At 67.9% G+C, this 56,228-nt stretch carries 51 protein-coding genes and 1 pseudogene (2 of these 52 running past the window's edge); 15 read left to right on the forward strand and 37 right to left on the reverse strand.

Translation table 11 applies throughout. The features are described from left to right. Both IEY70_RS05845 and IEY70_RS05850 read left to right on the forward strand, forming a co-directional pair. Positions 1–200 carry the 3' portion of a FecR domain-containing protein gene (locus IEY70_RS05845; RefSeq protein ID WP_189064066.1) on the forward strand. 1,444 nt of this gene lie to the left of the window's left edge, so only the last 200 of its 1,644 coding nucleotides appear in the window; the start codon falls outside the window, past its left edge; the stop codon is at positions 198–200. Beyond that, complete coding sequence (locus IEY70_RS05850; RefSeq protein ID WP_189064067.1) at positions 184–1,671, forward strand: sensor domain-containing diguanylate cyclase; 1,488 nt, start codon at positions 184–186, stop codon at positions 1,669–1,671. Before IEY70_RS05845 ends, IEY70_RS05850 begins: the two co-directional genes overlap by 17 nt. 154 nt (positions 1,672–1,825) lie before the next feature. On the opposite strand, the gene IEY70_RS05855 is transcribed toward IEY70_RS05850, so the two are convergent. The 16 genes from IEY70_RS05855 to IEY70_RS05930 form a co-directional block, all read right to left on the reverse strand. Next, a complete protein-coding gene (locus tag IEY70_RS05855; protein ID WP_189064068.1) occupies positions 1,826–3,274 on the reverse strand; it encodes an NADH-quinone oxidoreductase subunit N in 1,449 nt (482 codons plus the stop codon). Position 3,275: 1 nt separating this feature from the next. After that, positions 3,276–4,721 (reverse strand): NADH-quinone oxidoreductase subunit M, encoded by a 1,446-nt coding sequence (locus IEY70_RS05860; RefSeq protein ID WP_189064069.1) that lies wholly within the window; start codon positions 4,719–4,721, stop codon positions 3,276–3,278. Beyond that, on the reverse strand, positions 4,718–6,643 hold the full coding sequence (gene nuoL / locus IEY70_RS05865; protein ID WP_268243901.1) for an NADH-quinone oxidoreductase subunit L: 1,926 nt from the start codon (positions 6,641–6,643) through the stop codon (positions 4,718–4,720). The genes IEY70_RS05860 and nuoL overlap by 4 nt, the downstream gene beginning before the upstream one ends. Before the next feature lie 10 nt (positions 6,644–6,653). Beyond that, on the reverse strand, positions 6,654–6,956 hold the full coding sequence (gene nuoK, locus IEY70_RS05870; protein WP_062159180.1) for an NADH-quinone oxidoreductase subunit NuoK: 303 nt from the start codon (positions 6,954–6,956) through the stop codon (positions 6,654–6,656). After that, positions 6,956–7,576 carry an NADH-quinone oxidoreductase subunit J gene (locus IEY70_RS05875; RefSeq protein WP_189064070.1) on the reverse strand — a complete coding sequence of 207 codons (621 nt, stop codon included), beginning with the start codon at positions 7,574–7,576 and terminating at the stop codon, positions 6,956–6,958. Before IEY70_RS05875 ends, nuoK begins: the two co-directional genes overlap by 1 nt. 127 nt (positions 7,577–7,703) lie before the next feature. Next, positions 7,704–8,240, reverse strand: coding sequence for an NADH-quinone oxidoreductase subunit NuoI (nuoI, locus tag IEY70_RS05880; RefSeq protein WP_189064071.1), 537 nt, complete (start codon positions 8,238–8,240; stop codon positions 7,704–7,706). Positions 8,241–8,273: 33 nt separating this feature from the next. Continuing rightward, positions 8,274–9,437: an NADH-quinone oxidoreductase subunit NuoH gene (nuoH, locus tag IEY70_RS05885; protein ID WP_189064072.1), complete on the reverse strand. Its 1,164-nt coding sequence runs from the start codon at positions 9,435–9,437 to the stop codon at positions 8,274–8,276. Beyond that, on the reverse strand, positions 9,437–11,617 hold the full coding sequence (gene nuoG, locus IEY70_RS05890) for an NADH-quinone oxidoreductase subunit NuoG (RefSeq protein WP_189064073.1): 2,181 nt from the start codon (positions 11,615–11,617) through the stop codon (positions 9,437–9,439). Before nuoG ends, nuoH begins: the two co-directional genes overlap by 1 nt. After that, positions 11,614–12,159, reverse strand: a complete 546-nt coding sequence (locus IEY70_RS05895; RefSeq protein WP_189064074.1) for a zinc metalloprotease — start codon at positions 12,157–12,159, stop codon at positions 11,614–11,616. The genes nuoG and IEY70_RS05895 overlap by 4 nt, the downstream gene beginning before the upstream one ends. Then, positions 12,156–13,499: an NADH-quinone oxidoreductase subunit NuoF gene (gene nuoF / locus IEY70_RS05900; protein WP_189064075.1), complete on the reverse strand. Its 1,344-nt coding sequence runs from the start codon at positions 13,497–13,499 to the stop codon at positions 12,156–12,158. Before nuoF ends, IEY70_RS05895 begins: the two co-directional genes overlap by 4 nt. After that, positions 13,496–14,119: an NADH-quinone oxidoreductase subunit NuoE gene (nuoE, locus tag IEY70_RS05905; protein ID WP_189064076.1), complete on the reverse strand. Its 624-nt coding sequence runs from the start codon at positions 14,117–14,119 to the stop codon at positions 13,496–13,498. Before nuoE ends, nuoF begins: the two co-directional genes overlap by 4 nt. Continuing rightward, a complete protein-coding gene (locus tag IEY70_RS05910) occupies positions 14,116–14,574 on the reverse strand; it encodes a hypothetical protein (protein ID WP_189064077.1) in 459 nt (152 codons plus the stop codon). The genes nuoE and IEY70_RS05910 overlap by 4 nt, the downstream gene beginning before the upstream one ends. Next, complete coding sequence (gene nuoD / locus IEY70_RS05915) at positions 14,571–15,740, reverse strand: NADH dehydrogenase (quinone) subunit D (RefSeq protein WP_189064141.1); 1,170 nt, start codon at positions 15,738–15,740, stop codon at positions 14,571–14,573. Before nuoD ends, IEY70_RS05910 begins: the two co-directional genes overlap by 4 nt. 148 nt (positions 15,741–15,888) lie before the next feature. Next, on the reverse strand, positions 15,889–16,617 hold the full coding sequence (locus tag IEY70_RS21260; RefSeq protein WP_268243903.1) for an NADH-quinone oxidoreductase subunit C: 729 nt from the start codon (positions 16,615–16,617) through the stop codon (positions 15,889–15,891). Further along, on the reverse strand, positions 16,605–17,141 hold the full coding sequence (locus tag IEY70_RS05925) for a NuoB/complex I 20 kDa subunit family protein (protein ID WP_055362413.1): 537 nt from the start codon (positions 17,139–17,141) through the stop codon (positions 16,605–16,607). Before IEY70_RS05925 ends, IEY70_RS21260 begins: the two co-directional genes overlap by 13 nt. 97 nt (positions 17,142–17,238) lie before the next feature. Further along, positions 17,239–17,574, reverse strand: coding sequence for an NADH-quinone oxidoreductase subunit A (locus IEY70_RS05930; RefSeq protein ID WP_174367050.1), 336 nt, complete (start codon positions 17,572–17,574; stop codon positions 17,239–17,241). A gap of 284 nt (positions 17,575–17,858) precedes the next feature. Here IEY70_RS05930 and IEY70_RS05935 point away from each other — a divergent pair, with 284 nt between their 5' ends. Beyond that, entirely contained in the window at positions 17,859–18,365 is a 507-nt protein-coding gene (locus IEY70_RS05935; protein WP_189064078.1) for a hypothetical protein, read from the forward strand. A 121-nt stretch (positions 18,366–18,486) separates the two neighbouring features. On the opposite strand, the gene IEY70_RS05940 is transcribed toward IEY70_RS05935, so the two are convergent. From IEY70_RS05940 to IEY70_RS05970, 7 genes are all read right to left on the reverse strand, one after another. Then, entirely contained in the window at positions 18,487–19,635 is a 1,149-nt protein-coding gene (locus tag IEY70_RS05940) for an ATP-binding protein (protein ID WP_189064079.1), read from the reverse strand. 145 nt (positions 19,636–19,780) lie between these two features. Beyond that, complete coding sequence (locus IEY70_RS05945) at positions 19,781–20,647, reverse strand: carbohydrate ABC transporter permease (protein WP_189064080.1); 867 nt, start codon at positions 20,645–20,647, stop codon at positions 19,781–19,783. Beyond that, on the reverse strand, positions 20,644–21,768 hold the full coding sequence (locus IEY70_RS05950) for a carbohydrate ABC transporter permease (protein WP_189064081.1): 1,125 nt from the start codon (positions 21,766–21,768) through the stop codon (positions 20,644–20,646). Before IEY70_RS05950 ends, IEY70_RS05945 begins: the two co-directional genes overlap by 4 nt. A 336-nt stretch (positions 21,769–22,104) precedes the next feature. Further along, the gene (locus IEY70_RS05955; protein WP_189064082.1) at positions 22,105–23,340 is read right to left on the reverse strand and encodes an ABC transporter substrate-binding protein; all 1,236 of its coding nucleotides are present in this window, start codon (positions 23,338–23,340) and stop codon (positions 22,105–22,107) included. Further along, positions 23,337–24,734 (reverse strand): ROK family transcriptional regulator, encoded by a 1,398-nt coding sequence (locus IEY70_RS05960; protein WP_189064083.1) that lies wholly within the window; start codon positions 24,732–24,734, stop codon positions 23,337–23,339. Before IEY70_RS05960 ends, IEY70_RS05955 begins: the two co-directional genes overlap by 4 nt. 663 nt (positions 24,735–25,397) lie before the next feature. After that, the gene (gene lysS, locus IEY70_RS05965; protein ID WP_189064084.1) at positions 25,398–26,957 is read right to left on the reverse strand and encodes a lysine--tRNA ligase; all 1,560 of its coding nucleotides are present in this window, start codon (positions 26,955–26,957) and stop codon (positions 25,398–25,400) included. A 199-nt stretch (positions 26,958–27,156) separates the two neighbouring features. Beyond that, on the reverse strand, positions 27,157–27,828 hold the full coding sequence (locus IEY70_RS05970; RefSeq protein WP_189064085.1) for a 50S ribosomal protein L25/general stress protein Ctc: 672 nt from the start codon (positions 27,826–27,828) through the stop codon (positions 27,157–27,159). A gap of 226 nt (positions 27,829–28,054) precedes the next feature. Here IEY70_RS05970 and efp point away from each other — a divergent pair, with 226 nt between their 5' ends. From efp to IEY70_RS05990, 4 genes are all read left to right on the forward strand, one after another. Beyond that, positions 28,055–28,612, forward strand: coding sequence for an elongation factor P (efp, locus tag IEY70_RS05975; protein ID WP_189064086.1), 558 nt, complete (start codon positions 28,055–28,057; stop codon positions 28,610–28,612). A 178-nt stretch (positions 28,613–28,790) separates the two neighbouring features. Beyond that, complete coding sequence (gene accB, locus IEY70_RS05980) at positions 28,791–29,336, forward strand: acetyl-CoA carboxylase biotin carboxyl carrier protein (RefSeq protein WP_189064087.1); 546 nt, start codon at positions 28,791–28,793, stop codon at positions 29,334–29,336. A 98-nt stretch (positions 29,337–29,434) separates the two neighbouring features. Continuing rightward, positions 29,435–30,772 (forward strand): acetyl-CoA carboxylase biotin carboxylase subunit, encoded by a 1,338-nt coding sequence (accC, locus tag IEY70_RS05985; RefSeq protein WP_189064088.1) that lies wholly within the window; start codon positions 29,435–29,437, stop codon positions 30,770–30,772. A 44-nt stretch (positions 30,773–30,816) separates the two neighbouring features. Continuing rightward, positions 30,817–31,356: a GGDEF domain-containing protein gene (locus IEY70_RS05990; RefSeq protein WP_189064089.1), complete on the forward strand. Its 540-nt coding sequence runs from the start codon at positions 30,817–30,819 to the stop codon at positions 31,354–31,356. Positions 31,357–31,727: 371 nt separating this feature from the next. Here IEY70_RS05990 and acs read toward each other — a convergent pair whose 3' ends face one another. From acs to IEY70_RS06010, 5 genes and pseudogenes are all read right to left on the reverse strand, one after another. Next, entirely contained in the window at positions 31,728–33,701 is a 1,974-nt protein-coding gene (gene acs / locus IEY70_RS05995; protein ID WP_229777683.1) for an acetate--CoA ligase, read from the reverse strand. A gap of 176 nt (positions 33,702–33,877) precedes the next feature. Then, a complete protein-coding gene (locus IEY70_RS20915; protein ID WP_229777684.1) occupies positions 33,878–34,552 on the reverse strand; it encodes an MFS transporter in 675 nt (224 codons plus the stop codon). 97 nt (positions 34,553–34,649) lie between these two features. Continuing rightward, positions 34,650–35,111: pseudogene (locus IEY70_RS20920) on the reverse strand (MFS transporter); the annotation flags it as partial. A gap of 199 nt (positions 35,112–35,310) precedes the next feature. Next, a complete protein-coding gene (locus IEY70_RS06005; protein ID WP_189064090.1) occupies positions 35,311–36,906 on the reverse strand; it encodes a solute symporter family protein in 1,596 nt (531 codons plus the stop codon). Continuing rightward, entirely contained in the window at positions 36,903–37,205 is a 303-nt protein-coding gene (locus IEY70_RS06010; RefSeq protein ID WP_189064091.1) for a DUF485 domain-containing protein, read from the reverse strand. Before IEY70_RS06010 ends, IEY70_RS06005 begins: the two co-directional genes overlap by 4 nt. A gap of 563 nt (positions 37,206–37,768) precedes the next feature. Here IEY70_RS06010 and moaA point away from each other — a divergent pair. Together moaA and IEY70_RS06020 are read left to right on the forward strand one after the other, a co-directional pair. Then, entirely contained in the window at positions 37,769–38,797 is a 1,029-nt protein-coding gene (gene moaA / locus IEY70_RS06015; RefSeq protein ID WP_189064092.1) for a GTP 3',8-cyclase MoaA, read from the forward strand. Positions 38,798–39,093: 296 nt separating this feature from the next. Further along, on the forward strand, positions 39,094–39,786 hold the full coding sequence (locus tag IEY70_RS06020) for a GntR family transcriptional regulator (protein ID WP_189064093.1): 693 nt from the start codon (positions 39,094–39,096) through the stop codon (positions 39,784–39,786). A 130-nt stretch (positions 39,787–39,916) separates the two neighbouring features. Here the strand turns inward: IEY70_RS06020 and rplT are convergent, their stop codons facing one another. From rplT to IEY70_RS06050, 6 genes are all read right to left on the reverse strand, one after another. Beyond that, the gene (rplT, locus tag IEY70_RS06025; protein WP_189064094.1) at positions 39,917–40,270 is read right to left on the reverse strand and encodes a 50S ribosomal protein L20; all 354 of its coding nucleotides are present in this window, start codon (positions 40,268–40,270) and stop codon (positions 39,917–39,919) included. Further along, complete coding sequence (gene rpmI / locus IEY70_RS06030; protein WP_055362162.1) at positions 40,270–40,473, reverse strand: 50S ribosomal protein L35; 204 nt, start codon at positions 40,471–40,473, stop codon at positions 40,270–40,272. The genes rplT and rpmI overlap by 1 nt, the downstream gene beginning before the upstream one ends. A 162-nt stretch (positions 40,474–40,635) precedes the next feature. Then, a complete protein-coding gene (locus IEY70_RS06035) occupies positions 40,636–41,442 on the reverse strand; it encodes a GNAT family N-acetyltransferase (RefSeq protein WP_189064095.1) in 807 nt (268 codons plus the stop codon). Positions 41,443–41,782: 340 nt separating this feature from the next. Beyond that, entirely contained in the window at positions 41,783–43,714 is a 1,932-nt protein-coding gene (locus IEY70_RS06040; RefSeq protein ID WP_189064096.1) for an alpha-amylase family protein, read from the reverse strand. Positions 43,715–43,844: 130 nt separating this feature from the next. Beyond that, positions 43,845–44,681: an alpha/beta fold hydrolase gene (locus IEY70_RS06045; RefSeq protein ID WP_189064097.1), complete on the reverse strand. Its 837-nt coding sequence runs from the start codon at positions 44,679–44,681 to the stop codon at positions 43,845–43,847. A 261-nt stretch (positions 44,682–44,942) separates the two neighbouring features. Further along, complete coding sequence (locus IEY70_RS06050; RefSeq protein WP_189064098.1) at positions 44,943–45,206, reverse strand: DUF2171 domain-containing protein; 264 nt, start codon at positions 45,204–45,206, stop codon at positions 44,943–44,945. 211 nt (positions 45,207–45,417) lie between these two features. On the opposite strand from IEY70_RS06050, the gene proS reads away from it, so the two are divergent. From proS to glgX, 5 genes are all read left to right on the forward strand, one after another. Beyond that, positions 45,418–46,902 carry a proline--tRNA ligase gene (gene proS / locus IEY70_RS06055; protein WP_189064099.1) on the forward strand — a complete coding sequence of 495 codons (1,485 nt, stop codon included), beginning with the start codon at positions 45,418–45,420 and terminating at the stop codon, positions 46,900–46,902. 2 nt (positions 46,903–46,904) lie between these two features. Continuing rightward, positions 46,905–47,339, forward strand: a complete 435-nt coding sequence (locus IEY70_RS06060) for a GNAT family N-acetyltransferase (RefSeq protein WP_189064100.1) — start codon at positions 46,905–46,907, stop codon at positions 47,337–47,339. Between the two features lie 75 nt (positions 47,340–47,414). Next, entirely contained in the window at positions 47,415–48,389 is a 975-nt protein-coding gene (locus tag IEY70_RS06065) for an ABC transporter substrate-binding protein (RefSeq protein WP_189064101.1), read from the forward strand. 117 nt (positions 48,390–48,506) lie between these two features. Next, positions 48,507–49,310, forward strand: a complete 804-nt coding sequence (locus IEY70_RS06070) for a hypothetical protein (RefSeq protein WP_189064102.1) — start codon at positions 48,507–48,509, stop codon at positions 49,308–49,310. Positions 49,311–49,716: 406 nt separating this feature from the next. After that, positions 49,717–51,840 carry a glycogen debranching protein GlgX gene (glgX, locus tag IEY70_RS06075; RefSeq protein ID WP_189064103.1) on the forward strand — a complete coding sequence of 708 codons (2,124 nt, stop codon included), beginning with the start codon at positions 49,717–49,719 and terminating at the stop codon, positions 51,838–51,840. Between the two features lie 85 nt (positions 51,841–51,925). On the opposite strand, the gene IEY70_RS06080 is transcribed toward glgX, so the two are convergent. The 3 genes from IEY70_RS06080 to IEY70_RS06090 form a co-directional block, all read right to left on the reverse strand. After that, positions 51,926–53,020, reverse strand: a complete 1,095-nt coding sequence (locus IEY70_RS06080) for an App1 family protein phosphatidate phosphatase (RefSeq protein ID WP_229777676.1) — start codon at positions 53,018–53,020, stop codon at positions 51,926–51,928. Positions 53,021–53,217: 197 nt separating this feature from the next. Then, positions 53,218–54,135, reverse strand: a complete 918-nt coding sequence (locus IEY70_RS06085; protein ID WP_189064104.1) for an SDR family oxidoreductase — start codon at positions 54,133–54,135, stop codon at positions 53,218–53,220. A gap of 175 nt (positions 54,136–54,310) precedes the next feature. Beyond that, positions 54,311–55,096 (reverse strand): SDR family NAD(P)-dependent oxidoreductase, encoded by a 786-nt coding sequence (locus tag IEY70_RS06090; protein ID WP_189064105.1) that lies wholly within the window; start codon positions 55,094–55,096, stop codon positions 54,311–54,313. 95 nt (positions 55,097–55,191) lie between these two features. Between IEY70_RS06090 and IEY70_RS06095 the strand changes: the two genes are divergently transcribed. Next, on the forward strand, positions 55,192–56,228 hold the 5' portion of the coding sequence (locus tag IEY70_RS06095) for a S8 family serine peptidase (RefSeq protein WP_189064106.1). 238 nt of this gene lie beyond the right edge of the window; 1,037 of the gene's 1,275 nt are visible here — the first part of the coding sequence; it begins with the start codon at positions 55,192–55,194; the stop codon falls past the right edge of the window.

A 56,228-nucleotide genomic window follows, 5' to 3' on the forward strand; every position in this document is an offset into this window, starting at 1 on the left:
AGGACGCCAGCCTGACCACCAGCGGCGCGGCCAGCAGGCAACGCGTGAAGCTCAGCGTCACCCTTGGCGGCGTGACGTACACCCGCAGCGTGAGCGGCACTCCCGACTTCCAGTGGACGCTGCCGCTGCTCACGCCCGGCCCGGTCACCCTCAGCGCCACAGACGAGGCAGGCAACGAACGCCATGTTGAGATCCCCTGACCGGTCGCTGGCGCTGTACACCGTCCCGGTGGCGGCGATCCTTGCGCTGCTGCTGACGTTCATCCTGCCGGACAACACCCGCCTGTGGGACGCCCTGAACCGCGCGCTGCCCGGCGAACCCGAACAGCGGGTCGTGGTGGTCGGCATCGACGACGCCTCGCTGCGCGACTACGGCCGCATCGGCAACTGGCCCCGCGAACTGTACGGGCAGGCCCTCGGAACGCTGGAGCAGGCGGGCGCGACCGCCATCGGCATCGACGTGCTGTTCAGCGACCCCGCCCGCAACGACAGTCGCCTCGCCGACGCCTTCAGCAAACCCAACGTGGTCCTCGCCACCGCCCCCGGCGAGGGCCGCGCGCTGGCCAGCCCCGACTGGCTCTCCCCGACCGGCGTCAGCGCCCTGAACATCAGCCGGGACGGCGTGGTCCGCACCTTCCAGACCGGCTACCCCGCCGCGCCCGATTCCGGCGACGTCACGCCCGCCGACCTGAACCCCAGTTTCGCGCGGCAACTGGCCGTCGCGGCCGGACGCAACGTGCCGCTGGACACGCAACCGCAACTGCTGCGTTACACCGCCCCCAGCCAGGACCGCCTGCCGGTCATTCCGTTCCGGGACGTCGTGAACGGCAACGTCCGCTACGGCGACATTCAGGGCAAGATCGTCATCATCGGCCTGACGGCCAGCGGCACCAGCAACCTGACGCTGCGCGACGTGACCGGGCAGGTCATGCCGGGCGTGGCCATGCAGGCCCGCGCCGTGTCCAGCCTCCTGAGCCCGCCCTTCACGCGCCTGCCCGCCTGGCTGATCGCGCTGATGGCCGTCGCCACTGCCGTCAGCGCCGTCCTGGCGCGCGGCGTGTGGGGGTTCGCGCTGGCCCTGCTGATGCTGGCCCTCGCCATTCCCCTGTGGCTGGGGAACATCCTGCTGCCCGGCGTGACCCTCTCGTACGCCGCGATTCTGGGCACGGCCCTCGTCGCCCTGGAACGCTGGTGGAACCTGCGGAACCTCAGTGTCCGCGATCCCCTGACCGGCTTCGGGAACCGCGTGGCCTTCACCCGCGCCCTCGAACAACGCTGGACGGCCCGCGCCACCCGCCCGCTGGGCCTGCTGCTCGTGGACCTCAGCGGTTTCCGCGAGGTCAACGAGGTCTACGGTCTGCGTGCCGGGGACGAACTGCTCAGCGACCTCTCGGGCCGCATCCTGAAACACAAGCGCCGCAACGACCTGATCTTCCGCTGGGGTCCCGACGAATTCGCCGTGCTGCTCGACAGCGCCAGCGTGCAGGACATGACCACCACCACCCAGCGCATCCAGGACGCCCTGCAGGAACTCACGTACCGTGACCTGCCCGTCCGCGCCAGCATCGGCGCCGCCCGCACCGGCCCTGACATCCAGAGTCCCATCGATCTGGTCGAGGCTGCCAGCCGCAGCCGCTACCGCGCCAAGTACCAGCGCGAACAGCGGGGCTAGAACAGGCAGGCAGTGCAGAACAGGCAGGGCGTGCAGAACAGGCAGGACGTGGAAAGTGGCCCGCCGTCTGCGTTGCAGGGGCGGGCCACAGTCATGCGGGTTGAATCTCTCCGGGAGCGGGGCGGCGGGCTGTCCTGCTCCCCGCGCCCCCTGCTTACCGTCCGACGAGCAGCGTCCAGATGGCGGGGTTGGCGACCCAGCTGTACCAGATGTTCGGCAGGAGGCCCAGTGCGGTGACGCCGACCACGCCGAGCGCGACGGTCAGGGTGGTCGGTGTGCGCTGGCCCAGGCCGTACTCGCGCGCCGGGGTGCGGTCGGGCATGAACATCAGCATGGCGGGGCGCAGGTAGTACACCAGCGCGGCGACACTGGTCAGCGCCGCGAGGACGCTCAGCCACTCGTACCCGTTCTGGAAGGCCGCCTGGAACACCAGGTACTTGCCGAAGAACCCGGCGAAGGGCGGCAGTCCGGCCAGCGAGGCGAGACACACGGCCAGCGCGACCGCATAGGCCGGGTGGCGGTAGTACAGGCCGCGCAGGTCGAGGATGTTCATGCCTTCCTCGCCCCGTTGCAGGGCCGCGACGATGGCCAGCGCGGCGGCGGTCATCAGGGTGTACACCAGCAGGTAGTACGTCAGGGCCGCGCCGCCCGTCTGGGGCGTGCCGAGCAGGGCCATGGCGAGGAAGCCCGTGTGGGCAACGGCCGAGTACGCCAGCATGCGTTTGAAGTTCATCTGGCGCAGCGCGGCGAGGTTCCCGATGATCAGGGTCGCGGCGATCAGGACCTGCAGGACGGAGTGCCAGCCGGGCGCGCCGTTCAGTGCGCCGCCAAACACGCGCAGCATCCCGGCGAACGCGGCGACCTTCACGACGGTACTCAGGAACAGGCTGACGCTGGTGGGCGCGCCGCCGTACACGTCGGGTGTCCACTGGTGGAAGGGGGCCAGGGCGACCTTGAACGCGAAACCGCACAGCAGCAGCAGCGCCCCGCCGACCAGGATGCCGGTGTTCTCGGGAGTCAGGACGCTGGCCTTGGCGGCAATGGCGGCGTAGTTCAGGCTGCCGGTCGCGCCGTACACGAACGCGATGCCGTAGATCAGGACGGCGCTGCCGGCCGCGCCGAGCAGGAAGTACTTCAGGCCGCTTTCCTCGGCGCGGCGTGAGCCCTGCAGGGTGGCGAGGACGTAGGAGCTGAGGCTCATGATTTCCAGGCCGATCAGCATGACGATCAGGTCGCCGCTAAAGGCGATCAGCATGCAGCCGGTCACGGCGTACATGAGCATCGCGTCGAATTCCGGGAAGGACACGCGGGCACGCCAGGCGGTGTCGAGCGTGACGAGCAGGGTCATGAGGGTGCCGGTCAGGATCACGAAGGCCAGCAGCAGCGCGGCGTTGTCGGCCTGGAGGCTGCCGCCGAACGAGCTGACGCCCCGGTTCCAGAGGGTGCCGAGGCTCAGGGCGGACAGGAGCGTGGCGCCGAGGTTGATGAACGTCAGGGTACGGCGGCTGACCCAGAAGCCCAGCAGGGTGCTGGACAGCGCCCCGGCCAGCACGATCAGGACGGGCAGCAGCGGCGTCAGGGTGACTTCGGGCGGCTGGAGCATGTCAGTTGCCTCCCAGGGCGGTCAGGACGGCGCGCACGGCGGGCTGCATGAGGTTCAGGGCGGGCGCGGAGTACACGCCGAACAGGACGGCCACGGCCAGCGGCAGGGTCAGGATCAGCCACTCGGTGTGCACGAGGTCCGGCACGCGGACGGCCCCGGCGGGCCGGGCCTGCCAGAAGGTGTGCTGGAAGGCGGTCAGGGCGTACGCGGCGGCGGCAATGGTGGTGATCCCGGCGATGAACGCCAGCCAGGGGAACACCTGGTACGCGCCGAGCAGGATGCTGAACTCCCCGATGAAGCCGGCCATGCCGGGCACGGCGATACTGGCGAACCACAGGGCCATGGTCAGGCCGCCCAGCGCGCCCGCCTGGGTCATGACGCCGCCCACGCGGGTGTCCAGGCTGCCGATGCGTTCCTGAAGCATGCCGACGGCCAGGAACAGCGCGCCGGTGTACAGGTTCTGGAAGGCCAGCAGGTACATTGCGCCGATCACGGCCGTCTCGTTCAGCGAGAACACGCCGAGCGCGACGAAGCCCATGTGACTCAGGCCCGCGTAGGCCAGCAGACGTTTCCAGTCGGTCTGACCGAAGGCGATCCAGGCGGCGTACAGCGCCGTGAACGCGGCGAGGCCCATCAGGACGGGGCGCAGTTCCAGGCTGGCGTCCGGGAACAGCGGGATGGCGAAGGTGAAGATGCCGTACCCGCCGACCTTGTACAGGGTGCCCATCACGTCGGGGATGCCGCTGTCGTGGTTCTGCTCGTGGAAGTCCGGCAGCCACGCGTGCATAGGCCACAGCGGCAGCTTGACGGCCATGGCGGCCAGGAAGCCCAGGTACAGCCACGTCTGGGCGCTGCCCTGCACGAGGTTCTGTTTCAGGTCGGTCATGGCGAAGGTGGGGCTGCCGCCGATGTAGCGCACGCCGATGATGCTGACCAGCATCAGCAGGCTGCCGAACAGCGTGTACGCCGCGAATTTCGTGAGGGCTGCCATGCGTCCGGACTTGCCGTAGATGGCCAGCATCAGGAGTGCCGGGATCAGGGCGTCCTCGAAGAACACGTAGAACAGCATCAGGTCCTGCGCGGCGAAGATGCCGATCAGGCCCGTCTCCATGGCGAGGATCAGCGAGAGCATCGGGCCGGGGTTGGGAATGCGGCGCGCGGCGTACAGGATCGCGATGAACGACATGAACGCCGTGACCAGGGCCAGCGCGAGGCTCACGCCGCCCAGCTGCACGGAGTACGTGATGCCCAGCGGCGGAATCCAGTCCCAGCGGAACAGCTCGGAGCCGCCGCCGCGCCAGATGGCGAGGCCCGCGCCGAGCGTCAGGGCGGCGATGAAGCCCGCGACCTCGTCCCGGAAGGTTTTCGGCGTGACGAGCAGCAGCAGGCTGCCCGCCAGGGGCAGGAAGATCATGAGGGTGGGAAGCCAGTCGGTAAAGGAGTTCATGCGCCGCTCCCGATGGTCTTGAGGGCCCAGTAGCCGATGATGGCGGCCGTGCCGAGCAGCATGCTGACGGCGTAGGCGCGGACGAAGCCGCTCTGCCACAGCGTGAACAGCCCGCCGGGGCCGCTGGCGTTGCGGGCGACGCCATTCAGGGCGTCGTCGGTGCCGCGGTCCACGGTGTCCAGCGCGCCCGCGATGGCGCGGCTGGGGGCCGAGACGACATTGTCGTACAGCGCGTCGAGGTAAAGGCTGTTGCGGCTGAGTTCACCCAGCGGCCCGGTCGCCAGCGCGCTACGGCGGTGTGCGAGGAACGCCCAGCCCAGCCCGATCACGCCCGCGAGGACGGCGAAGACGGTCAGCATCCACTCGGTGCTGGCGGGAATCTCGTGCGCGTGCAGCGGGATCGCCCGGCCGATGTAGTCGTCGAAGGCGTGCTTGCCGCCCAGGAACGTGGGAATGTTCAGGAATCCGGCCAGGGTCGCCAGCGCGGCCAGCACGCCCAGCGGAATCTTCGTGAGGGTGTCCGCCTCGTGCGGGTGGCCGTGCCCGCGGTACGCGCCGCGCCACACCAGGAAGTACCAGCGGCCCATGTAGAACGCGGTCAGCAGCGCCACGCCCAGCCCGATCAGGTACAGCGGCAGGCTCTGCTCGTACGCGGCGGCCAGGATCGCGTCCTTGGAGAAGAAGCCGCTCCAGATGGGAATCCCGGCGATGGCCAGCACGCCCGCCACGGACACGAGGTGCGTGAACGGCATGAATTTGTGCAGGCCGCCCATCTTGCGGACGTCCTGCTCCTCGTGCAGCGCGTGGATCACGGCGCCCGCCGCGAGGAACAGCAGCGCCTTGAAGAACGCGTGCGTCAGCAGGTGGAACACACCAGCCGAGTATGCGTGCAGGCCCACCGCGAGGAACATGTAGCCCAGCTGCGACACGGTGGAGTACGCCAGGATCTTCTTGATGTCCGACTGGTTCAGCGCCGAGAGCGCGCCGTACAGCGCGGTCAGGCCGCCCACCCACGCGACCCACAGACTGGCGTTCGGCGCGAGGTCGTACAGGAAGTGGCTGCGCGCCACGAGGTACACCCCGGCCGTGACCATCGTGGCCGCGTGGATCAGCGCGGAGACGGGCGTGGGGCCTGCCATGGCGTCCGGCAGCCAGGTCGTCAGGGGCAGCTGGCCGCTCTTTCCGACCGCGCCGACGAGAAGGAACAGGCACGCGAGTTCGATGCCCGCCTGCGCCACCTGCGCGCCCTCGACCCGCTCGGCGAGTTCGGGAATGCTCAGGGTGCCGTACAGCTTGAACAGCAGGAACATGCCCAGCATGAAGCCCAGGTCCCCGATGCGGTTCATGATGAACGCCTTGCGCGCCGCGTTGGAGTTGCTGATCGCCTCGGCGTCGCTGGCGGCGCGGACCTGCGCGTCACTCGCCTCGCTGTTGCGGCCACTGAACCAGAAGCCGATCAGCAGGTACGACGCCATGCCCACGCCCTCCCAGCCGACGAACATCAGCGGGTACGAGTCGGCCAGCACCAGGATCAGCATCATCGCCACGAAGAAGTTCAGGAACGCGAAGAAGCGCGTGAACTTCGGGTCGTGCCCCATGTACGAGATCGAGTACAGGTGAATCAGGAAGCCCACGCCCGTGATGATCAGCGCCATCAGGGCCGACAGTTGATCGAGCCAGAAACCCACCGACAGGTTGGCGTTCAGCGCCATGTTCGGCAGCCACGTCCACAGCACCTCATGGGCGGGGGCGGCACCCTGGTTCAGGTAACGGATGACGGCCACGACGAACGCCGCGCCGACCAGACCGGTCGCCAGCCACCCCCCGGACTTGCCGGGGAACAGGCGGGGCAGCACCATCAGGGCCGTGAAGCCCAGCAGCGGCAGCAGGGGCAGCAGGTACAGAGCAGGAAGACTATCCACAGGTTGCCACTCAGCCTTTCAACGCCGCGAGATCGTCCACGTTCGTGGTCTCGCGTTTACGGAAGATCGCGACGATGATCGCCAGCCCGATCGCCACCTCGGCGGCGGCCAGCGTCATCACGATGAACACGGCCGTCTGCCCGGTCGGGTCGCCCCAGGACCGCGCGAACGCCACCAGCGCGAGGTTCGCGGCGTTCAGCATCAGTTCCACCGACAGGAACACCATGATCGCCGTGCGGCGCGTCAGCACGCCGATCATGCCCAGCGCGAACAGAATGCCCGACAGGGCCAGATACGACGTTGTAGGAACCATCAGGCACGCACCTCCCCTTCGCTCATGAGGGCCGGGGCGGCCCCGCGCGGCGCGGCGACCCGCTCCTCACGCGCGGCCCCCACCGGTTCCTCCAGCTCGTCCGGCACGCCGTCCGGCTGCGCCGCCGGACGCTGCACGAGCGCCACCGCGCCCACGATCGCCACGAGCAGTAGGATGCTCACCGCCTCGAACGGCAGCAGGAAGCGCGTCAGGAGGGTCTCCCCCATCACCAGCGCGGACCCGCCACGCAGCGCCTCGGCCCCCTCCGCCAGCGGACGCGGATCCTTGAACGTGAAGGCCAGCACCACGAACGCCCCGGCCAGCAGCGTCCCGCCGATCCCGGCGAGTTCCCGCACGTACGGCACCGGGTCACGCGACGTGACCGGCTGGTTCGCGTTCAGCAGCATGATCACGAACAGGAACAGCACCATCACCGCTCCCGCGTACACGATCACCTGCGTCGCCGCCAGGAACGACGCGTTCAACGTGGCGAACAGGCCCGCCACGCACAGCAGCGTGCCCACCAGCCCCAGCGCCGCATGCACCGCGTTCCGCGCGGCAATCGTGATCACGCCGCCCACGATCGCCAGCGCACCCAGCAGGATGAACGCCAGCATCATGGGCGGCCCCCACGGGGTGTTGATGGGTGATGGGTGACAGGTGATGGAACACAGATCAGGGGCACACGACAGTGACGGGTCACCTTCCATCGACCATCGACCATCGACCATTCACATCCTTTGCTCTTCACGGGTACTTCACTCCTTCCAGTTCCGCGCGGGGCTGCCCTTCGAGCTGGAAGCCCAGGCGCACGGGTTTCCCGCTCCGGGCGGCCTCGCGGCGCTGCGGGAGGCTGCCGGTCACGCCGACGAGCATGTCTTCCTTGGCGTACACGAAGTCGCCGTAGCGGTAGTCGGCCATCTCGAACTCGTTGCCCATGACGACCGCGCCGGTCGGGCAGGCTTCCTCGCACATGCCGCAGAAGATGCAGCGCAGCATGTTGATCTCGTACACCTTCGCGTAGCGTTCGCCGGGCGCGGTGGGGTTGGCCGGGTCGTTCTCGGCGGCCTCCACGTAGATGGCGTAGGCGGGGCAGGCGGCGGCGCACAGGCTGCAGCCGATGCATTTCTCCAGTCCGGTGCCTGGGTGGCGGGTCAGGACGTGCCGCCCCCGGAAGCGGGGTTGCAGCGTGGCGCGCTGTTCGGGGTAACTGACGGTCACGGGTTTCTGGAACAGTTTCCCCAGCGTGACGCCCATGCCTTTGGCAATCTCAAGAACGCCCATGGTTGGCTCCTTTGGTGGGGTGGGTGGCGGGCATCAGTCGCCTCCGGCGCGGACGAGGTCGCGGTCCTCGGGGGGGCGGACGGTGGGCTGGTTCCACAGGACGCGCACCCGGTCGCTCATGATCAGCAGGGCCAGCAGTCCGGCGAGGCTCAGGACGCCCAGGAACCACAGGCCGCCCGCGCCCCGGAACGCCAGGAACGCGGCGGTCATGACGGTGTTCGCCAGGGCCAGCGGGAGCAGCAGTTTCCAGCCGAACCGCATCAGCTGGTCGTAGCGGAGCCGGGGCAGGGTGGCGCGCACCCAGATGAACAGGAACAGGAAGAAAGCGATCTTCAAGATCAGCCAGATCAGCGGCCAGTCGGAAATTCCGGGGATCAGGGCGTTGAGCACCTGCGGGCCTTTCCAGCCGCCGAAGAACAGGGTGGCCATGACGGCGGACGCGGTGATCATGTTCACGTACTCGGCCATCTGGAACAGCGCCCACTTGATCGCGCTGTATTCCGTGAGGTACCCGGCGACGATCTCCTGCTCGGCTTCCGGCAGGTCGAACGGCGTGCGGTTGACCTCCGCGAACGAGGAGATGAGAAAGAGCGCGAATCCCAGCGACTGGAACAGCAGCATCACGCCGTTCTGCGCCTGCCACGCGACCAGTCCGTGGAAGGAGGTGGTGCCGACGATCATCAGCAGGCCCAGGATGCTCAGGCCCATGCCGAGTTCGTAACTGATCATCTGCGCGCTCGACCGCAGCGCGCCCAGCATCGGGTACTTGCTGCCCGAAGCCCAGCCGCCCAGGAAGATGCCGTACACGCCCATGCTGGTCAGGGCCAGCAGCGCCAGGATGCCAGTGTCGAGGTTGTACACCCAGGGGTTCTCGCCAAACAGACTCCCGGCGGGCCCGGCCGGAATGCCCCCGAAGGCGGTCAGGGCCATGCCGATCGCGATGATGGGCGCCAGGGTGTACACCAGCTTGTCGGCCAGCGTGACGGTCAGGTCCTCCTTGAAGATGCTCTTGATGGCGTCCGCGGCGGGTTGCAGCAGGCCCATGGGACCGACGCGGTTCGGGCCGGGGCGCAGCTGCATGCGGCCCAGCAGGCGCCGTTCGATCAGGGTCATGTACGCGAAGGTGGTCAGCAGCCCCAGGACGACCAGCACGGCCTTGAGCAGCGAGATCAGGAGTGTGGCGAGCCAGTCGGGCATCAGTCGTCCCCTCCGGGGCGGGCGGGGGGCGCGGCGGGCGTCACGGGCAGTTGCCAGTCGTCATGCACGAGTTCCTCGATGCGGTCCACCCAGGTGAGGCGCCGGGCATGCATGCGCTCGGTCCACAGGTGCGGCGTGTGCGGCGCGGCGGGGGCCGCGTAGGTCTGGTGGAAGGTGTGCAGCGCGCCGCGTGCGGGCAGGTCGGTCAGGTTCAGGCCCACCCGGTCGGCCAGCAGCGCGTGCGCGCCGCGCAGGCCACGCGCGGGGGCTTTCACGCCCAGCGCCTCGGCCAGGGCGGTCAGGGTGCGGATCAGGTCGGCCGCCTCGCCGCTCTGGATCGCGGCGGGGTTCAGGGGCAGCAGGCGACCTTCCAGGTTCTGGACGGTGCCGCGCTTCTCGTAGTTCGTGACGGCGGGCAGCACCACGTCCGCCAGTCGGGCGGTGGTGGTCAGGTGCGTGTCGTGCACGACCGTGAACCCGGCGGCGCGCACGCCGGGGTCCAGGCGGCTGATGAACGCGGCAGGCACCTCGGTCAGGCGCTCGATGCCCATCCCACCCGCGCGCGGCACGAGGTTCAGCGCCCCCAGCCCCCGGCTGTTCGCGGCGGCGGGAATGGCGATCACCTTCGCGCCGGTACGGGCGGCGAGGTCCGACAGGTTCGAGCTGAACGATCCGCTCGCGCCGTTCAGGACGTCCGCGCCCAGGATGATCACGGGCCGCTCGGCGCCCTCCAGCAGGGCCAGGACAGCCCGGAGTTCATCGGTGTCCGGGTGGGTCAGGCGGGCCAGAGCGCCCCTGCCGTTCGCGCTGACGCGGTGCCCGGCGTGCGCCCACAGGCGGCTCTCCTGCCCGATCACGGCCAGCCGCTCTGGCCTCCGGGCGGGGCGTTCCACGAGGCGCAGGTCCGCGATGGCCGTGCCGTGCGCGAACTCGGGCGGGATCAGGCCGCCGCGCAGCATCTCCAGAATCCGCAGTTCCAGCACGGGCGCTTCCTCGCCCAGGTCCGCGCCGATCACCACGACGGCGTCGGCGGTCGCCACGTCCGTCAGGGTCGCCTGCGGCGCCGTCACGCTCACCTCGTAGCGGGGCGAGTGATCCACGCTGCGCGCACCCGTCGCGGCGGCCAGCGCCTCCAGCGCCGCGCCTTCCTCCAGGGTGCTGTCCGCGCCCAGGTACAGGGCGATGTCGGCCGTGCGCATGCCCGAGAAACCGCGCTTCATGGCGTCGATCGCGGCGTCCCAGGTGGCTGGAACCAGTTGCCCGTCCTCGTCACGGATCAGGGGCGTGGTCAGACGCTCCTCGCTGGCGAACACGTGCCCGAAACGGCCCGCGTCGCAGATCCACGCCTCGTTCACGTCACGGTTCTCGCCCGCCACGATGCGTTCCAGGCGGCCGTTCCGGGCGTCCACCGTGATCGAGCACCCGACCGGGCACAGCGTGCAGGTGGTCGGCGTGTGGTCGTACTCCCAGTTGCGGCCCCGGAAGCGCGCCACGTTGTCCAGCAGCGCCCCCACCGGGCAGATGTCCGTGATGTTCCCACTGAAGCCCGTGGGCAGCCCGCCCTCCTGCGTGTCGATGAAGGTGTGCCCGCCGCGCTCGATGAAGTCCAGGACCTCCTGGCCCGGCACCTCCTCGAAGTACCGCACGCAACGCTTGCAGTGAATGCAGCGCTCCTGATCCAGAATCACGAAATCAGACAGCGGGTAGTGCTTGTCCGCGTGCCGCCGGTCGAAACCGAAGCGGCTCGCGCCGTACCCGTACTCGAACGCGCGGTCCTGCAACTCGCACGCACCCCCCTTGTCGCAGGTCGGGCAGTCCAGCGGGTGGTTCAGGAGCGTGAACTCCATCATGCCCGCCTGCGCCTTCGCCACGACCTCACTCGTTTTGGCGGTGCGGATGTGCATGCCGTCGGTCGCCTGCATGGTGCAGGACGCCATGGGTTTGGGGAACCAGAAGATCTTCGGCGTCGCCGCGTCCCCCTCCCCTTCCATCACGAACGACCCGTCCGGGTTCTTGCGGGGCGAGCCCGACTCCACGAGGCACATCCGGCACGCGCCCACCGGACTCAAATACTTGTGCGCGCAGAAGTACGGCACGTCCCCGCCCGACGAGAACACCGCGTCAATGGCGGACGTTCCGGCGGGCAGGTCGATGTCTACGCCGTCGACAGTGACTTTCACAGCGAACCTCCAGTCAACGTGGCGGCCAGTCGCGGCCAGCCCACGATCAGATCAAGCGTCGAGACGCCCAGCAGCAGCGCGAACAGCTGTCCCTGACTGCGCCCGACCAGCGCCGCCCCGCCCCGCACGGCGTCCGCGATGTCCCGGCCCGGCAGGGACCGGCGCGCGAGATACCCGGCGGCGAAATCCCGCAGGGTGTACAGCCAGAAGTCCGTGCGGGACAGCAGGAACACCGTCAGCACGAAGGGCCGGGCGACCGCCGGGGTCAGGCCCAGAACGAGCATCAGCCCCAGCCCCTCGGCCAGCAGGCGGGTGAACAGCGGCCCGGCCAGCGCGACCTTCACGCCCGGCCAGGAGTCCGTGTCGGCCAGGGTCGTGTGGGTGGTCGCCACGATCCACGCCCCGTTCCGACGGCCCAGCAGCGTGAACCGCGCCGAGCGGTCCCCATAGCGCCGCGCCATCAGGACGTGTCCCAGCTCGTGCAGGCACACGAACGTCACCAGTCCCGCCAGAACCTGCGCGGCGATCAGGACGGCACTCACGCGTCCCGCCAGCGTTTGCGCGCGGGGTACAGGGGCTGCTGGGTGCCAGCCAGCGCGTCGTATTCCTCGCGGAAGTGTTTGATGCTGCTCAGGACCGGGCCGAGGCAGGCGTCGGCCAGCGCGCAGAAGCTGCGGCCGCCGATGTTGTCGCTCATGTCCAGGATGAGCTGCACGTCGCCGGGCTGGCCGCGTCCGGTGACGAGTTTCTGGTACATGCGGGTCATCCAGCCGCTGATGCCCTCGCGGCAGGGGGTGCACTTGCCGCAGGATTCGTGGCCGTAGAAGCGCACGAGGTTCCAGGTGGCGTTCACGATGCAGTCCGCCTTCGGGATCAGGGTCACGCCCCCGGTGCCGAGCATGCTGCCCGCAGCCGCGACGGATTCGTAGTCCATGGGCGTGTCGAGGATCGCGTCGGTCCAGGGCAGCATGGGGCAGCTGCTCCCGCCGGGAATGATGGCCTTCATCTCTTCGAGGGGGCCGCCGGCCCAGTCGTAGATGAGTTCGCGGAAGGTGGTGCCCAGCGGCAGTTCGTACACGCCGGGCCGCGCGACGGGGCCGGAGATCTGGAAGAGTTTCATTCCTTTGCTCTTCTCGGTGCCCATGCCCGCGTGCCAGTCCGCGCCGTACCGGAGGATCTGCGTGGCGGCGCAGAAGGTTTCCACGTTGTTGATGGTGGTCGGCAGGCCGTACAGGCCCGCCGCCGCCGGGAACGGGGGCTTGAGGCGCGGGTTGGCGCGCAGGCCCTCCAGCGAGTTCATGAGTGCGGTTTCCTCGCCGCAGATGTACGCCCCGGCGCCCCGGTGCACGAACAGCTGGAAGTCGAAGCCGCTGCCCAGGATGTTCTGCCCGAGCAGTCCGGCCTCGCGGGCCTCGTGAATCGCGGCCCAGACGCGTTCGGCGGCGTGCACGTACTCCCCGCGAATGTAGATGTAGCCCACACTGGCGCGCATGGCGTACGCGGCGATGATCATGCCCTCGATCAGCTGGTGCGGGTCCTCGGAGAGCAGGTAGCGGTCCTTGAAGCTGCCGGGTTCGGACTCGTCCGCGTTGCAGATGATGTAGTGCGGTTTGCCGTCCTTCAGGGGCATGAACGACCACTTCAGGCCGGTCGCGAAGCCCGCGCCGCCGCGCCCGCGCAGGCCGGACTTCTTCACTTCCTCGATCACGGCGTCCGGCCCCATCGCGAAGGCGCGTTTCACCGGCTCGTACCCGCCGTTCCGGCGGTAGTAAGGAAGCGTCCAGCTGCCCTCCTGCCCGACGTGCGCGTACAGCGTCGGCGCAAAACGCGGGTCCTTCGCGCTGGTAATGGGTTTGGGCGGCGTGGGGGCGGTGGCGGTCATGCCTCACCCCCGGCCTGTTCCGGCAGGCGGTGCAGGCCCGTCACGCTCGACCCGACCGCCTGCCCGGACGCCAGCACCTGCCGCCCGTCCGCGCCCACCGTCACCGGTACCGGGTTGTCCGGCAGCGGTTGCAGATCGTTTCGCAGCGACGTCAGAATCCGCGCGCACTTCGACGGCCCCACGTTCTCGTAGTACCCGTCGTCGTTGATCTGCATCATCGGCGCGGTCCCGCACGAGCCCAGGCACTCGACCTTCTGCACGCTGAAGCGCCCGTCCGCGCTGACCTCGCCCGGCTGCACGTCCAGCGTCTCCACGAGGTGATCCCACAACTCGTCCGACCCGGCCAGCGCGCACATCAGCGTGCTGCACACCTGCAGGTGGTATTTGCCCGTGGGAAGCGTGTGGTACGTCGAGTAGAAGCTCATGACCGAACGCACCTCGGTCGCCGTCGTGCCGCACAGCGCGGCGATCTCGGCCATGCGAGCTTCGGACACGAACCCCTCGGCGTCCTGCACCTCGCGCAGCAGCGGCATCAGCGCGCTGCGCCGCCCCTGCGGCGAATCCGGGTAACGGCTGAAAATATCCGCCACCAGTGGTTGTTTCTCAGCGAAGTAACTCAAGACCGTCCTCCTGAAATTCGGTACAGATACACCAGACACATGACCGCCGGCGCGGTCACCACCGTGCCCCAGGCAAGCTCCAGCAGCGTGGGCGCGCCGCGACCCAGCTCTTCCACGAACGTTCCGATCATGACCAGGGAACCCAGGACTCCACCCAGTAGACCCAGACGCAGCCACAGATTCCCCCGGAGCGTTCCCTGCCAGCGGCGGGTCACCGCCGTGATCAGTGCCACCCAGCCGCCCACGCCCAGCAGGACGTACAACGGTGCCAGCAGCATCAGCCAGCCCGAACTCCGCTCAGACAGCATGGGCAGGTGCGTAAGGATCGCCCCGCCGAGCAGCGATCCCAGGAGCGTGAAGGGCAGCAGGACGAGGGCTGGAACGAACACGAAGGTCACGTCCACCGCACGGCTCCAGTGCGACGGATTCACCGGACTCATCGCGATCACGCTCACCGGTCCACGTCGCCCAGCACGGGGTCAATGGTGGCGAGGATCGTGATGAGGTCAGCGAACTGCGCGCCGACGCAGGCGTACTCCAGCGCCTGGAGGTTCACGAAGCTGGGGGCGCGGATCTTCACGCGGTAGGGCATGCTGCCGCCATCGCTGACGATGTAGTACCCGACCTCGCCGCGCGCACTCTCGACGGGCACGTACACTTCGCCCAGCGGTGGGTGGAAGCCTTCCGTGACGAGTTTGAAGTGGTGGATGACCGCTTCCATGCTCGTTTCGAGTTCGTGGCGGGGGGGGAGGCTGATCTTGCGGTTGGGGTCCTTGACCGGGCCGGGTTTGAGGCGCCTGAGGCCCTGGCGGACGATCTTGATGCTCTCGCCGAATTCGAGGAGGCGCATGTTGAAGCGCGCCAGACTGTCGCCGTCGGGGCTGGTGATGACGTTGAAGTCGTAGGTTTCGTAGCCGCAGTAGGGGTTGTCCTTGCGGTGGTCGAGGGGTACGCCGCTGGCGCGCAGGTTGGGTCCGGTGAGGCCCAGGTCGAGGGCGACCTCGGGCGGGATGACGCCAACCCCCCTGGCGCGGTCGAGGAAGATGGGGTTCTGCGCGAACAGGGTGGTGTACTCGGTGACGCCGCGTTCCATCTGATCCAGGAATTTCTCGACGCGGGGTGCCCAGTCGTCGGGAATGTCGCGGCTGAGGCCGCCCACGCGGAAGTACCCCTGGTTCATGCGGTAGCCGCACACGGCCTCGAACAGGTCCTGCAGGGCTTCCTTCTCGCGGAAGGCGTAGAAGAACGGCGTCAGGGCGCCCAGGTCGAGCAGGCCGGTGCCGACGAACACGAGGTGGCTGTGGATGCGCCCGAGTTCGTGCAGGATGACGCGCACGGTGGTGGCCCGTTCGGGCACGTCCGCCCCGAGGAGTTTCTCGACGCTCAGGACGTACGCGAGTTCGTGGCCGAAGGAGTGCAGGTAGTCGGTGCGGGGCGCATACGTGACGCCCTGCTGGTACGTGCGGTTCTCGAAGGTCTTCTCGAAGCCGGTGTGCAGGTACCCCATGTGCGGGGTGACCTTCACGACGTACTCGCCGTCCATGTCCACGACCAGCCGCAGCACGCCGTGCGTACTGGGGTGCTGCGGCCCGACGTTCAGGCTCATGATCTGCGTGTGCATCTGCCCCTCGGGCAGCGTGCCGGGACGTTCGGGCGCGGTGGTCACGGCGCACCTCCGATGGGGGTGATCGTTGAAGGGTGACGGTTGATGGAGACCGCCAGGACCTCGCGGGCCTGTTCCATCAACTGGTGTCTATCCACCATCGACATCACTTCGGCCCTCCTTCCGGCATGACGGGCGGGGTGCGGTCCTCGCCGCGGCCCCGGCGCAGTTCGCCGCGGTACCCGGTGAGGCCGCTGCTCTGTCCGGTCAGTCCGGCGCGGAAGGCGGCGGGGTCCAGGAACCGGCCGTCGCGGAACAGGGTGGGTGTCTCGCCCAGCGGGAAGTCCTTGCGCAGCGGGTGGCCCTCCAGGTCGTCGGGCGTGAGGACCTTGCGCAGGTCGGGGTGCCCGGTGAAGGACACGCCCATCAGGTCGTACACCTCGCGTTCCAGGTAGTTCGCGGCGCGCCAGATGGGGTACAGGCTGGGCAGCGCCTCGCCGTCGTCGAGCCAGACGCGCAGGAACACCCTGCGGTGGTCGCGCGGGTGGTAGATGTTGTGCAGCACCGCGAAGCGTTTCGGTCGGGCTTCGGTGTACGTGCTGTAGTCGATGCCGACGGTGTCCATCAGCATGAACCCGTGGTCCTTGAGGGCCTGCGCGGCGCGCAGCAGGTCGCCGGGCGTGACCAGGGCAGTGGGTTCGGCGGCGTGGTCCTCGGTCAGGCCCAGCTCGGCGATCAGGCCCGTCACGTCGCGGCTCGTCACGTTGCGGCTGGGCGCGGCCGGAGCGGGTGCAGGTGCGGCTGCGGGCGTGACGGCCGGCGCGGCGCTGGTGCTGGACTGCGCGACGCCCTCGCGGCCCATCGGTCTGGCGTCTGCGGGTTTCAGCGGGTCCATGCGTCCACCATGGGCAGCTGATGGCCCAACTGGTCGAAGGCCTCGCCGCGCACCTTCTTCTGCAACTGCATCACGGCGTAGATCAGCGCCTCCGGGCGCGGGGGGCAGCCGGGCACGAAGATGTCCACCGGGACCACGCTGTCCACGTTCTGCACGATCGCGTAGTTGTTGAACATGCCCCCGCTGCTGGCGCAGGCGCCCATGCTGATCACCCATTTCGGGTCGGGCATCTGGTCGTACACGCGGCGCATGACCGGCGCCATCTTCTTGCTCAGGCGCCCGGCGACGATCATCACGTCCGCCTGCCGGGGCGAGGCGCGGAATACCTCGCTGCCGAAACGCGCCAGGTCGTTGCGGCCGTCGGTGCTGCTCATCATCTCGATCGCGCAGCACGCCAGCCCGAACGTCGCGGGCCACAGACTGTTACTGCGCCCCCACGCGACCAGCTTCTCCAGGCTGGAAAACAGAATCCCCTCGGACTCCAGCTCCTGCCAGTCCTTCTCGAACAGTTCCTTCAGTGGCATGGGACGACCTCCGGTTGGGGCCAATGGCAGATGGCTGATGGCAGATAGCCCGCAGTCTTCAGGCCATCAGCCATCTGCTTTCTGCTTTCCGCGTGTGTCAGGCCCATTCCAGCACCTTCTTTTTCAGCACGTACACGTACCCGACGAGCAGCAGCAGGACGAAGGTGATGGCTTCGAAGAAGGCGAAGGGGATGAGTTTCTGGTAGGCGACGGCCAGGGGGTAGAAGAAGGCGGTTTCGATGTCGAAGATGATGAACAGCATGGCCACGAGGTAGAAGTGGACGGGGAAGCGCTGGCCGGTGCCGACGCCGCCGCGTTCGGGGTCGTTGCCGCTTTCGTAGGCCATGAGTTTGGTGCGGCTGGCCTTCTTGGGGCCGAGGAGGGCGCTGGCGAGGACGGCGACGATGCCGATGCCGAGCGCGACGAGCAGCATGATGACGAAGTTGGCGTATTCGATGGTCGGTCTCCTTTCTGGGTCTGCGCCGCCCTCCACACCACCTGCTCGTGAAAAACGGCACTAGGATCTGGAAAAAAAGAGAAATCCTGAAACGAACTGCACTTCTGAACTGTTGGTACACCCTGTTTTATCACGGTTCACACGACACGCAGGCACAAACAGCCAACCCCGCCCCTGTCAGGCCCACGTCTGCACCCACACCCGCACCACCGGCGGCATGTGCGCCCCGCCGACGCGACAGACAGTGGCACAGTGACGACATGCCCAGACCCACCCTCCTGCTGACCCTCGCCGCCCTGACCCTGGGCACCGCGCACGCCGTCCGCGTTCCGGACTTCCTGAACCGCGTGGACCGCATCACCACCCGGCCCTTCTGCCAGACCTTCGGCTGCCACGCCCAGCCCGTCACGGTCGGTCCGGACGCCACCTACCGCTCCGTGACGCTCACCACGTACCGCTACGAGATCCAGAAGATCTTCGGGCAACTGACCATCCGCCGCATGCAGGACGGGTACGTGTACGACATGCACCTCACGGCCGCCGCGTACCCCCTGACCGACGTGCAGGCCCGCGCGTTCTCCCTGCTGACCCGCGACCTGCTGGACGTCACCTTCAGCCGGGCGCAGTTGAACACCTGCCTGAACGAAGCGCGGCAGGACGATCAGGGCGGCTTCCTGACCCTGGTGGACCAGTGGGCCGTCGGGTGCAGCCTGATTCCGCAGGACGGCTCGTTCAAGAGCGTCATCACCATCTGGCCGATCGGCTGACCCGGACGCCCTCCACCCGGAAGGGCGCCGGGTTGACAACTTCACGTCCGGAGGGGCCTTTCTTTCCTACTCACTTCGCCCGGACCCAGCGGCTTTATAAGCCATTCAGTCGGAGTCCGTACTACACCAGTTCCACAAAGTCGTCGTCGTCGTTATCCTGCGCGGACGGCACCGTGAAGATGAACGACGCGCCCTTGCCGCGTTCGGATTCCACGCGGATGGTGCCGCCGTGCTCCTCGACCGCCAGTTTGCAGAACGCCAGTCCCATGCCGGTATCGAAGCGGCCGTGCAGGGTCAGGCGGGACTGCTCGAACGCCGCGAACAGGTTGGGGATGTCGTCGGCCGGGATGCCCTCGCCGTCGTCGCGGACCATGACCTGCACGCCCTCCGGGATGCTTTTGGCCATGATGGTGATCACGCCGCCCGTGGTGGTGTGCTTCAGGGCGTTGCTGATCAGGTTCGCCAGGACGCGGCGCAGGATTTCCGGGTCGGCGCTGGCGGGGCTCATGTCGGCCTCGATGTCCACGCGCACGTGCCGGTCGCGCAGGCCGCTGCCCACGTCGCCGCGCGCCTGTTCGATCACCTCGCGGAACATGGGCGTGAACATCAGTTCGCGTTTCAGGTTCATCTTCCCGGCCTGGATCTTGCGGACGTCCAGCATGTTCGCCGCGAGGTGCAGCAGGTGCTGCGTCTCGTCGTGCGCGACTTTCAGCAGTTCGCGGTTGTCCTCGGGGACGCGCGGGTCGTCCTGCACAATCTCGATCAGGCCCATCACGGCCGCGATGGGGTTTTTCAGGTCGTGGACCAGCATGTGCACCAGCTGGTCGCGCACGCGTTCCTCGTGCTCCCAGGTGTCCATGCGGCGTTGCAGGCTCGCCACGCGCGTCAGGGCCTCGCGGTGCTGCTGCGCGCGGGCCAGCATGGTCCGTACCTGCAGGGCCATCGCCTCGGGCGGGGTGGCGTCGCTGATCAGGGCGTCCGCTCCGGCGGCCAGCAGTTCGCCCAGGCCCTGGGTGCCCACGCCCAGCCACTGCGTGCCGCTCAGTTCGGCGCGCTGGCGCAGCATGGGCAGCACCTGATGCAGGGGCACGCCGGGCGTGCTGGTGTACAGCAGCGCCACGTCGGGAATGATGACGTGCGATTCGCGCAGCAGGCTTTCCGCGTCCGGGATGTGCTTGACGACCGCGCGGGGCAGCAGCGGCGTCAGTTGCAGCGCGCGGCCCGGATCAGCAGCGACGACAAACACATGGAGAGTCTCGGGAGTCGTCATGAAGTGCCTTGCAGTGTACCCCGCCGCTGCCGGGCATGTCGGGAAGACCTTCACACGGACCCTTCCCCCCGCCGGAGGGGCCATGAGGACCGCGCCCCGGACGGTGAAGGTCCGGGGCGCGGCGGGAACACGGGAGGAGTGGGGTTCAGCCCTTGACGGACCCGGCCAGCAGGCCGCGCACGAAGTACCGGCCCAGCAGGATGTACACCAGCAGGGTGGGCAGCGCCGCCAGGATCGCGCCGGCCATCGGCAGGTTCCAGCTGACTGCCTGACCGCCCGCCAGTTGCGACAGGGCGTACGTGACGGGCTGGCTGGTCGTGTTGGTCAGGGTGGCGGCGAACAGGAACTCGTTCCAGACCTGCGTGAACTGCCAGATGATCACGACCACGAAACCGGGGATGCTGATCGGGAAGATCACGAGGCGGTAGATGCTCCAGAAGCCCGCGCCGTCGATGGTGGCGGCCTCGACGAGCGCGTCGGGCACGTCGGCGTAGAAGTTCCGGAAGATCAGCGTGGTGATCGGAATGCCGTACACCACGTGCGCCAGGATCAGACCCCAGATGCTGCCGTACAGGCCGATGGACTTGATGAACTGGAACAGCGGGATCAGCACTGCCTGGTACGGAATGAACATCCCGAACAGCATCAGCGCGAACAGGGTGTTCGCCCCACGGAACTTCCACTTGCTCAGGGCGTAGCCGTTCAGGCTGCCCAGCATGGCGCTCAGCAGCGTGGCGACCACGGCCAGGAACAGGCTGTTGAGCATGTTCCCGCCGATCTTGCCCCACGCCTCACTGAAACTGGCCCAGTTCAGCGCGGCCGGCCAGTGCCAGGTGGTGGCGAGGTTGATGGCGTCCGGGCTTTTCAGGGCGGTGGCGAACAGCAGGTACACCGGGATCAGGAAGAACAGTGCCGCCACGACCAGCAGGGCGTACATGAGAATCCGGCCGGGCTGGATGGGTTTGCGGGGGGTGGTGGGGGCCGGGGCGGCCTTGGCGGGGGCGCTGGTCATGCGTGACCATCCTCCTGTTTGAACTGGGAAGCGAGGTAGGGAACGATCACGAACGCCACCAGGATCAGCAGGATGGTGCCGATCGCGGCGCCCAGCGAGAACTGGTTCTGCCGGAAACTGGTGAGGTACATGTTCAGTGCCGGAACGCTGGTCGCGACGTTGTCGGGGCCGGCCATGGCGTACACCAGGTCGAAGATCTTGAGGCTGATGTGGCCCAGCACGATCATCGCCGACAGGCTGATGGGTGCCAGCAGCGGGAAGATCACGTGCCGGTACAGGCCCAGGTCGTTGGCACCGTCTACCTTCGCGGCCTCGCGGAGTTCTTCCGGAATACCGCGCAGGCCCGCGAGGTACAGGGCCATGGTGTAGCCGCTCATCTGCCACACGGCGGCGATGATGATGCCGATCAATGCGAGGTTGAAGCCGTGCAGTTCCGGGGCGGGCAGCATCTTCACGTTCGGGCCGATCAGCAGCGCCCAGACGATCAGGATGGCGGCGCAGACGGCCGCGACCACCGTGCGGGTGCGGTCGCCGCTGCGGGCAGCGCGCACGGCCATGACGATCAGGACGATGCCGACCACGCTGGCGGTCAGGAGCGGCAGTTTGTTCCAGTCGAATTTCAGGATGGCGTCACTGCTGCTCAGCCAGCCGAAGGTGCCCGGCTGAGCGCCGAACAGCGTGGGGGCCTGGTTCAGGCCGCCCTGGGGTTGCAGCATCCAGCGCCAGATGGTGCCGGTCACGATGAACGACAGGCTCATGGGGAACAGGAAGATGGTGCGCCACAGCCCCTCGCCTTTCGGGTTGCGGTCCAGGATCAGCGCCAGACCCAGGCCCAGGCCCAGGCAGCCCAGGATGAAGAAGATCGTGAAGAAGATGGTGCTGATCATCTCCTGCCGGAAACGGCCCTGCAGGAACCCGCTGAACAGTTCCTGGTAGTTGGCGAGGCCCACCCAGCGGATGATGGGGTCCAGGGCCAGTGCCTGCGCGGGGTCGTTGCCCCAGTCGGTCATGCTGACGTACACGCTGCGGGCAATGAAGCCGTACACGAACACGGCGATCAATATGATGCTGGGGGCCAGGACGGCAATGGACCACAGGCGATCTTTACTCAGGCCTTTCAAAATCGGGCCTCCTTTCTGGCCGGAACGGCGTCTGGGCGTACCGGCCCGTGAACTCGGTGGTGCGGGGGTGCGGGCGACAGGCTGATCGTGACATGCGGGCGGTGGCCGTGTGGTCAGGTGTCTGCGTGGTCAGGTGGCCGTGTGGCGGCTGCGTTGAAGCGCTTCCGTTTCGGGGGCTGGTCCACGGGCACGGCACGTATCAAGGGGTGTGGGCTGCGGGCTCAGGCGGCGGGCGTGTGCCCGCGTGACCTGAAACCCACAACCCACAACCGGACAGCTGGGGAAGTGTGATCCGCATCCGGCCCGGACCCCACGGTGGGGGCCCAGGCGGGCGGGTTACTTGCCGATGCCGGCGCGGACGGCCAGCTGCTGCGCGGCGGCGGCGGCCCCGGCGCTGTTCTTGCTGGCGACGAACTGGTCGATCACGGCCCCGAAGGCGCTGGTGAAGCTTTCGGGCGCGACGGCGCCGTGCACGAGGCTGCCGACGATCTTGTTGCTCTTCCAGTCGGCGGCGGCGCTCTTGCTGTAGGTGTTGTACTTGCTCAGGTCGCTGTCGGTGCGCGCGGCGATCGAGCCTTTCAGGGGGTTGAAGGCGTCCTGTCCGGCCTTGCTGCCCAGGACTTTCAGCCAGTTCATGGCCTCGGCGCGGTTCTTGGCGCCCTTGGGCAGACCGAAGGAGTCGGCCAGCATCACGAAGGTCTTGGTGGTGCCGGGGGCGGGCGCCCAGCCGAAGCCGGTGTTCGGGGCGAGTTTCTTGGTGGTCGTGAAGTACCCGGCCGCCCAGTCGCCCATGATGTTGAAGGCGCTGGTGCCGTCGATGATGCGGTCACTGGCCTGCTGCCAGCTGAGGCCCGAAGCGTCCTTGTTGGCGCAGTCCATGACCTTGCCGAAGGTGGTGAAGCCCGCGACGACCTTGGGGTCCGTGAACTTCATCTTGCCGGACCAGAGGTTCTCCCAGCCCTGCGCGCCCAGGGTGCCGATCATGACGCTCTCCCAGAGGTGTTGCTGGGTCCAGTTCTCACCGACGACCAGCGGCGCGGCCACGCCCTTGGCTTTCAGGGTGGAGCAGGTCTTCAGGAATTCGGGCCAGGTCTTGGGCACGGTGACGCCCCAGGCCTTCAGTTTGGCGGGGTTGTACCACATGACGTTGCTGCGGTGCACGTTCACGGGCACGCTCCAGATCTTGCCGTTCGTGCTGATCAGCTTGATCAGGTCCTTGGGGAAGGCCTTGTCGAAGCCTTCGCTCTTGAACAGGCTGCTCAGGTCTTCCATGCGCCCGGCGACGACCCAGGTGCCGATGAGTTCCTGACCGGCGTGCGCCTGGAAGGAGTCGGGGGGCGTGCCGCCCAGCATGCGGGTCTTCAGGACGGCCTTGGCGTTCGTGCCGGCGCCGCCGGAGACGGTGGCGTTGTCCACGGCGACCGAGGGGTACTTCTGCTTGTACAGCTTGACCAGGGCTTCGAGGGCGGGGCCTTCATCGCCGGACCACCAGGAGAAGATTTCGAGTTTGCCAGCGGCGGAGGCGCTGGTGGTGACGGCGAGGGCGGCGGCGATCAGGAGTGCTTTTTTCATGGTGTTCCTCCGTGCGAAACGGTGCGGGTCGTGTGGTTGGGTGAGCTCTGCGTGGCCGGGAGCGGCGCCGGGTGGGCGTCGACCGGGCGGGGTGGTGACGGTCCGGCCGGGGGTGCGCGGCTGGCCGGGTCGCGGCCTGCGGTGCGGGCACTCTGGGCCAGGCGTGAGATGGCGTACAGGTGCGGCAGGCCGCGCGGGGTGAACAGCGAGTCGAGCATCATGGCCCCGGCGCCCAGCACCCCGGCGTCCACGCCGAGCGTGCCGAGTTCGATGCGGGTGCGGTCCACGTTGATGCGCATGGTGCGGCCCTGGGCACTGGCGCGGATGGCGGCCAGCAGCACGTCTCCGGCCTGGGCGAGGCGGCCGCCGATGATCACGGCTTCCGGGTTGAACAGGTTCATGGTGGTGCTGATCGCCACGCCCAGGTGATGCCCGGCCTCTTCCCACACGGCGCGGGCCAGCGGGTCGGTGTTCGCGTGGCTGAGCAGGTCGTTCATGCTGATGGGATTGGGCAGCGTGGTGGGGGCGCCGGTGGCGCGCAGGCTGCGGGCCAGCGTGACGAGCACCTGCGCGGCGGCGTAACTTTCGAGGCTGCCGGGGTTGCCGCTGCGGCCGACAGGGCCCTGCTCGTTGATGCTGATGTGCCCGATCTCGCCGGCGCCGCCGCGCATGCCGCGGTGCAGGCGGCCGCCGAGCAGTACGCCGGCGCCGATGCCGGTGGCGGCCTTCACGTAGATCAGGTCCTGGGTGCCGCGGTGCGCGCCGAAGCGGGCCTCGGCGAGGGCGCCCAGGTTGGCGTCGTTGTCGACGAGCACGTCGAGGTTCAGGCGGGCCTGGAGGGCCTCGCGGATGTTCTCGCCGTCCCAGCCGGGCATGTTGGGGGGCAGGACGACGTGCCCGGTGTCGTGGTCGACCGGGCCGGGCACGCCGATCCCGGCGAGCGCGATCTGCGCGGCGCTGATGTCGGCGGCGCGCATGGCCTGGATGCTCAGGTCGGTCAGCAGGTCGTAGGTGGCCTGGGGGCCGCTGACGATGTCGTGCGGGACGGTCAGGCTGGCCAGCGACTGGCAGTGCAGGTCCAGGACGTCCACGCGGGCGTGACTGGCGCCCAGGTCGATGGCGAGCAGCGCGGCGGCGCGGGTGTTGAGGTTCAGCAGCGTGGCGCGCCGTCCGACGCCGCCGCTGCCGCGCGTGCCGACTTCCTGCACCAGTCCGACGCTGATCAGTTCCGTGACGATGGAGCTGATGGCGCTGCGCGACAGACCCAGTTCGCGCGAGATGTCCACGCGTGCCAGGTCCCCGTCCCACAGCAGTTCCAGCAGCAGCAGCGTGTGCCGCGCGCGGATGGCCGCGAGGTCCAGGGTGTCTGGTGTGTGGTGTTCGGTGCGGAGCATGCGGGGAACCTCGGGGCGTGGGGGTCGCCTGGGCAGGGGGGAGCCTGGTCCGGTCGGTGACCGGGGCCGGTTCGGCGGCGGCGTTCCGTCTGTTACGGAGTGGCCGGGCCGGGTTGAGAAGGGAACTTGTGTGGAGTCATCTTGCGCGTTCAATATTTTGTTTGTCAAACGAACAAATTAATGGAAGCAATTCCACCTGCCTAGACAGAAGCGGCTGTATGACTCCTCTCCCCCGCTGCACACACCCACAGTTCATGCACGCGCCCCCAGCAGGCAGAAGCCCACGCTGACCGGTCAGGCATACCACTCCCATCGCGTCAGGGCCGTTCCCCGAACAGCGACATCAGGAACTCCTGACACCTCCATTCGGGGAACGGCCCTCCTGACCCGGCGGGTCACCTACGCCGACATGATGGACAGCGCCGCCAGGCTCATACGGACTGCCGTTTGTCTCGTTAAGTACACTGCGTTTATCTTTTAGATAAACCGCGCGGAGCGCGTAGCAGAAGAAGTACGTTGAAGCGGGAATGGAGAGATTCCGGCGCTTTCCCGGAATCTCACAATGTTAGCTTCAACGTACTTAACAGATCGGAACCCGCCCGGCTCCTACTCGCATCCGCTCGGATCGAATGGTCTGTGCCGCCCATTCAATCCGAGTCCGTATCAGCCTTCCGCGGCCCCGCCTTCCGCCTCGCCCGTGCCCTCGGGGCGCAGCAGCGGGAACAGCAGTACGTCCCGGATGGAATCCCGGTCGGTCATCAGCATCGCCAGTCGGTCCATGCCCATCCCCATCCCGGCGGTGGGCGGCATGCCGTACTCCAGCGCCAGCAGGAAGTCCTCGTCCTGCTCGTGCGCCTCGTCGTCCCCGGCGTCCCGGCGGGCCGTCTGCGCCTCAAAGCGTGCCCGCTGGTCCAGCGCGTCGTTCAGCTCGGAGTAGATGGGCGCCAGTTCGAAGCCCGCCACGTACAGGTCGGCACGTTCGGCCAGACCCTCGCGGTCACGGTGCACCTTCACCAGCGGACTGATCGCCAGCGGCATGTCCGTCAGGAAGGTCGGGTTCTGCAGCAGCGGCTCGACGTACTCGCCGCCCAGCTTGTCCAGCAGCTTGTAGTCCGGGGTCTTGCGGTGCTCGGGGTGGTGCACGTCGCTCCACTCGCGCAGCTTCACGAGGTCCAGCGGGTCGAAGTCCAGCCCCGCCTGCTCTTTCAGGGCCGTCACGAAGTCCAGGCGCGCGAAAGGCAGCGAGAAGTCCAGTTCGCGGCCCTGGTACGTCAGTTTCGGCTCGCCCTTGAGTTCCACGACCAGGTCGTGCAGCAGCGTCTCCACCAGCACCATCATGTCGTTGTAGTCGCCGTACGCGAAGTACGCTTCGAGCATGGTGAATTCCGGGTTGTGCGTGCGGTCGATGCCCTCGTTGCGGTAGTTGCGGCCGATCTCGTACACCCGCTCGAAACCGCCCACCAGCAGCCGCTTGAGGTACAGCTCCAGGCTGATGCGCATGCTGAACTCGTGACCCAGCGCGTTGTGGAAGGTCTTGAACGGCTTGGCCTCGGTCCCACCGGGAACGACCTGCAACGTGGGGCCCTCGACCTCCATGAAGTCGCGGCTGTCGAGGAAGGTGCGGATGAAGCGCAGCATCCGCGAGCGCGTGCGGTACACCTCGCGGCTCTCCGGGTTGATCATCAGGTCCACGTAGCGGCGCCGGGCACGCAGTTCCTCGTCCTGCAGGCCGTGGAACTTGCTGGGCAGCGGATGCAGGCTCTTGACCAGCGGTTGCCAGGACGTCACGCGCAGCGTCAGCTGACCGGTCTTCGTGACGAACGGGAAGCCGCGCACGCCGATGATGTCGCCCAGGTCGATCTTCTTCGTCGGGTCGAAGTTCTCGGTGTCCTGCTTGGAGAAGTGCAGCTGGATCTTGCCGTGCTCGTCGCTGAGGTCCGCGAAGGCCGCCTTGCCCATGTGGCGCATCAGGGTCACGCGCCCGGCCAGCGCGTACTGCGTTTCAGGCCACTCCTGCCCGGCCTCCCACTTCGGCGCGCCGTCCTCGCCGTGCGTGTCGGCCGGGTGCGCGGCCAGCACGTCGCGGGCGTGGTGGGTGCGCGGGTACGTGTAGGGGTGCGCCTCGAAACCAGCCGCGACCTGGGCGTCCAGGTTGTTCAGGCGGCTGACGGTCTGCTCGTGCAGACCCTCGGGGCGGTTGGTGGGGGCAGAACCTTCAGACATAAGCGCAAGTATACGGTCAGGCCCGCAAGGCGCGCAGGACACGCCGCCCCGCACACCGGTAGCAGCGCGGCCCAGTAGCAGCGCGTGCCGGTCACCGCAGCCCGGTCACCGCATCCCGGTAAACGGAACGTGACCCCCGTCCACGCTGGGATGGGGGTCACGGAGGGAGCGGTCACGGGGACCGCACCCCGGTGCGGGATTACTCTTCGGTGCTGGGCTTGACGTCGTCGAGGCTGACCTCGCCGTCGAGGACGGCGGCGGCTTCGCTCTCGGTGATCTCGCCAGCGGCGACCAGACCGGCCACCTGGGCGGCTTCCTGCTCGGCGGCCGCTTCGCCGTCGCTGAGACGGGGGGGCAGCACGCTGATGACGACCTGCTCGGCGTCACCGGCCAGTTTGCAGCCTTCGGGCAGTTTGATCTGACCGGCGGTGACGTGATCGCCGATGACGAGTTTGGTCACGTCGACGACCAGTTCCTGGGGGATGCGGCGGGGGCCGGGGGCCACGATGGCCAGGTTGTGCACGACGATGTCGAGCAGGCCGCCCATGACGACGCCCTGGCTCTTGCCGGTGGTGTGCACGGGCACGCTGACCTCGACAGGCTCACCGTAGGTGACCATGTAGAAGTCCACGTGGATGGGGGCGCGCTTGCGCTTGTCCATCTGCACGGCCTTGACCAGCGCGGGGAAGGTCTGGCCGCCCTCGACGGTGATGTCGAACAGGCCGGTGGTGCTCTGGGTGCGGAAGGCGCGGTCGAAGGCCTTCTTGTCGATGGCGAAGGAGACGTTGTTCTCCTTGTTGTAGGCGACGGCGGGGATCATGCCTTCGGCCAGTTTTTCCTGGCTCTTGCGGGGTTTGGCGTTCAGTTCCATGTGCTCTCTCCTTGGCGTTCTTCGCCGCCTCGCTCTCGCCGCGCGCCGGGGGTCCGGGGGCGGGGGCGGACGTGCAACCGTGACAGCATAGCAAACGCGCCCGCTCCGGTGGAAGGGCTGCGGGGGGGTCTGCTAGACTCCTATGCGTTGCCGCGCGGCGCCCCGCGTTCCCCTGCCCGGCAGGGGGGTGCGGAGGCGGCCCCGGCGGGAAAAAAAGGAGAATGACATGATCAGCGTTACTGAACTGCGCAACGGCACCAAAGTGGAAATGGACGGCGGCCTCTGGGAGTGCCTGGACTACTCGCACCTGAAGATGGGCCGCGGCGGCGCGAAGGTCGTCACGAAGTTCCGCAACATGGAGTCCGGCGCGATCGTGGACCGCACCTTCAACAGCGGCGAGAAACTGCAGGACATCTACGTGGAAGGCAAGACCATGCAGTACCTGTACAAGGACGGCGACGACTTCATGTTCATGGACATGGACACCTTCGAGCAGGTGCCGCTGTCGCCCACGCTGGTCGGTGACGCCGCGAAGTTCATGAAGGAGAACACCGAGGTCGAGGTCGCCATGTACGGCGAGAAGGCCCTGAGCATCACGCTGCCCAACCAGGTGATCCTGAAGATCGTGGAGACCGACCCCGGCCTGCGCGGCGACACCGCCTCGGGCGGCACGAAGCCCGCCAAGCTGGAGACCGGCGCGACCGTGCAGGTGCCGCTGTTCGTGGAGCAGGACACCCTGGTGAAGGTCGATACCCGCACCGGCGCTTACCTCAGCCGCGCCTGAACGTTCGTGCCTGAAGTGCCGCCCACTCCGGTGATCCGGTGGGCGGCACTTCACTTTGCTTTAGACTCAGTCCAGTCAAACGAGCGTTAGGCAGCGGGTGACACCCCCTCCCCCCCCCGCACGGGGCATGATTGGGGGCAGCACCAACCTGCACCACACAGACCTTCAAGGAGGGGCCATGAACCCGAACGACCTGAAACAGATTCTCGATGCCCTCACGTACGCCGACGTGCGCGAATTCAGCCTGCGCACCGGCAGCTTCGACCTGAGCCTCAAACGCGGCCCGCAGGCCTTCGCCGCGCCCGCGCAGCAGCCCACCCCCGCACCGCTCGCGGCGCCCATGCCTGCGAACGCACCCGCATTCGCACCCATGCCCGCACCCGCCGCGCCCGCGCCCCAGCCGCAGGACAGCGCTCCCGCGCCCGCACAGGCCGCGCCCACCCCGGCCCCCGCGCCCGCCGAGGTGCCCGCCGAGAAACCCGCCAGCAAGGGCACGCCCGTCAAGGCACCCATCGTCGGGACCTTCTACGCGTCCAGCAGCCCCGACGCCGCCCCCTATGTGAAGGTCGGCGACACCGTCGCGGCCGGGCAGGTGCTGTGCATCATCGAGGCGATGAAACTCATGAACGAGATCGAAGCCGAGCAGGGCGGCACCATCCGCGAGATCCTCGTGAAGAACGCCGAACCCGTCGAGTACGGCCAGACGCTGTTCATCATCGAATAAGAGGCAGAAGGCCGATAGAAGAAGGCAGAAGGCCACTCCCCGCCTGCGCTCTCGCCATCCGGCCCTGAGCCTTCTGCCATCGGCAAGGAGCGAAGTTCATGTTCAAGAAAATCCTGATCGCCAACCGCGGCGAGATTGCCCTGCGCGTGATCCGCACCGCGCGAGAACTGGGCGTGAAAACCGTCGTGGTGTACTCCACCGCCGACGAGAAGAGCCTGCCGGTCCTGCTGGCCGACGAGAGCGTGTGCGTCGGCCCGCCCGCCAGCAACCAGTCGTACCTGAACATCCAGAACATCCTGTCGGCCGCCCTGATGACCGGCGCGGAAGGCATTCACCCCGGCTACGGCTTCATGGCCGAGAACCCGGACTTCGCCGAGATGTGCCGCGAGCACGGCATCGTGTTCATCGGGCCGACGCCCGAAAGCATGCGCGCCCTGGGCAGTAAAGCCGGTGGGCGCGAGATCGCCGCCATGAGCAACGTCCCGGTCGTGCCGGGCACCGGCGTGCTGGACACCGTGGACGACGCGCTACTGGCCGCCAAACAGATCGGGTACCCGGTGCTGCTGAAAGCCAGCGCGGGCGGCGGCGGACGCGGCCAGAAGGTCATCCGCACGCAGGACGAACTCGCCAAGGGCTTCGCGCAGGCGCAGGAAGAAGCGCGGCTGTACTTCGGTGATCCGGCGATCATCATGGAAAAATTCCTGGAGGAATTCCGGCACGTCGAGGTGCAGGTCATGGGCGACGGCAACGGCCACGTGATCCACATCGGCGAACGCGACTGCTCCATCCAGCGGCGCAACCAGAAACTCATCGAGGAGGCGCCCAGCACCCTCCCGGACACACTGCGCCAGGAAATCCTCGCGGCGGGCGTGCGCCTCGCCAAGCACGTCAACTACGCCGGGGCCGGCACGCTGGAATTCATCGTGGACCGCGACGGGAACTACTACTTCATGGAGATGAACACCCGCATCCAGGTGGAACACTGCGTCTCCGAGGAAATCTCGGGCCTGGACTTCGTGAAACTGCAACTGGAAATCGCGTCCGGCCACGGCCTGAACATCCAGCAGGACGACGTGGTGCTGCGCGGACACGCCATCGAGTGCCGCCTGAACGCCGAAGACCCCGACAAGGACTTCCGCCCGGCCGCCGGGAAGATCGACGACGTGCACTTCGCCGGCGGCCCCGGCGTGCGCGTGGACAGCCACTGCTACACCGGCTACGTGATCCCCCCCCACTACGACAGCCTGATCGGCAAACTGATCGTCCACCACGACACCCGCGAGCAGGCCATTGCCCGCATGAAACGCGCCCTAGAAGAAACCGTCATCCAGGGACCCAAAACCACCATTCCGCTGTACGTGAAAATCATGGACAACCCGTTCTACAAACGCGGGGCTGTCATGACCAACTTCCTGAAAACCCGGATGGAGATGTAAACCCCTCCACTGATCATCAAAAGCGGCGCATACACTGGAACGTGATGCGCCGCTTTCGCATATCGAGATACCCGTTCAAGCCACGCACGCCAGCGAGTAGATTCGAGGAAACGCATGACATATCCACTGGACTCCTCAACCGACGCAGCTGGGCACGACAGTTCGGCATTCAACACGATGGCAACGAGACTCAGCTGATCTCGCTCATGAACATTGATCACTTGAAGAGGTTTGATGACGTCTATGGGTTGCCCATGGGGGATCAGGCAGTCCGACTCGTCGCTTCCATTGCTTCACTTCACGCCTGCATGCTCGGACCCTATTCGCAGATCTATCGCGTGGGAGGCGATGAGATCGTCATTGTATGGCCTCCTCTGCCGGTGGCTGATGTCCGGCATCGAGCAGAAGCTATCCGCACGGCTATTGAATCGGTTGGCCCAGGCATCACCATGACTGTGGTCACAGCACAGGCACTCTCTTCAGACGAACCCGACATTCTGCTGGCACGCCTGCGGAGCCTGATGGCCGTAACGAAGTCAGGAGGACGCAATCGCTCTGTACTTGAACTGGGAATACAGGGTTGATGCGCATTAAAATTTTTCCAACAGACCGATCTATCTGATCTTGTAGCACGCAGGGGAACAAGTGATACGGATTCCGTTTGTTTCGCTGACAATCCGGAACTTCACCAGATTGCCAGCTCCACGTCCGGAACCCGCCCTGCTCCTACTCGCATCCGCTCGGACCCAGCGGGCTTTGCAGCCCATTCAATCGGAGTCCGTACTACCAATGGTGCGGACAGGTTCATAACTTCATTGCAGACCAGCGATGAACACGCAGTGTTTACCCCTCCCCTTGAGGGGGGAGGCTGGGAGGGGGTGAGCAAGAATGGCGTTACAGAAGACGTTTTCCATGCTTGTCCCCTCTGGCGCTCGAAAAGTGTCCGCACCATTGATTACACGGGTTGCGTGGCGGCGATGCGGTCGAGCACGCCGGGGTCTTCGAGGGTACTCGTGTCGCCCTGGATTTCTTTTCCGGCGGCGATCTGGCGCAGGAAGCGGCGCATGATCTTGCCGCTGCGGGTCTTGGGCAGGGCGTCGGCGACGTAGATGGCGTCGGGGCGGGCGAGTGCGCCGATCTCGCGGCTGACGTGGGCGCGGAGTTCGGCGGGGTCGATGGTGCGGTCGCCCTGCGGGAGGACGAACGCGACGACGCATTCGCCTTTCACGTCGTCGGGGCGGCCGACGACGGCGGCCTCGGAGACGCTGGGGTGGGCGACGAGGGCGGATTCGATCTCCATGGTGCCGAGGCGGTGGCCGCTGACGTTCAGGACGTCGTCCACGCGGCCCGTGACCGTGATGTACCCGTCCGCGTCGCGGCGGGCGCCGTCCCCGGCGAAGTACACGCCCTCGATTTCACCCCAGTAGCTTTTGCGGTAGCGGTCGTCGTCGCCGTACACGGTGCGGAGCATGCTGGGCCAGGGGCGTTTGATGACGAGCAGGCCGCCGTCGTCGGGGCCGAGTTCCTCGCCGGTGTGGGTCATGATGGCGGGTTCGATGCCGAACATGGGGAGGCCCGCGCTGCCGGGTTTGCTGGGGTGCGCGCCGGGCAGGGTGGTCAGCATGATGGAGCCGGTCTCGGTCTGCCACCAAGTGTCCACGACCGGGCAGCGCCCGCCGCCGATGGTGCGCCAGTACCACATCCACGCTTCGGGGTTGATGGGTTCCCCGACCGAGCCGAGCAGGCGCAGGCTGCTCAGGTCACGCGCGGCGGGCAGTTCGTCGCCCTGGCGCATGATGGCGCGGATGGCGGTGGGCGCGGTGTACAGGATGGTCACGCGGTGTTTCTGCACGATGTCCCAGAAACGGCCCCAGTCGGGGTGGTTGGGCGCGCCCTCGTACATGACGACGGTCGCGCCGTTCAGGAGGGGGCCGTACACGCTGTAACTGTGGCCGGTGATCCAGCCGACGTCGGCGGTGCACCAGTACACGTCGTCGTCACGCAGGTCGAACACGGCCTGAGTGGTCAGGTACGTGCCGACCATGTAGCCGCCGGTGGTGTGCTGCACGCCCTTGGGTTTGCCGGTGCTGCCGGACGTGTACAGGATGAACAGCGGGTGCTCGCTGTCCAGGGGGGCGGCCTCGTGGTCGTCGCTGGCGGCGTTCAGGGCGTCGTGCCAGAACACGTCGCGGCCCTCCTGCATGGGGGCGTCGCAGTCGGCGCGGCACACGACCAGCATCTTCTCCAGGCCCGGCGCGAGTGCGGCGGCGGCGTCGGCGTTCGCTTTCAGGTTCACCAGCGCGCCGCGTCGCTGCCCGGCGTCGGCGGTGATCAGCACGCGGCTCTGCGCGTCGTTCAGGCGGTCGGCCAGGGCGCTGACCGAGAAGCCGCCGAACACCACGGAATGCACCGCGCCGATGCGGGCGCAGGCGAGCATGGCGATGGCCGCCTCCGGCACCAGGGGCAGGTACAGGGTCACGCGGTCGCCGGGCTGCACGCCCAGGTCCAGCAGGGCGTTCGCGGCCCGTCTGACCTCGCGCAGCAGCTCGGCGTACGTGTAGGTGCGGACCTCGCCGTCCTCGCCTTCCCAGACGATGGCGCGTTTGTCGCCCAGGCCGCGCGCCACGTTTCGGTCAAGGGCGTTGAAGGCGATGTTCGTCTGCCCGCCCACGAACCACTGCGCGTGCGGCGGATGCCAGTCGAGGACCTGCGTCCAGGGTTTGAACCAGTGCAGCTCTCCGGCCACGCCACTCCAGAAGGTGTCGGGATCGTCGAGGCTCTGGCGGTACAGACGCTCGTAGTCCTCAGCGGAGTAGCGGGCGCGCTCGCGGAAGGCGTCACTGGGCGCGATGACGCGCGTTTCGTGCAGCACGGCGTCGATGTGGTCGCTGGCGGGGTGGTCGCTGGCGGGCATGGGGGACTGGGTCATGCGGGGGAACCTCCGGGGGATGGGGCCGTCGGTGTGGCCCCGGACGCTGGGTCGGGCTGGTTGTGTGTGGAATTCACTGTACTCGCCCAGAGGTGGGATTCCGGATGGGAACCCTGCACGGGTACCGCGCCGGTACTGCACCCGGTTCAAGTTCCTGGGGTTCCGGTTCACCCGGTTCAGGTCAGGGCTTCCTGGCCCCTCTGAAGCAGGCGGCCCTGCACGCGGCCTTCCAGGGCGAGCAGCAGCAGCGCGGCCATGAACGCCAGTCCGGCGATCACGACCCACATGCCGCCCGCGCCCAGTGCCTGGAGAAGCGCGCCGCCCAGCAATGGGGCCAGCAGGGTCGCCAGGCCCGCCATGCTGCCCACCAGTCCGATGTACGTGCCGCGCTGAGCGGGCGGGCCCAGTTCGCTGATGATCGTCTTGCTGATGCCGTACGCGATGATCTCCCCGGCAGTCCAGACCACGACGGCCAGCATGTGCGCCCACAGGGTGTGCGCCACGGCGTGCCCCAGGAAACCTGCGCCCAGCAGCGCGGCGCCCAGCGCCTGCCAGCGCGGGTGCCCGCTGCGGGCGATCAGGTGCCCCAGTGGCAGGCCCAGCAGGACGACCAGGGCGCCGTTCACGGCGAGAACCTGTCCGTACTGCACGGCGCTGAAGCCCTGCTGCGCGAACACCACGGCCAGCACCTTGTAACTCTGGTACGTCAGGCCGAACAGCAGCGAGGCGAGGCAGAACTGCCACAGCAGCAGGTCGCGTGGCAGCAACGGGCGGGCGTGTGCCGCCGCGTTCCGGGCGGGCCGGGCAGTGCGGGGATACAGCAGCGCCAGCAGCAGCGCGTAGGCGGCCATGGTGGCGGCGTCCAGCCAACAGCAGCCGCATGGACCGCCCGGCCAGCCAGCCGCCCAGCACGGGCGCGGTGGCGGCCCCGACGTTGATCGCCCAGTACAGCAGGTTGTACGCGCGGGTCCGCTGCGCGCCCTGCGTGAGTTCCGCGACCGCGGTGCTCGCGGCGGGTTTGTACAGCGCCGACAGCAGCGAGAAGCCCAGCACGCCCGCCGCCGTCCACCAGAAGCCCTGCGCCACGGACAGCGCCAGGATCATGACGGCCCCGCCGCTCAGAGCGAGGATCATGGTGAAGGCCGGGCCGCGCCGGTCGGTCAGCGGCCCACTCAGGCCCTCAGAGACGAAACGGCCCAGGCCCAGCATGGCCAGGATCACGCTGACCTGCGTGACGCTCAGGTGCGCCTGCGCGGTCAGGTAGAAGCCCAGCAGCGGCACCACGAACTCGCCCAGGCGGTTGAGCAGCGTGCCCCACCACAGCACCCAGAACCCGGTCGGGTAGGTGGAGGCGGCGCGGGTCAGGGCAGTCACGCGCGTCATGCTAGGGCACGTTGCAGGCGGGGGCATCCGCAACTCGGCAGAAGGGGGCCCGGCTGCCGCGTGGCGTCCGGGCCCCCTCCTCTGTGCGGGTCATACGGATTCCGTTTGTTTCGCCAGCAATCCGGAACTTCACCGGATTGCCGGCTCCACGTCCGGAACCCGCCCCACTCCCACTCGCTTCGCTCGGATTGAATGGGCTGCAAAGCCCATTCAATCGGAGGCCGTATCAGTCGTGCGCGGCGACGGTGCCGTCGGTGCCGGCGCCGGTGTAGGCGCGGAACTGCATGTCCTCGAAGTCGCGTTCATCCTGCGCTGCGTTGCGGCGGCCCGCGCCGATCATGGTGCCGATGTACGCGAACAGGAAGCCCATGGGGATGCTGATCAGGCCGGGGTTCTCCAGCGGGAAGATGGCGTTGGCCTGGATCAGGTGGCGGCCGGTCGTCAGGGTGTCCGGGTCGATCTTCATGATGTTCGGGCTGATGGCGATCAGCAGTACCGTGAACAGGATGCCGCCCACGATGCCCCACATGGCGCCGGTGGCGTTGAACTTGCGCCAGAACAGCGTGAACAGGATGACCGGGAGGTTGGCGCTGGCGGCCAGCGCGAAGGCCAGGGCAACCAGGAACGCGACGTTCTGCGTCTTGGCGAGCAGGCCCAGGATGATGGCGGCGATGCCGACGCCGACGGTGGCCAGACGTGCCACGCGGAACTGATCCTTCTCGCTGGCCTGTCCGCCTTTCAGGACGCCGTTGTAGATGTCGTGCGTGAAGCTGGTGCTGGCGCTGATGGTGAGGCCCGCGACGACCGCGAGGATGGTGGCGAAGGCCACGGCGGTCACGAAGGCCAGTCCGAACTCGCCGCCGACGGTGCCGGCTCCGCCGAACAGCGCCTGTGCCAGCAGGGGCGCAGCCATGTTGCCAGCCTTGTTGGCGGCCTCGATGGCGTCCTTGCCGAGCAGGACGTTCGCGGCGTTGCCCATGAAGGCAGTCATGACGTAGAACGCGCCGATCAGGACCATGGCCCACACGACGCTCTTGCGGGCGTCCTGCGCGGTGGGCACCGTGAAGAAGCGCACCAGGATGTGCGGGAGGCCGGCGGTGCCGAGCACCAGCGCGAGGCACAGGCTGATCAGGTCGATGGGGTTCTTGTACTTCACGCCGGCGCCGAGGAATTCCGCGCCGTTCTTCGCCTCGACCTGCCCGAGCAGATTGGAGAAGCTCCAGCCGAAGCGGTTGAGGATCAGCACCGTCATGACGATGGTGGCGAACATCAGCAGCATGGCCTTGATGATCTGCACCCAGGTGGTGGCCAGCATGCCGCCCACGACGACGTAGATGATCATCAGCACGCCCACGAGGGGAATGGCGACGTCGGCGCTGATGGCGCCCTTGGAGAGCAGGCTGATGAGTGAGCCGGCCCCGACGACCTGCGCGATCATGTAGAAGGTGCTGATCACGATGGTGCTGACGGCCGCGTAGGTGCGCACGCGCGGGTCTTTCAGGCGGTACACCAGCATGTCGGCCAGGGTGTACTTGCCGAGGTTGCGCAGCGGTTCGGCCACGATGAACAGCACGGTCAGGTACGCGATGAACCACCCGACCGAGTACATGAAGCCGTCGTAGCCGTTCAGGGCGATCAGGCCGGTGATGCCCAGGAAGCTGGCGGCGCTCATGTAATCCCCGGCGATGGCGATGCCGTTCTGCGTGGCGCTGATGCGGCCCCCGGCCACGTAGAAGTCCCCGGCGCTGGTGTTGCGCCCGCTGGCCCAGAAGGTGACGCCCAGCGTGATGGCGACGATGATCGCGGCGAGCAGGAAGGTCATCGTTTGGCCTCTTCGGCCAGGCGGTCGAAGGTGCGGGCCTTGACGATGTACACGTACGCCATGATCCAGCCCATGGCGAACTCGGCGAACGCGAGCACGTAGCCGAAGGTGACGTTCCCGAAGACCTTGGTGGCCATCAGGGGTTTGTTGTATCCGGCCAGGACGGGCAGCAGGAAGTACAGCACCAGGAACGTGACGGTCATGATGATGGTGAAGGAGTTCCGCTGCGCGACCAGTTGCTGGTACGCGGCGTTTCTCGGGGCGGTGGTCTGGCCGGGCTGAACGCTGGATACGGTCATGTGAACCTCCTGAAGAAGGGGTGCGCCGGGTGGAACCGTGCTCAAACGAACGGCCGTTTGAGCGTGAGAAGAACTGTATGGGCTGGAGTTCAGCCTAGGAGTCCACCCCACCAAATGCAATGAACCGGGTTCAATATCTCCGTCCCTCCGCACGGAACAGCCAGCCGCACCCGACCATCCGCATGCATGAACAACAGCCCCACAGGAGTTTCCTTTCAAAAGAATTTCCCGGTGATCCGCACCGAATGCCAGCATTCCTGGCAGCGCGCGGCTGACCTGCCCCCCGCAAACCTGCTTACCGCAGACCGTCCGGCGGATTCCGTCTGTTTCGTTAACAACCCGGAATGACACCGGGTTGCCAACTCCACGCCCTTCAGTCCGCCTGTCTCCCACTCGCTCTGCGGCGCAGCTCTACGAGTCCGCTTGGATTGAACGGTTTTGCAAACCATTCGATCAGAGTCCGTATCACACCCTGAAGGGGCAGCTTCCACTGGAGGGGCGGCCGCCGCGAATGGCGGCGTTCCCGCCAATTGGTGGCCCCCGGGCGGGTATGCTGCGGGATAATGCTCGTCGACCAGTTGGGGCGTCCCCTCCGTGACCTGCGGATCAGTGTGACTGACCGCTGCAACCTGCGCTGCACGTACTGCATGCCGGCCGACGTGTTCGGCCCGGATTACGCGTTCCTGCCGCGCGCCGAACTGCTGAGTTTCGAGGAGATCGAGCGGCTGGCGCGGGCCTTCGTGAACCTGGGGGTGCGCAAGCTGCGCGTCACGGGCGGCGAACCGACCCTGCGGCGCGACCTGCCGGACCTGATCGGGCGGCTCTCCGGTATCGGGGGCGTGCAGGACATCGCCATGACCACCAACGGGCTGCTGCTGCCGCGCATGGCGGCCGACCTGAAGGCGGCGGGCCTGGACCGCGTGACGGTCAGCATCGACAGCCTGGACCCCGAGGTGTTCGGGCGCATGAACGGGCTGGGCACGCACCCGCAGCGGGTGCTGGACGGCATCGAGGCGGCCCTGACGGCGGGCCTGGGCGTGAAGATCAACACGGTCGTGCAGCGCGGCGTGAACGACGGGGGCCTGCGTGAGCTGTGGCTGGCGCTGCGGGACCTCGCTCCGGTGCGCTTTATCGAGTTCATGGATGTGGGGAACCACAACGGCTGGAACATGGACAGCGTGGTGCCCAGCCGCGAGGTGCTGGCGCGACTGGCGGGCGACGACACGCACTTTGCGCCGGTGAATCCGGAGTACCGGGGCGAGGTGGCCGCGCGCCACACGGACGGGCAGGGGCACGAGGTGGGTCTGATCAGTTCCGTGACCGCGCCGTTCTGCGGGGACTGCTCGCGGGCGCGGATCTCGGCGGTGGGCACGCTGTACTCGTGCCTGTTCGCGTCGGGCGGGACGGACCTGCGCGGCCCGATGCGGGGCACGCCGGGGCAGGCGGCCCTGGATGACGCGGGGCTGGAGGCACTGATTGCCGGGGTGTGGCGGGAGCGCCGCGACCGGTACAGTGAGGAGCGCGGGGAACTCACGGCGGCCAGCCGCGAGGCGCGTGCCGGGAAGGTCGAGATGTCCCACATCGGCGGGTAGGATCAGGTGCGCCGGGGATCACGTTGACAGTACCGTGGCGTGCGGGGAGGCAGTCGGTCAACGGAGGATTGGTCTGCTGGGTGGGCCTTTTCGGGCTGTAAAAGAGCGTGATCTGCGCCTGATACCAGCAACCGGGTATTCATTTTTATCTCTTTGGTGCGTTCAACTTTTCAAACGATCAGCTCCCTAACGCTCGTTGTACCGGACCGCGTGACAGCTAGACAAGCTTGTGTACCTGTGACACTAACCTTAAGATGAGACTGGCTCCGCCCGCCAGCGGACACCCGGAGGGATGCATGGCGAAGTACCCGCTTATCAAGACCACCCTGAAAGACCGCCTGCTCGGCGGTCACTACGCCGAGGGGCTCCCCCTGCCCAGCGAACCGCAACTTGCCCGCGAATTCGAAGTCTCCCGCATGACCGCCCGCCGCGCCATCGACGAACTGGAACGCGAAGGTTACGTCTACCGCGTCCAGGGCGCCGGCACCTTCCCCACCGGCAAACGCTTCCGCCAGGGCATGTTCCGCGTGCGCCCCTTCAAGGAATGGGCCCGCCACCCCGACCACCGCACCACCGTCCTGCGCGCCATGCAGATCGAGGCCACCCCCGAGATCGCCATCGTGCTGCAGATCCAGCCCGGCGACCCCGTCATCTTCATCCACCGCCTGCGCAACGCCGGCGACGAGGCCCTGGTCATCGAGAAACGCTACATCAACGCCTCGCTGGTCCCCGGCCTGCTCGACCACAACCTCGCCGTGGAAAGCATCCACGAAACCATGATCACCATGGGCGTGCCCCTGCAACGCGTCGAGCAGAACCTCGAGGCCGTCAACCTCCGCCAGGAAGAAGCCGAACTGCTGCGCGTCCCGCTCGGCACCGCCGCGTTCCTGCTGCGCCGCACCACGTACAGCGGCCAGAAACGCGCCAGTTACGTCAACTACTGGGTTCGCGGCGACCGCTACGCCTTCCAGGACACCTTCGAACCGTAAGGCCGGGCAGCGGTACACAGGCACACACGGCCGGGGCAGTCACTCCCCGGCCACTTTGCGCGGTCCCCAGCCGATACGAAAACCGCCGCCCCCCGTTTCCGGAAGGGCGGCGGCGTTCGTGTCAGCCGTTTTACTTGCTGTTCTTGGCCGCTTCGACCAGGGCCTTGAAGGCCTCGGGCTCGCGGGCGGCGATGTCGGCCAGGACCTTGCGGTTCAGGTCGATGTTCGCCTTCTTCAGGCCACCGATGAAGGTGCTGTAGTTCATGCCGTGCAGGCGGGCGCCGGCGTTGATACGCTGGATCCACAGGCGACGGAAGTCACGCTTCTTGTTGCGGCGATCGCGGTACTCGTAGGTCGCGGCGTTCAGCAGGGTCTGGAACGCGTTGCGGTACTGCTTGCTGCGGCTACCCCAGAAGCCCTTGGCGCGCTTCAGGACCTTCTTGTGACGGCGACGGCGGACGATGCCGGTCTTGACGCGAGGCATTATTTACCTCCGTAGGGCAGCATCTTCTTCATGCGTGCCCATTCGCTCTGGGCGAGCACGAAGCCCTTGCCCTTGCCGCGGATGGTGTTGCCGCTCTTCTTGGTGTTCTGGTGGCGCTTACCGCTCTTGAACGCCATCACCTTGCCCGTGCCGGTGATCTTGATCCGGCGCGAGGCGCTTTTCAGGGTCTTCATCTTGGGCATGGTGCCCTCCTTACGTAGTCCAGTCGCAGTCCCGCTGCCGGGCGCTTCTGTCTGGGGTTCGGGCCGCTTCTCGCTGGAAGCCGTTGGTCGCCCTGCCCCACTTGACCAAGAGAGAACTATACGCGAGCGGGCGCAGGCGGGTCAAGGGGAAGGACGGACGGCTCAGTGCTGCCGGTAGTACTGCTGGGTGCTGAGCAGCACGCTGCCGTTGCGTTCGAAGGTGCGGCGCATGGCGTGGTTCCCGGCGTCGGTGCCGCCCGTGTGCGAGGCGAAGGTCTGCGCGGCCACGCCCAGCAGGTGCGCGTGCAGCCGCGCGCCGTACCCGCGCCCACGCTGCGCGGGCCGCACGCCGATCAGGTCGAGACCCGCCTCGCCGGGGCGGCCGCCGGGGCCGGTCGCGCCGAGGGCCAGCACCTGACCCTCCCGGCGCAGGGCATGCAGGGTCCATCCCTCGGCGGCCTCCCAGTCCGGGTGACCCAGCTCCCGCAGGGCTTCCGGAACGCCAGGATCGTCCGGACTGACGGCCGTCACGTCCGGGTCGGGCGCGTGGGGCCGGTCACGCAGGTCCGTGCGGTAGATCACATGCTGCGAGTCGGGCACCCAGCCGGCCTGGACCGCCTCCTCCGGGCGCGGCGTGACCAGCGTGTCGTCCAGCAGCAGTTGCCGGTCGGGGGTGTCCGAGACGCGGCGGCGCAACTCACGCAGGAACGCGGTCAGGGCGTCGGCGGGCGTGTCCGCGCGGTAGGTGGGGAACAGGGGCACGCGGGCGTTCGGCCCGACGAAGCACACGCCCTGCACGGCGCCGTCAGTGCGCAGCAGCAGGAACCACGCCGGGTCGAGTTGCCCGGCCCGCACGCGCTCCTGCGTGACGGTCAACCGGCGGGCCGCCTCGGCCGGATCGGAGTGCAGGGCGTGAATGTCGGCCAGCGTGTCGGGCGTGGCCGCCTGAAGGGTAAAAGCAGTGGACATGAATTGACCTCGGGGCAGGGGCCGGGTCAGTGGGGCGCGCCGGGACGCCGGACTGCGACTCTGGGCAGAGTCCGGATCAGGCGGCCATGACCCCGGCAGGAACGGCGGGCACGGAACGGGCAGCGGTCTGAAGTCGCGTCATGGGAACCTCCGGTACAGCAGTGGGATGCCGCGCAGCGTAGCGCAGGCGGGTGCGGGGGTAAGCCGCAACTCCGGCACGACCGGTGGTCTTCTCCCCTGCCGGGCCGGTCTGAAAGTGAAGGCAAAGCGCGGTGCGCGGCCTCCGGAAACACCAGGGGCCGCGCACCGGATTTCACACCGTCAGTGCAGCTCTGTCAGTTCAGCTCTGCGTGAGCCACAGCGCCCGGTACGGTTCGAGCGTGACCGTGCCGCCGCCCAGGTTGAAGGCAGTCGCGGCAATGTGGTCGCGGGCGTGGTCGCCCAGGTGGTCACGCAGGGCCTGCGCGGGGAAGTTGATGGTGTGCTCGCTGAAGTTGTACGCGGCCAGCATGACGCCCTGCGGGTGGTCGCGGCGCAGCAGCAGCACGCAGGGGTCCGGGCTGGGCACGGGGCGGCTCTCGACGCTGGCGTGCAGGTGCACCAGGCCCTGGCGGACGCGGATCAGGTGGCGCAGTCCGGCGTTCACGCGGCCGTGCGGGGTGCCGGGGCTGGCCTGCGCGTCGGCGGCGCGCGCCCAGTCCATGCGGGGCCGGTGGACCCAGCGGTTGTCGGCGGCGTGTTCGGGCACGGCCGCGAACGAGTAGTCGTTCAGGAGGGCCAGTTCGTCGCCCATGTACAGCAGCGGCACGCCGCCGAAGCCCAGGGTGACGGCGTGCAGCAGCAGCAGGCGGCGGACGGCGTCGTCGGTGCGGTGGGGGTCGGTGGCGTCCAGCGCGGCTTCCAGGCCGGCGAGGCTGGCGGCCGTGCCGCTGATGCGGCGGTCGCCGGTCTGCGGGTTGAACTGGAAGACCATGCCGCGCGCGAAGGTGCCGGGGTGCTCGCCGCTGTAGAAGTCGCTCAGGAAGTGCCGGTGGGCGGCGCCGTCCAGTCCGGCGCGGCTGGCGTCGGCGTCGCTGATGGCCCAGCCGATGTCGTCGTGGCAGCGGACGTACATGCCCCAGGTGGTGCTGGTGGGTTTGGGCGGGAAGGCCCGGAGCGCCCCGGCGAACAGGCGGGTGTCGCGGCTGGCGAGGCTGCTCCAGAGTTGCACCATCAGCGAGTTGTGGTACGCCATGTCACTGACCCGCCCGTGGTGCTCTCCGGTGCCCAGGTAGTGGATCAGGTCGGCGGGCGCGACGATGGCCTCGGCCTTGAAGGCCACGGCGGGCGCGACGATGCGGGCGCAGGCGCGCAGGGCCTGGGTGATGTGATGCACTTCCGGCTGGTTCTGGCAGTCGGTGCCCAGGCGTTTCCACATGAACGCGATGGCGTCCAGGCGGAAGACTTCCACGCCCCGGTTGGCGAGGTGCAGGATGATGTCCACGAACTCGGCCAGCACGCTGGGGTTACTCCAGTTCAGGTCCCACTGGTAGGTGTTGAAGGTCGTCCAGACCCACCCGCCGGCCTCCTCGTTCCAGGTGAAGTTGCCGGGCGCGAAGTCCGGGAAGACCTCGGGCAGGGTGCGTTCGTACGCGTCGGGAACGGTGCGGTCCGGGTAGACATGGAAGTACTCGCGGTACGTGGCGTCCCCGGCGCGGGCCTTGCGGGCCCACTCGTGTTCCTGCGCCACGTGGTTCAGCACGAGGTCCAGCACGAGGCTCACGCCGCGCGCCCTGAGGTCGGCGGCCAGGGCGGACAGGTCGTCCATGCTGCCCAGGTCGCTGCGCACGGCGCGGTAGTCGGCCACGGCGTACCCGCCGTCGTTCTCGCCGGGGCGGGGTTGCAGCAGCGGCATCAGGTGCAGGTACGTGACGCCCAGGTCCTGAAGGTAATCCAGGCGTTCGCGCACGCCCCTGAGGGTTCTGGCGAAGCGGTCGGTGTACGCCACGTATCCGAGCATGCCGGGTTCCTGAAGCCAGTCGGGGTGCAGGAGCCGGGCCTCATCGAGCCGTTTCAGGTCGGCGGGGCGGGCGTGGTAGGCGTGCAGCATGAGTTCCAGCAGGCGGTCCATCAGTGCGGGCGCGGCCTCGCCGTACACGGCCTGGAGGCTGGCCGTCAGTTCCGGGCCGTAGCGGTCGAGGCGCAGCAGGAAGGTGTCCGCGTCGCGGTCATCGTCGAAGGCCTGACGAAGTTGACCGGCCAGCAGCGTCCGGAATGAGTCTGATTGCGGCATACCCCGACAGCATAAACATTTTTTGGAACTGTTTCCATACCGGCAGTCCCAGCCGCGCCTCTCCCCCACCGTGGGCAGCAGAAAGGGCCGCCCAGGCAACGCGCCCGACCGGCCCTTCCCACAACTGGCCTCAGCGGGCCACGAAGTCCAGCAGCACCCGGTTGAACTCCTCGGCGTGCGTGGCGTTCAGGCCGTGCGGCGCGCCCTTCATCACGTGCAGCTCTGCGTTCGGCTGGTACTGCGGCACGCGCTGACCGCTCGCCTCCAGCGGCACGATCTGATCGGCGTCACCGTGCACGACCAGCAGCGGCACCGTCAGCTTCGCGAGGTCTGCGCGGAAGTCCGTCATGGCGAACGCGCGCACGCACTCCTGGGTGGCCACGGGGGACGCTTGGAAGTACAGGCTGGCCGTGAAGTCCAGGAACTCGTCGCCCAGCTTGCTCCCGTTCTCGTCCCAGTTCAGGAACTTCTTCGTGAATCCCGCCAGGAACTGCGGGCGGTTGGCGGCCACCTGCTGCACCATGCCTTCCACGTCGGCTTCCGCCATGCCGCCGTCCGGGTTGTCGGTGGTTTTCAGCAGGTACGGCGCGACCGAGGAGATCAGCGCGGCGCTACGCAGGTACTGCGTGCCGAACAGCCCGGCGTACCGGCTGACCTCGCCGCCGCCCATGCTGAAGCCCACGACCGTCACGTCGTTCAGGTTCAGCGCCTCGATCAGGTCTTTCAGGTCGCTGGCGAACACGTCGTACGTGTACCCGGTGGCCGTCTTGCCGCTCTGGCCGAAGCCGCGGCGGTCATACGAGATCACCTGATACCCGGCGTGACGCAGCGCGTCGATCTGCCCCTCCCACATGCGGCCCGACAGCGGCCACCCGTGAATCAGAGCGACGGGGCGGCCCTCACCGTACGTTTCGTAGTACAGCTCGGTCTGCGGGGCCAGGGTGTGCTTGGTCTGAATGGTCGGCATGATGGAACCTCCTGAGGAGAGAGAAACGGAACGCAGTGACAGTCCGGTACACGTCGGCGCTGGGACGTCATCACGTTGAAAGGTCTGATCTGAAGCGTCTGAAGAAGAGTAGGTGAGGCCTTCAGCCGCACTCTGAGAGGCACGTTCAGCAGCATTCACAGAACCCAGAGCGGGCCTCCATGCAGCGCCCGGCGAGCAGACACGCGAAACGGGAAACGCCGCGCCCACACAGGGCACAGGCACGTTTCCCGCCGGTCAGGTTCAGGCGATGGCGCTGTGGGGCACGTTCAGGTAAACGGCGACCTCGTCCATGCTCTCGACCTGCGACAGCTCGATGAAGTGATGCTTGCCGTCCGTGGAATCGGTCTTCGTGAGCTTCAGCTTGCCGTCCTGCAGGTGATCGACGGTCCCGACGTGCTCGCCGTTCACGTCCTTGACCTGCATGTGCTCGCCTTCCTTCGCCAGGCGAGCCTGGAGATCCTGAGCGATACGGTCGGTGATTTCTCCGGTCTGGTTCTGAGTCATGAGCGCAGTCTGATCCGCGAACATGGCCGTCAGATGACCATCAGGTTCAGGCGGGCGTTACCGGAACTTGAGCGGGTCGTCATGAAGTGCCGCGCCGCCCAACCCGGTGCGAACACTCATGAGGGAGGCGCGCGTAAGCAGAGCGGCGCAGCGGGCGCGTGTGCGGATGGCTGACGCGGGCCTCTGCCCCGGCCCGGTATCATGCGGGGCGATGACTAAGGACGGCGGCAAACAGGATAAGAAGGCGCAGCAGTACGGCGTGACGCCCCAGAGCACGGATTTCAACGACTGGTACAACGAGGTCGTGAAGAAGGCCGATCTGGCCGACAACAGCCCCGTGGCGGGCGCGATGGTCGTGCGCCCGTACGGCAGTGCGCTGTGGGAGAACATTCAGCGGTGGCTGGACGACCGGTTCAAGGCGACGGGGCACGAGTCGCTGATCTTCCCCACGCTGATCCCCATGGGGTTCATTACCAAGGAAGCGGATCACGTGGAGGGTTTCGCGCCGGAGCTGTTCACGGTGAACAAGATCGGCACCGAGGAACTGGCCGAGCCGTACGTGATGCGCCCCACCAGCGAGACGATCATCGGGCACATGTGGAGCGGCTGGCTGAACTCCTACCGTGACCTACCGTTCCTGCACTACCAGTGGGGCAGCGTGTTCCGCGCGGAACTGCGCACCAAGGCGTTCCTGCGCACGTCAGAGTTCTACTGGCACGAGGGGCACACCGCGCACGCCGACGAGACCGAGGCGCGCGGCGAGGTGCGGCAGATGCTGGACATCTACCACGAGTTCTGCCGGGACGTGCTGGCCCTGCCCGTGGTGCGCGGCGAGAAGACCGCCAGCGAACGCTTTGCCGGGGCGGTCGCGACGTACTCCATCGAGGGCATGATGCGCGACGGGAAGGCCCTCCAGAGCGGCACCAGTCACTACCTGGGCCAGAACTTCAGCCGGGCGTTCGACGTGAAATTCCAGACGCGCGAGCAGAAGGAAGAACTGGCGCACACGACCTCCTGGGCCATTTCGAGCCGCATCATCGGGGCGATCATCATGACGCACGGTGACGACTTCGGGCTGATCATGCCGCCCCGCATCGCGCCCATTCAGGTGGTCGTGATTCCGGTGGGCCGCAAGGACAACTTCGACGAGATGGTTGCCGAGGGCGAGAAGCTGGCCGCCGAACTGCGCGCCCAGGGTGTGAAGGTCAAGGTCGATAAACGCGACGGCGTGACGAACGGCTTCAAGTACAACGACTGGGAACTCAAGGGCGTGCCCGTGCGCATCGAACTCGGCCCCCGCGACCTGGAGAGCGGCGTGGTCGTCGTGAAGAACCGCAACGGCGACGAGAAGGAAACCCTGCCCCGCGCCGAAGCCGTGGCGGGAATGAACGCCCGCCTGGACGGCATTCACGACTGGCTGCTGGAACGCGCCACGACCTTCATGCTGGAACACACCGTTCCCGTGGACGACTTCGAGACGTTCGCCGCGAAGATCGAGGAAGGCAACTGGGTGCGCGCGTACCACTGCGGCGACGCCGACTGCGAGAAGAGCATCAAGGAGGCCACCAAGGCCACCACCCGCAACGTCCCCCTGGACGACGCGGAGTTCTTCAACGAGCCGGGCGAGGGCCAGTGCGTGAAGTGCGCCAGGCCCAGCGCCTACGGCAAACGCGTGATCTTCGGCCGCCAGTACTGAGCATGGATCTCCGTCCCGCCTCCCCGGCTGATCTGCCTGCCCTGACCGACGCGTTCCGTGCGACGTTCGGCGCGGCGCCGTGGAACGAGGCGTGGACGGACGAATCGGCCCGCGCGGCCCTGGGGGACCTGCTCGCCATGCCGCGCAGCGCGGCGCTGGTCGCCTGGGACGGGGCCGTGTGCGCGGGGGCGGTGCTGGGACGCGATCAGGTGCGGGATTCGTTCCTGTCGCACGAGGTGCAGGAGATGTTCGTGCGGCCCGAACGGCAGCGCGGCGGGGTGGGCCGGGCGCTGCTGGACGCGCATCTGGCGGCTGCTGCGGCGCGTGGGGTGACGAACGTGTCGCTCCTGACCGCGCGGGAGTCACCGGCCGAGGCGTTCTACAGCCACCTCGGGTTCCGGCGGGCGGGGCGGATGGTGCTGCTGGTCCGCCCGTAACGGTGGGTCAGGTCGTGACCTGGCATCGTGCTTTAGTTGACAAGTTTACTCAACTGGTCTGCTATGCTGCGCGGCATGAAGCGCGCCCTCCTCCCCCTCCTGACTCTCTCCCTGATCGCCAGCGCCAGCGCCCAGCAGGCGAAAGAATTGCGCCTGGGCGTGTTCCCGAACGTCACGCACGCCGCCGGACTGGTCGGCGTGCAGCGCGGCCTGATCCAGAAGAACCTGCCGGGCGGCGTGAAACTGGTCGTCAAGGAATTCGCGAACGGCAGTCAGATCAACGAGGCCTTCGCGGCGGGCGCCATCGACGCCGCGTACGTCGGCCCTGGCCCGGCCATGAACGCCTTCATGCGTGGCGTGCCCATTCAGGTGTACGCCGGGGCCGCGAACGCCGGGGCGGTGCTGGTGGCGCGGGGGGACAGCGGCGTGCGGAACGTCAAGGGCCTGAGCGGGAAGAAGGTCGCGGTGCCCACGCGCGGCAGCACGCAGGACATCAGCCTGCGCCACCTGCTGCACGAGAACGGCCTGAAAGCCACGGACGAGGGCGGCACCGTCAGCATCGTGCCCATTGACCCGGCGAACATGCCCGCCGCCTTCGCCAGCAAACAGGTGGACGCCGCGCTGGTGCAGGAACCCTGGGGCGCCGTCATGGAAACGCAGGGCGCCAAGCTCATCGTGAACGAGAAGGGCATCTGGGAGGGCGGCAACTACACCACCACCGTCCTGACCGTGAACACCAAGTACGCCGCCGCGAACCCCGACACGCTCAGGGGTCTGCTGAAAGGGCACCTCGCCGCGATCAACTACATCAAGGGCAGCAACGCGGGCGCGCAGAAGTCCGTCGCCGAGCAGATCTACGCGTTCACCGGCAAGCGCCCCAACACCGCCGAGCTGTTCAAGGCGCTGGCCCGCACGAAGGTCACCTGGGACATCAACCTGAAAACCCTCGCGGAGTACGCCCAACTGAACCGCGAGGCGGGCTTCGCGCGGGACGTGCCGGACCTGAACCGCTTCGTGAACCTGGACCTGATCCGCAGCCTCGCCAGGTAAGACGGACTCGGGTTGAAGGGGCGACAAGAACCCTTCAACCCGGGCGGATGCGAGGAGGAGCAGAACGGATTCCGGGCGTGGCGCGGGGGGCTTCGCCGGATGCTCTAGACTGAAGGGATGACGGGGCCAAAGAAAGGTTCACGGGGCCGAGCCCCACAACGCAATACAGCTCAGGGTCGCGGTGGCATCACGCGCGACACCATCAAACCGGCGCGCGCCACGCGGGACGAGGGCGGCGCGGAACGCCGGGACGGTGCCCGCAAGGACACCCGCACCGGGCGCGGCAGTGACGCGCGTCCCGGCGGCGCCCGGCCCGGCAGTACCCGTGCGGGCACGGGCAGCGGCCGGAGCGGCGCGGCCGGTGGTCGCGGCAGCGAGAATCCCGCCCGCCGCAAGCCCGGCGAGGGCGGCGGCCGCAGCGAGGAAGGCCGCAGCGAGGGTCGCGCTGACGGGCGCGGCGCAGTCGAGCGGCGCTTCACGTCGGGCGGCCCGGCGCGGCGCAGTCCGCCCAAACCCGGCAAGAAGGCGCTGCCGGAACTCAAGCGCGTGCAACTGGACGCCCCCGCGCCCGACACGGTCTTCCGGGACCGGGACGGCGATACGCTGACCTTCCCGGACAGCAACCTCAAGCGGGTCGCGGCGAAGATCCTGACCGAGAAGAAGAAGGCGTGGCGGTACCGGCCGTTCGCGTTCCCGCTGTTCACGGACCGGGGCAGCGAGCAGTCCTTCCATTTCGATTTCTACATCTACGACGCCGAGGACAGCGTGATCCGCCTGATCCTGGTCATTCCGTTCGAGTCCCGCGAGGTCTGGGACCGGGTGGGGCGTTTCAAGCGGCAGTACCCGATGTACACGTACGAACTGTGGACGCCGGAGAAACTAGCCCGCCTGGGTGGCCCGCGCGGCCGCCTGGAATTCTGATACGGACTCCGATTGAATGGGCGGCAAAGCCCGCCGGGTCCGAGCGAAGCGAGTGGGAGCAGGGCGGGTTCCGGACATGAATCCCTGACCGAACGTTGAACGGGGCGACCGCTCTGGCTTTCCGGCCGGGGCGGTCGCTTTCCATGCCGTTCCGGTCCCTCTCACACAACATGAGAGTCCCGTGAGTACCCTTGAGCTTCGCTTGGGTGTGTGCGCCGGGGCACTGCAACCGGGGGGGCATCTGGTAACGTTTCCAAACAGGCGGTGACCGCCCCCGGCCACCAGCCCACCCCCCGAACATCCCCTGCCCTGCCGCACGAACACCGCAGCGGCACAGGCACTACACCTGCCTTCCCTTACCAGGCTGTTCCCCGCACTGACCTGTCCTCAAAGGAGCCTCACACACATGACCGACCCCACCCCACCCCGCCTTCACCCCGGCCGCCCCTACCCCCTGGGAGCCAGCTGGGACGGCCAGGGCACCAACTTCGCGCTGTACTCCGAGAACGCCACAGGCGTCGAACTGTGCCTGTTCGACGAGCACGGCACCGAGACCCGCGTGGCCCTGCGCGAGCAGACCGCCTTCGTGTGGCACGGTTACCTGCCGGACGTGAAACCGGGGCAGCGCTACGGCTACCGCGTGCACGGCGAGTACGCGCCCGAACGCGGCCTGCGCTTCAACCCCAACGTGGTCCTGCTCGACCCCTACGCCAAGGCGCTCGACGGCACGGAACGCTTCGACGAGGGCGTGTTCGGGTACGTGCCCGGCACCGACGACACCCAGATGCAGCAGGAGGATCAGCGCGGCTCGCCGCTGGGCATCGTCACGGACTCCAACTTCGACTGGCGCGGCGACCACCGCCCGAACATCCCGTTCCATCAGGCGGTCATCTACGAGGCGCACGTCAAGGGCCTGACCATGACGCACCCCCTCGTGCCCGAGGAACTGCGCGGCACGTACGCCGGGATCGCCTGCGAACCCATCCTGTTCTACCTGCGCGAACTGGGCATCACCAGCATCGAACTGATGCCCGTGCACCAGCACGTGGACGACCCCTTCCTGCTCGACAAGGGCCTGACCAACTACTGGGGCTACAGCACCCTGTCGTTCTTCGCGCCCGACGTGCGCTACAGCGCCGAGGCGCGCCGCGGCAACCCCGCCGGGGCCGTGGACGAGTTCAAGAACATGGTCAAGGCGCTGCACGAATCCGGTATCGAGGTCATCCTGGACGTGGTGTACAACCACACCGCCGAAGGCAACCACATGGGGCCGACCATGTCCTTCAAGGGCATCGACAACCCCACGTACTACCGGCTGGTCGCCGAGGACCCCCGCTTCTACTTCGATTACACCGGCACCGGCAACAGCCTGAACGTCCGCCACCCGCAGACGCTGCAACTGATCATGGACAGCCTGCGTTACTGGGTGACCGAGATGCACGTCGACGGCTTCCGCTTCGACCTGGCCAGCACCCTGGCGCGCGGCCTGCACGAGGTCGATCAGCTGTCGGGCTTCTTCACGATCATTCACCAGGACCCGATCATCAGTCAGGTGAAACTGATCGCCGAACCGTGGGACGTGGGCGAGGGCGGCTACCAGGTCGGGAACTTCCCGGTCAACTGGGCCGAATGGAACGGCATCTACCGTGACGACATGCGCGCCTTCTGGAAAGGTGACGGCGGACTGGCCAGCGAGATCGGGTACCGCCTGACCGGCAGCAGCGACCTGTACCAGAACGACGGCCGCAAACCCTACGCCAGCATCAACTTCGTGACCGCCCACGACGGCTTCACGCTGCGTGACACCGTCACGTACGAGCAGAAGCACAACGACGCCAACCAGGAAGGCGGCAACGACGGCCACAACCACAACATCACCTGGAACTGCGGCGTGGAAGGCGAAACCGAGGACGCCGACATCAACGCGCTGCGCGCCCGCCAGCAACGCAACTTCCTGGCGACCCTGCTGCTGGGGCAGGGCACCCCGATGCTGCTGGGCGGCGACGAGATCGGCCGCACGCAGGGCGGCAACAACAACGCCTACTGCCAGGACAACGAGATCAGCTGGTACGACTGGGCGAACCTCGACGAGGAACTGCTGGCGTTCACCAAGAAAGTCATCCGTCTGCGCAAGAACCACCCGGCGCTGCACCGCCGCAAGTTCTTCAGCGGTCGCACCATCCGCGGCGAGGACGTGCGCGACATCGTCTGGCTGCGCTTCGACGGCGCCGAGATGAGCGACGAGGACTGGAACAACCCGCAGACGCAGAGCATGGGCATCTTCTTGGACGGCAACGGCCTGGACGACGTGGACAGCGAGGGCCAGCCCCTGCTGGACGACCACCTGCTGCTGCTGCTGAACGCCTCGCACGTGGACCTGCCGTTCACGCTGCCGGACCTCGCAGGCTGCCAGAACTGGGAACTGCTGCTGGACACCGGTGACGACCACGCGACCGAAACCCCGGCCGCCGGAGAGGAAACACAGCTTCAGGCCCGCAGCGTCAAACTGTACCGCTGCCCCCGCCAGTAACCCCCATTCAGGACAGCAGGAGAGGCGGCCCCCAGTGTGCGGGCCGCCTCTCCTCTGTTCCTACTCCCTACTGCCCACTCCCCGGTCAGGTTTCGTAGGTGCGGGCCACGCTGGTCAGGACGCTGCGGTACTCTCCGGCGGTGATCAGGCCCATCGCCATGGCGTGACTGGCGGCGTTCAGGCTGTCGGCGGCCAGCACGAGGTCCGCTCCGGCGCGGCGCACCTCCTCGCGGAGTTTCAGGACGCCGCTGTCACGGGCACCTTCGGTCACGTCGCGGATGTACACGGCCAGCACGCGGCCCGGGTGGCGGCGCACGACCTCGGCGTAGATTTCCGGGTCCTTCTCGCCGCTGTCGCCGATCAGGACGAACTTCAGGTCCGGGAAGCGCGTGAAGATCCGTTCGATCACGCCGTGCTTGTACCCGCCGTGCCCGCCGAGCAGGTCCACGCCCCAGTTCCGCAGGAACATCGGTCCCAGCGGAATGCGGCGGTAATCCAGGAACTGCCACAGCAGATCGAAGAAATTCCAGGGGCTGCTGCTGACGTAGAAGATCGGGTTGCGGGCCTCGCCGTCGCGGGTCAGGGCGCGGTACAGGGCGCCCACGCCGGGAAACGGCAGGCGGGTGCGGGCGTTACCGGTCAGGACGGTGGCGAGCATGCGCGGCAGGCTGGTCACGTCGGACTGGATGACGGTGTCGTCGAGGTCGCTGATGATGCCGAAGCGGGCGTCCGCGACGACCTGCACGCGGGCGGTGGCGGTCACGTCGCGCCCGTCGAGGCACAGCGTCACCTGATGCCAGCCGCCGGACAGCGGCATCTGCGGCGTGAAGATCAGCGTGAAGTACCCGTCGGCGTCACTGACGGCGCTGACCTGCTGGCCGTCCAGGGTGCCCGTGACCCGCACGCCGCCCACCTCGCGCGACAGCAGGCGGCGCAGGACGTTCTGCGCGTTGCGCAGGCGGCGGTCGCCCTTGCGGGGAGGCTGCATGGTGCGGGGCAGCAGCACCCGGCCGGTCAGTTCCACCTGGGCGGGGGTGCCCCACCCGACGTAGGGTTGCAGCAGCAGTTTGCCGCGGGCGCGCCGGGGCTGCACGAACGCGGCGAACGCCTGATCGGCGGCCAGCAGCGCCCTTTCCAGCATGGGCTGCACGGTCTTGAACGCAGTCGTTACTGGATTCACCCGCCCAGTGTAGCGGGCGCCGCGTTCCCTGCGACAAGTGGCTCTGGCCGGGTCGGCCGGTCATGAGAGGCCGCCCGTCTGCCTGTCGAATCACGAAAATGCGTGCCACACGCCAGAACAGGCCACTCCCGCCCGGACAGCACGGGGCGGGAGCATGAAGAAACGCGGGGTGATGCCCCGCTGCTATCTGCTGGGGATCAGAACAGGACCATGCCTCCAGTCGCGCCGAGCGTGCTGCCGCTCGTGTAACTGCTCTCCTGGGACGCCAGGAACACGTACATGGCGGCCAGTTCGGCCGGCTGGCCGGGGCGGCCAAACGGGGTTTCCTTCCCGAACTCCATGACCTTCTCCTGCGTCTGGCCGCCGCTGGGTTGCAGGGGCGTCCAGAACGGGCCGGGCGCCACGGCGTTCACGCGGATGCCCTTCTCGCCCAGTTGCTGCGCGAGCGCCTGCGTGAACGCCACGATCGCCGCCTTGGTGCTCGCGTAGTCCAGCAGGGTCGGGCTGGGCCGGTACGCCTGGATGCTGGTCGTGTTGATGATGCTGCCCCCCGCGCCCATGTGCCGCACGGCTTCCTGCGTGATCCAGAACATGGCGTACACGTTCGTGCGGAACGTCAGGTCGAACTGCTCGGTGGTGATGTCCGCGATGCCCGGCTGCGTCACCTGCTTCCCGGCGTTGTTCACCAGGATGTCCAGCCCGCCCAGTTCCTTCACGGCGCGCGTGACCAGCTCGCGGCTGAACGCCTCGTCCGTGATGTCGCCCGGCAACGCCACGGCCCGGCGGCCCTCCGCCTCGATCAGCGCCACGACCTCACGCGCGTCCTGTTCCTCGTCCGGCAGGTAGTTCAGGGCGACGTCCGCACCCTCGCGGGCGAAGGCGATTGCCACGGCCCGCCCGATCCCGGAATCCGCGCCCGTAATCAGCGCACGGCGGCCCCGCAGGCGGCCCAGGCCCACGTAACTGTCCTCACCGTGATCCGGCAGCGGCTGCATGGCCGACGCCAGCCCCGGCGCCTCCTGCGGCTGACGCGGGAACGGCGGCGCCGGGTACTGCGCGCGGGGGTCCTGCATCTCGAACTGCGGCTGGCTCTGACGGGCGTTCTGGTCACTCATGCCCCCAGCCTGCCCCGCCCACCTGTCACCCGCATGACCGCCCCGTGAACGTCACTTGACCCGGCGTGAGGGGCGCCTTCATGGCGGGGGTCGGTGGCAGATGGCCGATGGCGGAAGGCAGACCTGCGCCGTGTCTGGGCACCGCAGGTCCACCCTGCTCCGCACAACCCACTTCCTACTGCCCGCTGTGGTCGTAGCGGCGCACGATCAGCCGGCGCACCACGCGGTCGCCCAGGGCCGGGAAGCGGCGGTCGAGCCACGCGAACAGGTGGTACACGCGCGGCACGATCACCTCGCGACGGGGGCGCAGCAGCACGCCCGCCACGGCGCGGGCCACGACCTCGGGGCCGGGCATGGGGAGGCGGGCGCTGGCGGTCATCTCGCTCTTCACGAAGCCCGGCGAGACGAGACTGACGTTCACGCCGCTGCCCAGCAGTTCGCGGCGCAGACCGAGGCTGAACCCCCGGATGCCGTACTTGCTGGCGGAGTACATGCCGTTCGTGGCGGCCTGACCGGCCACCGAACCGATGTTCACGACGTGACCGCTGCGCCGCCCGCGCATCTCGGGCAGAACCAGCCGGGTCAGTTCGATGGGCGCGTCGAGGTTCACGCGCAGGACGCGCAGCGGGTCCGGGTCATCCCACCACCAGCCCCGCTCGACGGTGACGCCCGCATTGTTGATCAGCACGTCGATCCGGCCGAAGTGCGCGTGCGCGGCGGCGATCAGCGCGCGGCGCGAATCGGGGCTGGTCACGTCGGTCGGCACGGCGATCACGCGGTGCCCGGACGGGTCGAGGCGGCGGGCCAGGGCAAGCAGTTCGTCCTCGCGGCGCGCGGCGAGGACCAGCGCGTACCCCAGCGCGGCGAGTTCCGTGGCCGTGGCCCGCCCGATCCCGCTGGACGCGCCGGTCAGGACCACGACCGGGCGGGCCGTGTTCCACGGAGGGGTGGGGGCCGTCATGACGCCGCCCGGAACGTGCAGAGGTGTGACATAGGGTGATGGTATCCCCAAGCGCCGCTCAGCTGCGAGTCAGGCGCGCGCCCGACACTGGGCAGATGCGCGCCACTCCCTCTGCCCTGCTGTGCCTGGGTCTCACGCTGCTGCTGGGCAGCCTGCCCGCCCCGGGCCTGACCAGTTCAGCACTGACCATTCCGGCGCTGACCATTCCGGCGCTGCCGCCCACCACGCCGCTACCAGACACGCTGCCACCCTCCACGCCGCTGGACGCCCTGCCGGAAATTCTGCCGATCGGCACGCCCACGCCCCGGCCCGCGCCGCCGCTGATGACCGCGCCGGTCAATCCCCCGGCGGCCAGCGCGGCGCCCGGAACGTTCGCCCGCACGCCCAGCGACCCACTGTTCACGCGGCAGTGGACGCTGCCGGTCATCCGCGCGCCGCAGGCGTGGGCGCTGCCCGCCGTGCAGGCGGCGCAGCCCGTGACGGTCGCCGTGCTGGACACGGGATTCGTGACCAGTCCGGAACTCGCGGGCCGCGCCGTGAACGGCTTCGATTTCGTGAGCGACCCCGCCCGCGCCGGCGACGGTGACGGCCGGGACGCCGACAGCAGCGGCGTCGGCCCGTACGCGTACCACGGCGAGGTCGTGGCGAACATCATTGCCGCCGCGCACGACGGGCGCGGCATGGCGGGCCTGAATCCACGCGCGCGGGTCGTGCATGTGCGCGTGGCAGGCACGGACGGGCAGATCGACGTGCCGGACCTCGTGGACGGCCTGAAGTGGGCGGCGGGCCTTCCCGTGCCGGGCGTGCCCAGCAACCCGAACCCGGCGCGGCTGCTGAACCTCAGCCTGTTCGCGGATTTCATTCCCCTGACCCGCTGCGACCCGCGCGTGCAGGCCGCCGTGAATGCCGTCACGGCGCGTGGGGCGCTGGTGATCGCGGGGGCCGCGAACGACGGCGCGGACGCCGGGGGGTACTCGCCCGCCGGGTGCCGCAACGTCCTGACCGTCACCAGCGTCACCGCGCAGGGCGCGCGGCCCGCGTACGCCAACTGGGGCCGCAGCGTGGCCCTCGCCGCGCCCGGCGGGGAGGTCGGGCACGGCGTGACCGTCAGCAGCGTCAGCGGCGCGGGCGG

Source organism: Deinococcus seoulensis, from assembly GCF_014648115.1.
GTDB classification, from domain to species: domain Bacteria; phylum Deinococcota; class Deinococci; order Deinococcales; family Deinococcaceae; genus Deinococcus; species Deinococcus seoulensis.

What these genes read in the sequence shown, in the direction of transcription:
- IEY70_RS05850 (WP_189064067.1), top strand. Translation starts at nt 184, where the DNA reads ATGTTGAGATCCCCTGACCGGTCGCTGGCGCTGTACACCGTCCCGGTG.
- IEY70_RS05855 (WP_189064068.1), bottom strand. Translation starts at nt 3,274, where the DNA reads ATGCTCCAGCCGCCCGAAGTCACCCTGACGCCGCTGCTGCCCGTCCTG.
- IEY70_RS05860 (WP_189064069.1), bottom strand. Translation starts at nt 4,721, where the DNA reads ATGAACTCCTTTACCGACTGGCTTCCCACCCTCATGATCTTCCTGCCC.
- nuoK (WP_062159180.1), bottom strand. Translation starts at nt 6,956, where the DNA reads ATGGTTCCTACAACGTCGTATCTGGCCCTGTCGGGCATTCTGTTCGCG.
- IEY70_RS05875 (WP_189064070.1), bottom strand. Translation starts at nt 7,576, where the DNA reads ATGATGCTGGCGTTCATCCTGCTGGGTGCGCTGGCGATCGTGGGCGGC.
- nuoI (WP_189064071.1), bottom strand. Translation starts at nt 8,240, where the DNA reads ATGGGCGTTCTTGAGATTGCCAAAGGCATGGGCGTCACGCTGGGGAAA.
- nuoH (WP_189064072.1), bottom strand. Translation starts at nt 9,437, where the DNA reads ATGCCCGACTGGCTCGCCACACTCCTGATCTCGCTGCTCAAGGCCGTG.
- nuoF (WP_189064075.1), bottom strand. Translation starts at nt 13,499, where the DNA reads ATGACCGCCACCGCCCCCACGCCGCCCAAACCCATTACCAGCGCGAAG.
- nuoD (WP_189064141.1), bottom strand. Translation starts at nt 15,740, where the DNA reads ATGCACACGCAGATCATGAGCCTGAACGTCGGGCCGCAGCACCCCAGT.
- IEY70_RS21260 (WP_268243903.1), bottom strand. Translation starts at nt 16,617, where the DNA reads ATGGACCCGCTGAAACCCGCAGACGCCAGACCGATGGGCCGCGAGGGC.
- IEY70_RS05925 (WP_055362413.1), bottom strand. Translation starts at nt 17,141, where the DNA reads ATGCCACTGAAGGAACTGTTCGAGAAGGACTGGCAGGAGCTGGAGTCC.
- IEY70_RS05930 (WP_174367050.1), bottom strand. Translation starts at nt 17,574, where the DNA reads ATGCTGCTCGTCGCGCTCGGCATCGGCATCGTCGCCGTCCTCGCCAGC.
- IEY70_RS05935 (WP_189064078.1), top strand. Translation starts at nt 17,859, where the DNA reads ATGCCCAGACCCACCCTCCTGCTGACCCTCGCCGCCCTGACCCTGGGC.
- IEY70_RS05940 (WP_189064079.1), bottom strand. Translation starts at nt 19,635, where the DNA reads ATGACGACTCCCGAGACTCTCCATGTGTTTGTCGTCGCTGCTGATCCG.
- IEY70_RS05945 (WP_189064080.1), bottom strand. Translation starts at nt 20,647, where the DNA reads ATGACCAGCGCCCCCGCCAAGGCCGCCCCGGCCCCCACCACCCCCCGC.
- IEY70_RS05955 (WP_189064082.1), bottom strand. Translation starts at nt 23,340, where the DNA reads ATGAAAAAAGCACTCCTGATCGCCGCCGCCCTCGCCGTCACCACCAGC.
- IEY70_RS05960 (WP_189064083.1), bottom strand. Translation starts at nt 24,734, where the DNA reads ATGCTCCGCACCGAACACCACACACCAGACACCCTGGACCTCGCGGCC.
- lysS (WP_189064084.1), bottom strand. Translation starts at nt 26,957, where the DNA reads ATGTCTGAAGGTTCTGCCCCCACCAACCGCCCCGAGGGTCTGCACGAG.
- IEY70_RS05970 (WP_189064085.1), bottom strand. Translation starts at nt 27,828, where the DNA reads ATGGAACTGAACGCCAAACCCCGCAAGAGCCAGGAAAAACTGGCCGAA.
- efp (WP_189064086.1), top strand. Translation starts at nt 28,055, where the DNA reads ATGATCAGCGTTACTGAACTGCGCAACGGCACCAAAGTGGAAATGGAC.
- accB (WP_189064087.1), top strand. Translation starts at nt 28,791, where the DNA reads ATGAACCCGAACGACCTGAAACAGATTCTCGATGCCCTCACGTACGCC.
- accC (WP_189064088.1), top strand. Translation starts at nt 29,435, where the DNA reads ATGTTCAAGAAAATCCTGATCGCCAACCGCGGCGAGATTGCCCTGCGC.
- IEY70_RS05990 (WP_189064089.1), top strand. Translation starts at nt 30,817, where the DNA reads ATGCGCCGCTTTCGCATATCGAGATACCCGTTCAAGCCACGCACGCCA.
- acs (WP_229777683.1), bottom strand. Translation starts at nt 33,701, where the DNA reads ATGACCCAGTCCCCCATGCCCGCCAGCGACCACCCCGCCAGCGACCAC.
- IEY70_RS20915 (WP_229777684.1), bottom strand. Translation starts at nt 34,552, where the DNA reads ATGGCCGCCTACGCGCTGCTGCTGGCGCTGCTGTATCCCCGCACTGCC.
- IEY70_RS06005 (WP_189064090.1), bottom strand. Translation starts at nt 36,906, where the DNA reads ATGACCTTCCTGCTCGCCGCGATCATCGTCGCCATCACGCTGGGCGTC.
- IEY70_RS06010 (WP_189064091.1), bottom strand. Translation starts at nt 37,205, where the DNA reads ATGACCGTATCCAGCGTTCAGCCCGGCCAGACCACCGCCCCGAGAAAC.
- moaA (WP_189064092.1), top strand. Translation starts at nt 37,769, where the DNA reads ATGCTCGTCGACCAGTTGGGGCGTCCCCTCCGTGACCTGCGGATCAGT.
- IEY70_RS06020 (WP_189064093.1), top strand. Translation starts at nt 39,094, where the DNA reads ATGGCGAAGTACCCGCTTATCAAGACCACCCTGAAAGACCGCCTGCTC.
- rplT (WP_189064094.1), bottom strand. Translation starts at nt 40,270, where the DNA reads ATGCCTCGCGTCAAGACCGGCATCGTCCGCCGTCGCCGTCACAAGAAG.
- rpmI (WP_055362162.1), bottom strand. Translation starts at nt 40,473, where the DNA reads ATGCCCAAGATGAAGACCCTGAAAAGCGCCTCGCGCCGGATCAAGATC.
- IEY70_RS06035 (WP_189064095.1), bottom strand. Translation starts at nt 41,442, where the DNA reads ATGTCCACTGCTTTTACCCTTCAGGCGGCCACGCCCGACACGCTGGCC.
- IEY70_RS06040 (WP_189064096.1), bottom strand. Translation starts at nt 43,714, where the DNA reads ATGCCGCAATCAGACTCATTCCGGACGCTGCTGGCCGGTCAACTTCGT.
- IEY70_RS06045 (WP_189064097.1), bottom strand. Translation starts at nt 44,681, where the DNA reads ATGCCGACCATTCAGACCAAGCACACCCTGGCCCCGCAGACCGAGCTG.
- IEY70_RS06050 (WP_189064098.1), bottom strand. Translation starts at nt 45,206, where the DNA reads ATGACTCAGAACCAGACCGGAGAAATCACCGACCGTATCGCTCAGGAT.
- proS (WP_189064099.1), top strand. Translation starts at nt 45,418, where the DNA reads ATGACTAAGGACGGCGGCAAACAGGATAAGAAGGCGCAGCAGTACGGC.
- IEY70_RS06060 (WP_189064100.1), top strand. Translation starts at nt 46,905, where the DNA reads ATGGATCTCCGTCCCGCCTCCCCGGCTGATCTGCCTGCCCTGACCGAC.
- IEY70_RS06065 (WP_189064101.1), top strand. Translation starts at nt 47,415, where the DNA reads ATGAAGCGCGCCCTCCTCCCCCTCCTGACTCTCTCCCTGATCGCCAGC.
- IEY70_RS06070 (WP_189064102.1), top strand. Translation starts at nt 48,507, where the DNA reads ATGACGGGGCCAAAGAAAGGTTCACGGGGCCGAGCCCCACAACGCAAT.
- glgX (WP_189064103.1), top strand. Translation starts at nt 49,717, where the DNA reads ATGACCGACCCCACCCCACCCCGCCTTCACCCCGGCCGCCCCTACCCC.
- IEY70_RS06085 (WP_189064104.1), bottom strand. Translation starts at nt 54,135, where the DNA reads ATGAGTGACCAGAACGCCCGTCAGAGCCAGCCGCAGTTCGAGATGCAG.
- IEY70_RS06090 (WP_189064105.1), bottom strand. Translation starts at nt 55,096, where the DNA reads ATGACGGCCCCCACCCCTCCGTGGAACACGGCCCGCCCGGTCGTGGTC.